At 48.5% G+C, this 55150-nt stretch carries 41 protein-coding genes and 12 pseudogenes; 21 read left to right on the top strand and 32 right to left on the bottom strand.

Annotated features, from left to right (window positions below; translation table 11 throughout):
• Nucleotides 1-85: 85 nt before the first annotated feature.
• Nucleotides 86-190, top strand: coding sequence for a hypothetical protein (locus EFER_RS24400; protein WP_032409716.1), 105 nt, complete (start codon nucleotides 86-88; stop codon nucleotides 188-190).
• 128 nt (nucleotides 191-318) lie between these two features.
• Entirely contained in the window at nucleotides 319-576 is a 258-nt protein-coding gene (locus tag EFER_RS00250) for a hypothetical protein (RefSeq protein WP_000764641.1), read from the top strand.
• 57 nt (nucleotides 577-633) lie between these two features.
• Here the strand turns inward: EFER_RS00250 and EFER_RS00245 are convergent, their stop codons facing one another.
• The 4 genes from EFER_RS00245 to EFER_RS24805 form a co-directional block, all read right to left on the bottom strand.
• Nucleotides 634-1410, bottom strand: a complete 777-nt coding sequence (locus tag EFER_RS00245) for a site-specific integrase (RefSeq protein ID WP_000015958.1) — start codon at nucleotides 1408-1410, stop codon at nucleotides 634-636.
• Nucleotides 1407-2150 carry a hypothetical protein gene (locus EFER_RS00240; RefSeq protein WP_000129823.1) on the bottom strand — a complete coding sequence of 248 codons (744 nt, stop codon included), beginning with the start codon at nucleotides 2148-2150 and terminating at the stop codon, nucleotides 1407-1409. Before EFER_RS00240 ends, EFER_RS00245 begins: the two co-directional genes overlap by 4 nt.
• A 50-nt stretch (nucleotides 2151-2200) precedes the next feature.
• Complete coding sequence (locus tag EFER_RS00235; protein ID WP_000493378.1) at nucleotides 2201-2551, bottom strand: hypothetical protein; 351 nt, start codon at nucleotides 2549-2551, stop codon at nucleotides 2201-2203.
• Between the two features lie 143 nt (nucleotides 2552-2694).
• Nucleotides 2695-3069 carry a hypothetical protein gene (locus EFER_RS24805; RefSeq protein WP_024130061.1) on the bottom strand — a complete coding sequence of 125 codons (375 nt, stop codon included), beginning with the start codon at nucleotides 3067-3069 and terminating at the stop codon, nucleotides 2695-2697.
• Between the two features lie 55 nt (nucleotides 3070-3124).
• On the opposite strand from EFER_RS24805, the gene vapB reads away from it, so the two are divergent.
• From vapB to EFER_RS00205, 4 genes and pseudogenes are all read left to right on the top strand, one after another.
• On the top strand, nucleotides 3125-3355 hold the full coding sequence (vapB, locus tag EFER_RS00225; protein WP_001261276.1) for a type II toxin-antitoxin system VapB family antitoxin: 231 nt from the start codon (nucleotides 3125-3127) through the stop codon (nucleotides 3353-3355).
• Nucleotides 3352-3768: a type II toxin-antitoxin system VapC family toxin gene (locus EFER_RS00220; RefSeq protein ID WP_000754566.1), complete on the top strand. Its 417-nt coding sequence runs from the start codon at nucleotides 3352-3354 to the stop codon at nucleotides 3766-3768. Before vapB ends, EFER_RS00220 begins: the two co-directional genes overlap by 4 nt.
• 203 nt (nucleotides 3769-3971) lie before the next feature.
• A pseudogene (locus tag EFER_RS23970) lies at nucleotides 3972-4885 on the top strand (IS3 family transposase); the annotation flags it as partial.
• 224 nt (nucleotides 4886-5109) lie between these two features.
• Nucleotides 5110-5541 (top strand): annotated as a pseudogene (locus EFER_RS00205) (IS110 family transposase); the annotation flags it as partial.
• A 106-nt stretch (nucleotides 5542-5647) separates the two neighbouring features.
• On the opposite strand, the gene EFER_RS00200 reads toward EFER_RS00205, so the two are convergent.
• Nucleotides 5648-6484 (bottom strand): aminoglycoside O-phosphotransferase APH(6)-Id, encoded by an 837-nt coding sequence (locus EFER_RS00200; protein ID WP_000480968.1) that lies wholly within the window; start codon nucleotides 6482-6484, stop codon nucleotides 5648-5650.
• A complete protein-coding gene (gene aph(3'')-Ib, locus EFER_RS00195) occupies nucleotides 6484-7287 on the bottom strand; it encodes an aminoglycoside O-phosphotransferase APH(3'')-Ib (protein WP_001082319.1) in 804 nt (267 codons plus the stop codon). Before aph(3'')-Ib ends, EFER_RS00200 begins: the two co-directional genes overlap by 1 nt.
• Nucleotides 7288-7572: 285 nt before the next feature.
• Here aph(3'')-Ib and EFER_RS00190 point away from each other — a divergent pair, with 285 nt between their 5' ends.
• Complete coding sequence (locus EFER_RS00190; RefSeq protein ID WP_001352368.1) at nucleotides 7573-8781, top strand: IS4-like element ISVsa5 family transposase; 1209 nt, start codon at nucleotides 7573-7575, stop codon at nucleotides 8779-8781.
• A gap of 15 nt (nucleotides 8782-8796) precedes the next feature.
• Here the strand turns inward: EFER_RS00190 and EFER_RS22580 are convergent.
• Both EFER_RS22580 and gltS read right to left on the bottom strand, forming a co-directional pair.
• Nucleotides 8797-8916: pseudogene (locus tag EFER_RS22580) on the bottom strand (LysR family transcriptional regulator); the annotation flags it as partial.
• A 230-nt stretch (nucleotides 8917-9146) separates the two neighbouring features.
• The gene (gltS, locus tag EFER_RS00185) at nucleotides 9147-10352 is read right to left on the bottom strand and encodes a sodium/glutamate symporter (protein WP_000599533.1); all 1206 of its coding nucleotides are present in this window, start codon (nucleotides 10350-10352) and stop codon (nucleotides 9147-9149) included.
• 443 nt (nucleotides 10353-10795) lie between these two features.
• Between gltS and EFER_RS00180 the strand changes: the two genes are divergently transcribed.
• Genes EFER_RS00180 through EFER_RS00170 form a run of 3 tightly spaced genes read left to right on the top strand, consistent with a single transcriptional unit; the run spans nucleotide 10796 to nucleotide 12189 of the window.
• Nucleotides 10796-11116 (top strand): antibiotic biosynthesis monooxygenase family protein, encoded by a 321-nt coding sequence (locus EFER_RS00180; protein ID WP_000562370.1) that lies wholly within the window; start codon nucleotides 10796-10798, stop codon nucleotides 11114-11116.
• Complete coding sequence (locus EFER_RS00175) at nucleotides 11109-11495, top strand: hypothetical protein (protein WP_000460651.1); 387 nt, start codon at nucleotides 11109-11111, stop codon at nucleotides 11493-11495. Before EFER_RS00180 ends, EFER_RS00175 begins: the two co-directional genes overlap by 8 nt.
• A 7-nt stretch (nucleotides 11496-11502) precedes the next feature.
• Nucleotides 11503-12189: an ArsR/SmtB family transcription factor gene (locus EFER_RS00170; RefSeq protein ID WP_001284954.1), complete on the top strand. Its 687-nt coding sequence runs from the start codon at nucleotides 11503-11505 to the stop codon at nucleotides 12187-12189.
• On the opposite strand, the gene tetR(B) is transcribed toward EFER_RS00170, so the two are convergent.
• Nucleotides 12167-12790 (bottom strand): tetracycline resistance transcriptional repressor TetR(B), encoded by a 624-nt coding sequence (tetR(B), locus tag EFER_RS00165; RefSeq protein ID WP_000088605.1) that lies wholly within the window; start codon nucleotides 12788-12790, stop codon nucleotides 12167-12169. The genes EFER_RS00170 and tetR(B) overlap by 23 nt on opposite strands.
• A gap of 81 nt (nucleotides 12791-12871) precedes the next feature.
• On the opposite strand from tetR(B), the gene tet(B) reads away from it, so the two are divergent.
• Nucleotides 12872-14077: a tetracycline efflux MFS transporter Tet(B) gene (tet(B), locus tag EFER_RS00160; RefSeq protein ID WP_001089068.1), complete on the top strand. Its 1206-nt coding sequence runs from the start codon at nucleotides 12872-12874 to the stop codon at nucleotides 14075-14077.
• A 112-nt stretch (nucleotides 14078-14189) separates the two neighbouring features.
• On the opposite strand, the gene tetC is transcribed toward tet(B), so the two are convergent.
• The gene (gene tetC, locus EFER_RS00155) at nucleotides 14190-14783 is read right to left on the bottom strand and encodes a tetracyline resistance-associated transcriptional repressor TetC (protein ID WP_000428546.1); all 594 of its coding nucleotides are present in this window, start codon (nucleotides 14781-14783) and stop codon (nucleotides 14190-14192) included.
• Nucleotides 14784-14870: 87 nt separating this feature from the next.
• Between tetC and EFER_RS00150 the strand changes: the two are divergent.
• Nucleotides 14871-15266: pseudogene (locus tag EFER_RS00150) on the top strand (helix-turn-helix domain-containing protein); the annotation flags it as partial.
• A gap of 30 nt (nucleotides 15267-15296) precedes the next feature.
• Here the strand turns inward: EFER_RS00150 and EFER_RS22575 are convergent.
• The 3 genes and pseudogenes from EFER_RS22575 to EFER_RS00140 form a co-directional block, all read right to left on the bottom strand.
• A pseudogene (locus tag EFER_RS22575) lies at nucleotides 15297-15857 on the bottom strand (IS4-like element ISVsa5 family transposase); the annotation flags it as partial.
• 148 nt (nucleotides 15858-16005) lie between these two features.
• Complete coding sequence (locus EFER_RS00145) at nucleotides 16006-16866, bottom strand: broad-spectrum class A beta-lactamase TEM-1 (protein ID WP_000027057.1); 861 nt, start codon at nucleotides 16864-16866, stop codon at nucleotides 16006-16008.
• Nucleotides 16867-17048: 182 nt separating this feature from the next.
• On the bottom strand, nucleotides 17049-17606 hold the full coding sequence (locus EFER_RS00140; protein WP_001235713.1) for a recombinase family protein: 558 nt from the start codon (nucleotides 17604-17606) through the stop codon (nucleotides 17049-17051).
• Between the two features lie 163 nt (nucleotides 17607-17769).
• Here EFER_RS00140 and EFER_RS00135 point away from each other — a divergent pair, with 163 nt between their 5' ends.
• Nucleotides 17770-20775 (top strand): Tn3-like element Tn3 family transposase, encoded by a 3006-nt coding sequence (locus EFER_RS00135; protein ID WP_001143760.1) that lies wholly within the window; start codon nucleotides 17770-17772, stop codon nucleotides 20773-20775.
• A 30-nt stretch (nucleotides 20776-20805) separates the two neighbouring features.
• Here EFER_RS00135 and EFER_RS23960 read toward each other — a convergent pair.
• Both EFER_RS23960 and EFER_RS00120 read right to left on the bottom strand, forming a co-directional pair.
• A pseudogene (locus EFER_RS23960) lies at nucleotides 20806-21737 on the bottom strand (IS3-like element IS1133 family transposase); the annotation flags it as partial.
• A 30-nt stretch (nucleotides 21738-21767) separates the two neighbouring features.
• Nucleotides 21768-22391, bottom strand: coding sequence for a recombinase family protein (locus EFER_RS00120; RefSeq protein WP_000904897.1), 624 nt, complete (start codon nucleotides 22389-22391; stop codon nucleotides 21768-21770).
• 125 nt (nucleotides 22392-22516) lie between these two features.
• On the opposite strand from EFER_RS00120, the gene EFER_RS00115 reads away from it, so the two are divergent.
• The 3 genes and pseudogenes from EFER_RS00115 to EFER_RS00110 form a co-directional block, all read left to right on the top strand.
• Nucleotides 22517-25402 (top strand): Tn3 family transposase, encoded by a 2886-nt coding sequence (locus EFER_RS00115; RefSeq protein ID WP_001138082.1) that lies wholly within the window; start codon nucleotides 22517-22519, stop codon nucleotides 25400-25402.
• A 33-nt stretch (nucleotides 25403-25435) separates the two neighbouring features.
• Nucleotides 25436-25972: pseudogene (locus EFER_RS22570) on the top strand (IS110-like element ISEc21 family transposase); the annotation flags it as partial.
• Nucleotides 25966-26151 (top strand): annotated as a pseudogene (locus EFER_RS00110) (IS3 family transposase); the annotation flags it as partial. The pseudogenes EFER_RS22570 and EFER_RS00110, both read left to right, overlap by 7 nt.
• 107 nt (nucleotides 26152-26258) lie before the next feature.
• On the opposite strand, the gene brxL reads toward EFER_RS00110, so the two are convergent.
• The 9 genes from brxL to EFER_RS23955 form a co-directional block, all read right to left on the bottom strand.
• Nucleotides 26259-28334, bottom strand: a complete 2076-nt coding sequence (gene brxL / locus EFER_RS00105) for a protease Lon-related BREX system protein BrxL (RefSeq protein ID WP_000205526.1) — start codon at nucleotides 28332-28334, stop codon at nucleotides 26259-26261.
• A gap of 16 nt (nucleotides 28335-28350) precedes the next feature.
• Nucleotides 28351-31008: a BREX-1 system phosphatase PglZ type A gene (gene pglZ, locus EFER_RS00100; RefSeq protein ID WP_001167230.1), complete on the bottom strand. Its 2658-nt coding sequence runs from the start codon at nucleotides 31006-31008 to the stop codon at nucleotides 28351-28353.
• Nucleotides 31008-34661 carry a BREX-1 system adenine-specific DNA-methyltransferase PglX gene (gene pglX / locus EFER_RS00095; protein WP_001095615.1) on the bottom strand — a complete coding sequence of 1218 codons (3654 nt, stop codon included), beginning with the start codon at nucleotides 34659-34661 and terminating at the stop codon, nucleotides 31008-31010. Before pglX ends, pglZ begins: the two co-directional genes overlap by 1 nt.
• A gap of 15 nt (nucleotides 34662-34676) precedes the next feature.
• Complete coding sequence (locus tag EFER_RS00090) at nucleotides 34677-36440, bottom strand: DUF262 domain-containing protein (protein ID WP_000283751.1); 1764 nt, start codon at nucleotides 36438-36440, stop codon at nucleotides 34677-34679.
• Between the two features lie 16 nt (nucleotides 36441-36456).
• Nucleotides 36457-40134, bottom strand: coding sequence for a BREX system P-loop protein BrxC (gene brxC / locus EFER_RS00085; protein ID WP_000687847.1), 3678 nt, complete (start codon nucleotides 40132-40134; stop codon nucleotides 36457-36459).
• 18 nt (nucleotides 40135-40152) lie between these two features.
• On the bottom strand, nucleotides 40153-40737 hold the full coding sequence (locus tag EFER_RS00080) for a DUF1788 domain-containing protein (protein WP_000645940.1): 585 nt from the start codon (nucleotides 40735-40737) through the stop codon (nucleotides 40153-40155).
• Nucleotides 40734-41333, bottom strand: coding sequence for a DUF1819 family protein (locus EFER_RS00075; protein ID WP_001021938.1), 600 nt, complete (start codon nucleotides 41331-41333; stop codon nucleotides 40734-40736). The genes EFER_RS00080 and EFER_RS00075 overlap by 4 nt, the downstream gene beginning before the upstream one ends.
• A 9-nt stretch (nucleotides 41334-41342) precedes the next feature.
• Nucleotides 41343-42269 carry a WYL domain-containing protein gene (locus EFER_RS00070; protein ID WP_000617209.1) on the bottom strand — a complete coding sequence of 309 codons (927 nt, stop codon included), beginning with the start codon at nucleotides 42267-42269 and terminating at the stop codon, nucleotides 41343-41345.
• 68 nt (nucleotides 42270-42337) lie between these two features.
• Nucleotides 42338-42655, bottom strand: coding sequence for a hypothetical protein (locus tag EFER_RS23955; protein WP_032156934.1), 318 nt, complete (start codon nucleotides 42653-42655; stop codon nucleotides 42338-42340).
• A gap of 223 nt (nucleotides 42656-42878) precedes the next feature.
• On the opposite strand from EFER_RS23955, the gene EFER_RS23950 reads away from it, so the two are divergent.
• Nucleotides 42879-43058 carry a YlcI/YnfO family protein gene (locus EFER_RS23950; RefSeq protein WP_012600012.1) on the top strand — a complete coding sequence of 60 codons (180 nt, stop codon included), beginning with the start codon at nucleotides 42879-42881 and terminating at the stop codon, nucleotides 43056-43058.
• Between the two features lie 31 nt (nucleotides 43059-43089).
• Here EFER_RS23950 and EFER_RS00055 read toward each other — a convergent pair.
• Nucleotides 43090-43701, bottom strand: a pseudogene (locus EFER_RS00055) (IS3 family transposase); the annotation flags it as partial.
• Between the two features lie 720 nt (nucleotides 43702-44421).
• On the opposite strand from EFER_RS00055, the pseudogene EFER_RS23940 reads away from it, so the two are divergent.
• Nucleotides 44422-44505 (top strand): annotated as a pseudogene (locus EFER_RS23940) (SOS response-associated peptidase); the annotation flags it as partial.
• Between the two features lie 57 nt (nucleotides 44506-44562).
• Here the strand turns inward: EFER_RS23940 and EFER_RS00050 are convergent.
• The 4 genes and pseudogenes from EFER_RS00050 to EFER_RS00035 all read right to left on the bottom strand — a co-directional run.
• Nucleotides 44563-45531 (bottom strand): IS5-like element IS903B family transposase, encoded by a 969-nt coding sequence (locus tag EFER_RS00050; RefSeq protein WP_000654802.1) that lies wholly within the window; start codon nucleotides 45529-45531, stop codon nucleotides 44563-44565.
• 1143 nt (nucleotides 45532-46674) lie between these two features.
• Nucleotides 46675-46983, bottom strand: a pseudogene (locus tag EFER_RS22560) (replication initiation protein); the annotation flags it as partial.
• Nucleotides 46984-46992: 9 nt separating this feature from the next.
• A protein-coding gene (locus EFER_RS00045) for an IS1-like element IS1X3 family transposase (RefSeq protein ID WP_223229472.1) occupies nucleotides 46993-47690 on the bottom strand; the annotation gives its coding sequence in 2 pieces (ribosomal slippage) (nucleotides 46993-47441 and nucleotides 47441-47690; 699 coding nt in all).
• Nucleotides 47691-47841: 151 nt separating this feature from the next.
• A pseudogene (locus EFER_RS00035) lies at nucleotides 47842-48642 on the bottom strand (reverse transcriptase domain-containing protein); the annotation flags it as partial.
• A gap of 296 nt (nucleotides 48643-48938) precedes the next feature.
• Here EFER_RS00035 and umuD point away from each other — a divergent pair.
• A complete protein-coding gene (gene umuD, locus EFER_RS00030; RefSeq protein ID WP_000776034.1) occupies nucleotides 48939-49370 on the top strand; it encodes a translesion error-prone DNA polymerase V autoproteolytic subunit in 432 nt (143 codons plus the stop codon).
• Entirely contained in the window at nucleotides 49370-50641 is a 1272-nt protein-coding gene (locus EFER_RS00025; RefSeq protein ID WP_000457558.1) for a Y-family DNA polymerase, read from the top strand. Before umuD ends, EFER_RS00025 begins: the two co-directional genes overlap by 1 nt.
• An 81-nt stretch (nucleotides 50642-50722) precedes the next feature.
• On the opposite strand, the gene EFER_RS00020 is transcribed toward EFER_RS00025, so the two are convergent.
• Nucleotides 50723-51697, bottom strand: coding sequence for a ParB family protein (locus EFER_RS00020; RefSeq protein ID WP_000064120.1), 975 nt, complete (start codon nucleotides 51695-51697; stop codon nucleotides 50723-50725).
• Nucleotides 51697-52902, bottom strand: coding sequence for an AAA family ATPase (locus EFER_RS00015; RefSeq protein WP_000368714.1), 1206 nt, complete (start codon nucleotides 52900-52902; stop codon nucleotides 51697-51699). The genes EFER_RS00020 and EFER_RS00015 overlap by 1 nt, the downstream gene beginning before the upstream one ends.
• 414 nt (nucleotides 52903-53316) lie before the next feature.
• Between EFER_RS00015 and EFER_RS00010 the strand changes: the two genes are divergently transcribed.
• Nucleotides 53317-53514 (top strand): FliH/SctL family protein, encoded by a 198-nt coding sequence (locus EFER_RS00010; protein WP_000339856.1) that lies wholly within the window; start codon nucleotides 53317-53319, stop codon nucleotides 53512-53514.
• A 320-nt stretch (nucleotides 53515-53834) separates the two neighbouring features.
• On the opposite strand, the gene EFER_RS00005 is transcribed toward EFER_RS00010, so the two are convergent.
• On the bottom strand, nucleotides 53835-54701 hold the full coding sequence (locus tag EFER_RS00005; protein ID WP_004118283.1) for a replication initiation protein: 867 nt from the start codon (nucleotides 54699-54701) through the stop codon (nucleotides 53835-53837).
• Nucleotides 54702-55150: the final 449 nt, after the last annotated feature.

Genomic DNA, 55150 nt, shown 5'->3' with positions numbered 1-55150 from the left:
ATTAACCCTGGCTTCCGTCGTGACAGAACACTACGTCCTGTAAAAGGGGGACTAAGGCCCCTGAATCACACACCTGAAATTAATAATGCGGAGTTTTACGATAATGTCATTGCTGGAAACTTTCCTGACCGCTTCTCAGGGGGCAACAATCCTGTTCCTTGCCATGCTGATCTACTGGCAAAAGCGATAAATCCAAGCGGGCTGGCCTTTGGCCAGCTTCGCTGTATAAGGGGAAAAATGCGGCATATCCAGACATTTCACTAGGCAATTTGAATTCAGATATCTATGCTTGGGATCCGGTCAACAGGAGGTAACAAGATGAAACTTGAAACTATACAGATAGATAATACCGTAAGGAGTGGTCTTAATTCTTTCACTGACGGGGTGATTATTCGTGATACAAAGGTATTGATCACGCTCAATCTCCCGGATGGACAGAAAACCACTATTGAGGGGGAATCGCGGCATATGTCGGACGCCAACAGGTTGTCAGAACGTATTACGATGCTTCAGCATGCGATCTATGAGCAGTATGAGGAATACAGAGCAGATATTCCCGTCAGCTGGTCCAGATAACGTCTGACAGACCTCCCCGGCGAGCAGGACGTTCGCCAGCATCATTCTCCTAAGTACTTAAATATTCCCTTTCAGCATGGCTACCGCATCCGCTTCGGGCATCTGAAACTGAACTCGATGCCGCGCAGCAACATCAAGTGCGAACACCTTCGTATAGACTTCCGTCGAGCTAATCGATTTGTGGCCCATCAGGCTCTGCAAAACCTTCAGTGGTATGCCGGCATACAGCATATGCATCGCGTAGGAGTGGCGGAACGTATGCGGGGTGACCGGCACCGAGAATGTCACCCCGTCGACGGCGGCCGCTTCAACCGCTTCGCCAATCCAGGTCCGTACTGTCCGGTCGGTGATGTCCCAGATGCGGGCTTTCTCTGTTCTGCCGGTACGCTTGTTGCGTCTTTCCAGCGGAATTTTCAGGGTGGCCACCATCATCTGCAGCTGGCTGACGTAGTGGTGATCGGAAAGCGGAACCAGACGATGAGCCTGGCTACCGGCGGGAGCTCGGCCGGCTGTCCTGGCCGCTTTTTCGGTGCGCTGCTTAAGCGTGGCCAGCTGCACGAACGGATACGGTGGCACCAGCGAAAAATCCCCCCGGGTCAGCGCCAGCGCCTCGTTGATACGTGCGCCGGTGTTCCAGAGGGTTGCCAGCAGCATCTTGCGGTGCAAATCGGGCACATAATGGAGCAGGGCGCTGACTTCCGGTGCCAGCAGGTATTTCGGTAGTTCATCTTGAACGAGCGCCATCTGGCGCAGGGCCAGCGCGGCGGGATAGTCAATGGCCACCGGCATTTGCGCCGGCTGCTGCGGGTGAGAATATGATAAGAGGCCGCTCATTGGTTTGACATTCCATCAGGTATCACTAATTGATTCCACTCCCTGTTGCGGGTAGCTTCAGCAGCGCGCAGGGCTCTTTCGCGCCTCCAGACTTTACGAAACACGGAAACTGCAGACCATTCATCATGACCTGTAAGACGTGTTTCGGGCATCCCGGTTGCCTTGCGCAGACGGACGGCAAGAATGACAGCGTTGATGCCCAAGCGCGTGAACTGATACTGCCGTTCCCTGAAATAGTCCTTATGCCAAGGAGGGTCGGAGTATTCGGCGGCATATGCAATTGCCCTGTGGGCCTCATCCTGGAGCACCGGCAGTTCACGGATGCGATACATAAGACGTGGCTCTAAAGTCCGCCAGTCACCGGAGACATCGATCAGATTCAGTTCAGGGTAATTCGTGACAGCTTTTCTCTCAGGCTGGGGGGCATCATCATCCTGGCCGTCATCCGTCACAACCCGGAAACAACCCTCAGCATACCGTTCAAGCATGAATACCAACTCGGTGGCAATGTAATGCAGTTCCTTTTTCATTTTATCTTCTGACGCCTGTCTCTCACGCTTAAGCGTGAAATAATGTGTCAGCCAGATGCCAGTGAGTGTTATACCCCCAGTAAGCAGGCCAGTGATAAGCCCGGTTGCCACGTTTCCCCAGATCCCCGCCCCTTGATTAATCAGCTGTACGGAAACCGGATGGGATGTCGCAGCAACTATACTCTCAGTTGCGGCCTGTATATCAGTCATTGATCATTTACCCCTTTATATTCCTGAGAAATCCCGCCCTCTGTCCGTAGTCAGCGGCCGGCAGCCAGCTCTTCAGCCAGTTTCACAAACCTTTTGTGCTCAGTCTGCAGGTAATGGCTGTAAATCCGGGCATCACGTTCTGTCAGTCCGGATGGATTGCCGGTGAAGTAACGTTGCAGCACCGCAATACAGTGATTGTAGGTATCGAGATCATATTCCCAGTTTCCCAGCTCACCGGCCGCATCCAGTTCCTGGCGAAACTGCTCGTATTTACGGAGCAGAATGCCAAGACCTAATTCTGTTGCAGCATAAAGATTATTTTCTCCTGGCGCGGAAATCGCATTACGGATTTTTTCAAAAGCATAACTGAAATCATTTCTCTCATTGAATGCAGTAAACATGTCCTTTCCTCAGTTGAATAGTTAGCCGTGCAATTTTACCACACCTCAATCATCGTCAGATGAGTGCCACTCTGTCGCGACAGTGACTTTCACTAGAGTGATTTTCACATACTAAAATAATAAGCAGCCATATAACAACGTAATTAAATTACCTGACGGCCGCTCTGGCCGGATCCGACTTTTATGTTATTCCACAGTTTCCGGAAGTGTACCACGCACACGGAATAACCACAGCGCCCTTTCAGGGTGGTGAGCGGCCGGTCACGGGGCAGGGGAGGGGCACAACATATATGGTCACTGACAGCTGGAAACACCGCTACATCTTGTGTTTCCGGGCCGCTGCGCGCCGGCGGGGCTGAATCAGATCCGGAACTGCCTTTTTTCGGATCTGAGCGGGAAAAGTGAGAAACCAACATAGGTGTAACATATCCATATGCCGGGCATCTGCATAGGCAAAGCATACGCATATACCTACCATCTGCATATGTAACACCTATACAAGCCGGGCTTGCAGGCATATACTTCACCTATGCGGGAATACTCCCTGGCACACTCAGCATATGAGGAAAAACCATGCGCACAGTTTCGATATTTAAAAACGGCAATAACCGCGCCATCCGTCTGCCCCGGGACCTGGATTTTGATGGCGTCAGCGAGCTGGAGATCGTCCGGGAAGGGGACAGCATCATTCTGCGTCCCGTCCGGCCGACCTGGGGCTCGTTCGCGCAGCTGGACAGGGCCGATCCGGACTTTATGGCGGAGCGTGAGGATGTGGTCAGCGATGAAGGACGCTTTGAGCCATGAAGAAAACCTGGATGCTCGACACCAACATCTGCTCGTTCATCATGCGCGAGCAGCCGGCAGCGGTGCTGAAGCGCCTGGAGCAGGCGGTGCTGCGCGGTGATCGCATTGTGGTCTCGGCCGTGACGTATGCCGAGATGCGCTTCGGCGCCACCGGCCCGAAGGCCTCGCCGCGCCATATTCAGCTGGTCGACGCGTTCTGCGCGCGCCTCGATGCCGTCCTGCCCTGGGACCGCGCCGCGGTGGACGCCACGACGGACATCCGGGTGGCGCTGCGCCTAGCCGGGACGCCGATCGGCCCGAATGACACGGCCATTGCCGGGCACGCCATCGCGGCGGGCGCCATCCTGGTGACGAACAATGTGAGAGAGTTTGCGCGGGTCCCGGGCCTGGTGCTGGAAGACTGGGTGAAATAATCCCGTAATAATTTCCGTGACGGAGACGACAGACATGAATGGGCTTTGTTGAATAAATCGAACTTTTGCTGAGTTGAAGGATCAGATCACGCATCCTCCCGACTGGATTTGCCCCTATATTTCCAGACACCTGTTATCACTTAATGGAGTGACCCCGAGCCCGTAGACAAATCTGCCCTATAGTTTGAGCATAGGAGGAGTCTATGGGCACATCACGTTTTACCCCTGAATTTAAGGAAGAGGCCGTCCGCCAGATCACCGAGCGGGGCTATTCTATTGCTGAAGTATCTGAACGGCTCGGCGTGTCGGCGCACAGCCTATATAAATGACTCCGGGCTGTTAAGCCTGACAACAGTGGACAGCAGGCACAGGATTTACTGGATGCCAGAACAGAAATTCTCAGGCTGAAAGCACAGCTTAAACGCACTGAGGAAGAGCGGGATATTCTGAAAAAGGCAGCGCGGTACTTTGCAAGGGAGCCCGACTGAAGTATCGCTTTATCAACGATCACCGTGAAATCTGGTCGATCGTTACAATGTGTCGGGTCCTTAAGGTTGCCCGTGCCGGATTTTATGTCTGGCTCCATAACCCTGTATCTGCCGGAGAAAAGGATAACCAGCGACTGCTGGAACTCATCCGCGACTCCTATACGCTGAGTGGTGGAATTTACGGTTATCGCAGGGTTCATGGCGATCTTCGCGAAATTGGCGAAGTGTGCAGCAGAAACCGGGTTGCCAAAATCATGAGGAAAAACAGGATTCAGGCTATACATGGTTATAAAGTGCCACGCGGGAGCCGGGGACGACCGTCACTGATAGCGCCTAATCACGTGCGGCGTGAATTTACTGTAGTGAAGCCCAATCAGGTGTGGGTCACCGACATCACCTACATCCGCACCTGGCAGGGCTGGCTGTACCTGGCAGTGGTTATCGATCTTTTTGCCCGTAATGTGGTGGGCTGGTCGATGAAGCCGACACTGTCGCGCGAGCTGGCACTGGATGCGCTGCTGATGGCGGTCTGGCGACGTAAACCTGAAGAAAACGTCATTGTGCACAGCGATAGTAATAATGCCGATGTCAGTCTTTACCACCACTTAGTTTGCCGTTTAACCAGATTGGTGTGATTACTGATGCAGTGAAGACCTTCCCGCATCCTGACTCACACAGCGATCGACCTTTTGTGTCCTGCCCTGGACCCGTCGGTTGCCGGAAGCGCCTTCATGCGAGGCATCTCCTCACCGATGCGCGTGATTCAAGAAGGGCCTGACGGCTTGTCTCGTTACTGTCCTGTCCGGGTTATCTGTCTGGAGATTCAACTCTGTTTCCTCACAGGAGCTCTGTCATGGTTGATAAAGTTACCGAAGCTGCCGTTGTGGGTGGCGTGGATACACATAAAGATTTGCACGTTGCCGCTGTCGTAGATCAGAACAATAAAGTCCTTGGGACTCAGTATTTCTCCACAACACGACAAGGTTACCGGCAGATGCTGGCATGGATGACCTCGTTTGGGACATTAAAGCGAATTGGTGTTGAGTGCACAGGTACCTATGGTTCCGGTTTGCTTCGTTATTTTCAGAACGCCGGGTTAGAAGTTCTTGAGGTGACTGCTCCAGACCGGATGGAGCGACGCAAACGGGGTAAAAGTGACACAATTGATGCTGAATGTGCCGCTCATGCAGCATTCTCAGGCATCGGGACAGTTACTCCCAAAACGCGTGATGGCATGATTGAGTCCCTGCGGGTATTAAAAACTTGCCGAAAAACAGCAATATCAGGGGTCGTTTGCGGGAGAGGGCGAAATCCTACGCTAAGGCTTTGGCCAACGATATTCTCCGGTAAGATTGATGTGTTCCCAGGGGATAGGAGAAGTCGCTTGATATCTAGTATGACGTCTGTCGCACCTGCTTGATCGCGGCCGCGATAGCTAGATCGCGTTGCTCCTCTTCTCCATCCGCGTTCCAAGCTGCGGAAAGGCACCCATAAGCGTACGCCTGGTCGAGCAGGCGACGCGGATCGACGTCCAGCGCACGAGAGAATGCGTCCGCCATCTGTGCAATGCGTCTAGGATCGAGACAAAGGTCGTCTCTGTCAGCCGGATCGTAGAACATATTGGCGGCGCCAAAGCCCACTTCACCGACCAGACCGACGGGATCTATCACCAGCCAGCCGCGACTGGAGAACATGATGTTTTCATGATGCAGATCGCCATGTAGCCCACGCAGTTCCGAGGCATTGCTCATCATTTGATCGGCTATAATCGCCGCGTGGACGTAGTCAGTTTGACAACCTGCGTTTTGATCATCGCGCGCCCGCTGAAACAAAGCTGCAAAGCGATCCCGGATCGGGAGAAGGGCAGAAGGCAGGGGTTCCTCAGATGCGGCATACAGCTTCGCCATTAGTTCCGCTGCAATTTCGGTCGCCTGGTAGTCGCCGTGCTCGGCAACGATGTGAGAGAGCATTCGCTCCCCGGCATATTCGAGCAACATCAGATTGTTCTCACGACCGAGCAACCGGACTGCTCCCCTCCCATTGCGCCATACCAGATAGTCGGCCCCGCGCAGTTCATCAGCAATGTCTTCTATAGGTTTCAATCCCTTGACGATTGCAGGAGTCCCGTCTGGCAATGAAACTTTCCAAACGAGGCTGGAAAAGGTGTCCGCAATGAGAACAGGTTGCGAAACGTGCCAATGAGCAGGAAAAACAGGCGGCATGAACATCAACCCCAAGTCAGAGGGTCCAATCGCAGATAGAAGGCAAGGCGTTCGCGGTCGGGGGCTTCGATCCCCAATACATTGAATAGGACAGCGAAGGCGCGCTCTGCTTCATCTGGCGCTGCCCAGTTCTCTTCGGCGTTAGCAATCATGAGTGCCAAATCGGCATAGCGATCTGCTGTTCCGAGCCGCCCAAGGTCGATCAGACCCGTGCATTGAAGAGTTTTAGGGTCCACCATGAAGTTCGGCATGCAGGGATCACCATGGCAAACAACCATATCGGTGCGCTCTTGGTCGAGCCGCACCGGTAGCTCTCGTTCGACACGAGCCAAAAGATCGAGCTGCGGCGTACTCTTGTCCTCGTCCGGTAAGAAGTCGGGATTGACGGCATTGCGGGACACCACATCAACGGCGCGTCCGAACATTCGCGACAGCCTGCGCTCAAACGGACATTGATCAACCGATAGGCTGTGAACAGCGCCAAGTTGCTGCCCCATTGACGGCCACGCTTTGAGCAAATCCGCTCCAGACAGATCAGCCGCCGGTACTCCCGGAATTGCCGTTATCACCAAGCATGCACCCTCCTGTTCCTCCTGCCAGTTGATCACCTCGGGGCAAGCCACACCTCGACCTTTGAGCCAAATGAGGCGGTCACGCTCTCCAGCGAGCTCACCGCGGCGGGAAGCAGGTGCGATTTTCGCGAAGGCATGCCCGTCACCACGTCGAAAAACAAAATCACCAGATTCTCCGCCTCTGACAGGCAACCAGTCAGAATGCGATTCACCAAAAAAAATATTAGTTCGATTCAATGGAGGTTCCTTCAGTTTTCTGATGAAGCGCGGAGGTGGCTCAACCTGCGAAAAGAAACGAGTTGCTACGTAAGTCCGAGAACATGCTTTCCATGGTCTTGCACCGGTTGTGTTCCGGTCTATCTCTCATTTTAAGCGGCTTTTTTCTCAAATGCCACCGGCGATTTCCAGCCGAGTGCTGATGAATCCCCTAATGATTTTTATCAAAATCATTAAGTTAAGGTAGATACACATCTTGTCATATGATCAAATGGTTTCGCCAAAAATCAATAATCAGACAACAAAATGTGCGAACTCGATATTTTACACGACTCTCTTTACCAATTCTGCCCCGAATTACACTTAAAACGACTCAACAGCTTAACGTTGGCTTGCCACGCCTTACTTGACTGTAAAACTCTCACTCTTACCGAACTTGGCCGTAACCTGCCAACCAAAGCGAGAACAAAACATAACATCAAACGAATCGACCGATTGTTAGGTAATCGTCACCTCCACAAAGAGCGACTCGCTGTATACCGTTGGCATGCTAGCTTTATCTGTTCGGGCAATACGATGCCCATTGTACTTGTTGACTGGTCTGATATCCGTGAGCAAAAACGGCTTATGGTATTGCGAGCTTCAGTCGCACTACACGGTCGTTCTGTTACTCTTTATGAGAAAGCGTTCCCGCTTTCAGAGCAATGTTCAAAGAAAGCTCATGACCAATTTCTAGCCGACCTTGCGAGCATTCTACCGAGTAACACCACACCGCTCATTGTCAGTGATGCTGGCTTTAAAGTGCCATGGTATAAATCCGTTGAGAAGCTGGGTTGGTACTGGTTAAGTCGAGTAAGAGGAAAAGTACAATATGCAGACCTAGGAGCGGAAAACTGGAAACCTATCAGCAACTTACATGATATGTCATCTAGTCACTCAAAGACTTTAGGCTATAAGAGGCTGACTAAAAGCAATCCAATCTCATGCCAAATTCTATTGTATAAATCTCGCTCTAAAGGCCGAAAAAATCAGCGCTCGACACGGACTCATTGTCACCACCCGTCACCTAAAATCTACTCAGCGTCGGCAAAGGAGCCATGGATTCTAGCAACTAACTTACCTGTTGAAATTCGAACACCCAAACAACTTGTTAATATCTATTCGAAGCGAATGCAGATTGAAGAAACCTTCCGAGACTTGAAAAGTCCTGCCTACGGACTAGGCCTACGCCATAGCCGAACGAGCAGCTCAGAGCGTTTTGATATCATGCTGCTAATCGCCCTGATGCTTCAACTAACATGTTGGCTTGCGGGCGTTCATGCTCAGAAACAAGGTTGGGACAAGCACTTCCAGGCTAACACAGTCAGAAATCGAAACGTACTCTCAACAGTTCGCTTAGGCATGGAAGTTTTGCGGCATTCTGGCTACACAATAACAAGGGAAGACTCACTCGTGGCTGCAACCCTGCTTACTCAAAATCTATTCACACATGGTTACGTTTTGGGGAAATTATGAGGGGATCTCTCAGTGCTCAGCATGTTTGAGTGCTTTACTCGCCGCGGGTTGAGAAATATGTAAAACTTCAGCCGCACGCGTTAAGGAACCACAAGTCATTACAGCATAAAAGATATCGAGATGTCTTAATTTCATTCCATGTAGCCTACTGATTATTTATTTCTACGGACTATTCTAACGAATAAAGTATAAATAATCAGATATACTCGTCATAATTCAAATTTTGGTTTAGTTGTCACGAGAATTAATTCGTAAACGTGCAAGCTAAATAGATTGACTAGGGGAATATACGGGGTAAGAAAGCGGCTCGGCATACTGCCCTATAATAAATTGTTAGGAGAAGTACGCCGAGTAGTGTGTAGCTATTAGGTAAAGTATGTACCAATTTCAATAAATATTTTAATTAAGATACTGTTTGAAATATCAACAATAAAGGCACCGACCATAGGAACGACAAGGAAAGCTTTATGTGATGGTCCAAATGCTTTTGTGACTGTTTGCATATTCGCAATTGCTGTTGGTGTTGCTCCCATACCAAAGCCACAGTGACCCGCGCTGATCACGACAGCATCATAATCTTTGCCCATCATTTTGAAGGTGACAAAGCAGGCAAATAGCACCATGACAACAGTTTGTACAGCAATGATAATTAATACTGGCCCTGCCATGCTTGCCAATTGACCAAATTTTAATGACATTAACGCCATTGCCAAGAAAAGCGATAAAGCAACGCTACCTAATACATCGACGGTCGGCTCAAACACTTCGTGTTTAAATACATGAGTCAGTGTATTACGGATAATAATACCGACAAATAAACACCAGACAAAAGTAGGCAGTTGCAGAAAAGTATCTTTAAACAATGCACTGATATAGCCACCAACAACAATACAGATAATCAGCATTGAAATGGTTTCAATAACGTTATTTGCATTGATTTTTCTTTTGACGCTTGGTTGCTCAAAAGCTTCAACGATAGTGTCGCGCTCTTGCTCGGTTGTTTTAGGAATAGAGACCTTTTTCAAAAGATGACGGGCAACAGGGCCGCCAACTAAACCACCCAACACTAATCCAAGTGTTGCACAAGCCATCGCTAATTCAACGGCGCCTGTTACACCATATTTATCAGCGAGAATAGGGCCCCATGCTCCGGCATTACCATGACCACCTGTTAGAGTAATTGAACCTGCAATTAAGCCAATAAATGGACTTTCATTCATCATGACAGCCATACTCATGCCGACAGTATTTTGAATGGCGATTAGGATCGTTACTGCAATAGTTAATAGAACTAACGGCTTTCCTCCTTTAATCAGTCGAGAAAAGTCAGAACTTAGCCCGATAGAGGAAAAGAATGTGAGCATTAATAAACTTTGCAATGAAGCATCAAAAGTAAACGAATAACCTGATGTTTTATCAATAATTAACAGAACAATTGCAACAATAAAGCCACCAACGACGGCTTCTGGTATGTGGTTTTTTTGTAGGAACGGGGTAAATTTTACGACAAACATTCCTATGAGTAGCGCGATACATGCGACTAATAATGTATAACTGGCATCTAGGATCATTTTTTTACCTCTATTAGTTTACCAGAATTTTCACTATAACAATTTAACAATAGTGAAAAATGAAGTTACTTTGGTTAACTAATCTTTAACAATGAGTTTTATTAGGGTATCCATAACTTTTAGTTAATAGGGTCATAATTTTAGTGTGATCTTAATCATGAAATATTAAAAAGATTAAAATAACAACAATGGTATTTAATGATGGGTAAACCTAAATACCATGCGGGATCCGCACTATTTTCGGTGATAGCAAAAAATAAAAAAGTATAAATAATAAACAAAATTATAAGAGAAGGAGAACATGATAAGCGCAGGCCGAGCAATTTAAAGAAGTGTGATATACAACATAAAACAGCAGCATGACCTTTCTATATTTCGTTGCTTATCGAAGTGTTAATTTTCGGGTGGATTACTCTGTTTGTTGATTAATAACGGAGAAAAATATGATTGCTGTAATATTTGAGGTGCAAATACAACCCGACCAACAAACTCGCTATTTGACTTTAGCTGAGGAGTTAAGACCACTATTAAGTCATGTAGCTGGTTTTATTTCAATTGAACGTTTTCAAAGTCTAGCTACAGAAGGAAAAATGTTATCGCTATCTTGGTGGGAAAACGAATACGCAGTTCTGCAATGGAAAAATCATGTTTTACATGCGAAAGCTCAACAAGAAGGGCGAGAGTCAATATTTGATTTTTACAAAATTAGTATTGCTCATATTACTCGCGAATATTCATTTAAAAAGGACAAGGATAATGTTTGATGTTCACGTTGTTTTAGATAATCAAATAGGACAATTAGCATTACTAGGAAAAACATTAGGTAATAAAGGTATTGGATTGGAAGGGGGAGGGATATTTACGGTTGGTGATGAATGCCATGCTCATTTTCTTGTTGAACAAGGAAAGGAAGCTAAAATAGCGCTAGAGCAAGCTGGACTGTTAGTACTTGCGATCCGGACACCATTAATTCGTAAGTTAAAACAGGAAAAACCGGGGGAACTTGGCGAAATAGCACGAGTATTGGCGGAGAATAACATTAATATTTTAGTGCAATACAGTGACCATGCTAACCAACTGATATTAATAACGGACAATGATAGTATGGCTGCATCTGTTACGCTCCCTTGGGCAATAAAGTGAACTTGCGATGGCTAATTTAATACGAAAAGAGGTTACCTTTGAGTCCTCAATAGCCGCGATAGGGGCGGCTATGTCTGACATTTCACGAGTTAAAATACTCAGTGCTTTGATGGATGGGCGAGCTTGGACGGCCACTGAGCTAAGTTCTGTGGCGAATATATCAGCTTCAACGGCGAGCAGTCATTTATCTAAATTATTAGATTGCCAGCTAATCACAGTAGTAGCTCAAGGCAAGCATCGTTATTTTCGGCTAGCAGGAAAAGATATTGCTGAATTGATGGAAAGTATGATGGGGATCTCCTTAAACCATGGCGTACATGCCAAAGTTTCCACGCCAGTGCATTTACGAAAAGCACGTACTTGCTATGATCATTTAGCTGGCGAAGTTGCCGTTAAGATCTATGATTCCCTTTGTCAACAGCAATGGATCACTGAAAATGGTTCAATGATCACATTAAGTGGTATTCAATATTTTCATGAAATGGGAATTGACGTTCCTTCCAAACATTCACGTAAAATCTGTTGTGCGTGTTTAGATTGGAGTGAACGCCGTTTCCATTTAGGTGGGTACGTTGGAGCCGCATTATTTTCGCTTTATGAATCTAAAGGGTGGTTAACTCGACATCTTGGTTACCGTGAAGTTACCATCACGGAAAAAGGTTATGCTGCTTTTAAGACCCACTTTCACATTTAAGTTGTTTTTCTAATCCGCATATGATCAATTCAAGGCCGAATAAGAAGGCTGGCTCTGCACCTTGGTGATCAAATAATTCGATAGCTTGTCGTAATAATGGCGGCATACTATCAGTAGTAGGTGTTTCCCTTTCTTCTTTAGCGACTTGATGCTCTTGATCTTCCAATACGCAACCTAAAGTAAAATGCCCCACAGCGCTGAGTGCATATAATGCATTCTCTAGTGAAAAACCTTGTTGGCATAAAAAGGCTAATTGATTTTCGAGAGTTTCATACTGTTTTTCTGTAGGCCGTGTACCTAAATGTACTTTTGCTCCATCGCGATGACTTAGTAAAGCACATCTAAAACTTTTAGCGTTATTACGTAAAAAATCTTGCCAGCTTTCCCCTTCTAAAGGGCAAAAGTGAGTATGGTGCCTATCTAACATCTCAATGGCTAAGGCGTCGAGCAAAGCCCGCTTATTTTTTACATGCCAATACAATGTAGGCTGCTCTACACCTAGCTTCTGGGCGAGTTTACGGGTTGTTAAACCTTCGATTCCGACCTCATTAAGCAGCTCTAATGCGCTGTTAATCACTTTACTTTTATCTAATCTAGACATCATTAATTCCTAATTTTTGTTGACACTCTATCATTGATAGAGTTATTTTACCACTCCCTATCAGTGATAGAGAAAAGTGAAATGAATAGTTCGACAAAGATCGCATTGGTAATTACGTTACTCGATGCCATGGGGATTGGCCTTATCATGCCAGTCTTGCCAACGTTATTACGTGAATTTATTGCTTCGGAAGATATCGCTAACCACTTTGGCGTATTGCTTGCACTTTATGCGTTAATGCAGGTTATCTTTGCTCCTTGGCTTGGAAAAATGTCTGACCGATTTGGTCGGCGCCCAGTGCTGTTGTTGTCATTAATAGGCGCATCGCTGGATTACTTATTGCTGGCTTTTTCAAGTGCGCTTTGGATGCTGTATTTAGGCCGTTTGCTTTCAGGGATCACAGGAGCTACTGGGGCTGTCGCGGCATCGGTCATTGCCGATACCACCTCAGCTTCTCAACGCGTGAAGTGGTTCGGTTGGTTAGGGGCAAGTTTTGGGCTTGGTTTAATAGCGGGGCCTATTATTGGTGGTTTTGCAGGAGAGATTTCACCGCATAGTCCCTTTTTTATCGCTGCGTTGCTAAATATTGTCGCTTTCCTTGTGGTTATGTTTTGGTTCCGTGAAACCAAAAATACACGTGATAATACAGATACCGAAGTAGGGGTTGAGACGCAATCGAATTCGGTATACATCACTTTATTTAAAACGATGCCCATTTTGTTGATTATTTATTTTTCAGCGCAATTGATAGGCCAAATTCCCGCAACGGTGTGGGTGCTATTTACCGAAAATCGTTTTGGATGGAATAGCATGATGGTTGGCTTTTCATTAGCGGGTCTTGGTCTTTTACACTCAGTATTCCAAGCCTTTGTGGCAGGAAGAATAGCCACTAAATGGGGCGAAAAAACGGCAGTACTGCTCGGATTTATTGCAGATAGTAGTGCATTTGCCTTTTTAGCGTTTATATCTGAAGGTTGGTTAGTTTTCCCTGTTTTAATTTTATTGGCTGGTGGTGGGATCGCTTTACCTGCATTACAGGGAGTGATGTCTATCCAAACAAAGAGTCATCAGCAAGGTGCTTTACAGGGATTATTGGTGAGCCTTACCAATGCAACCGGTGTTATTGGCCCATTACTGTTTGCTGTTATTTATAATCATTCACTACCAATTTGGGATGGCTGGATTTGGATTATTGGTTTAGCGTTTTACTGTATTATTATCCTGCTATCGATGACCTTCATGTTAACCCCTCAAGCTCAGGGGAGTAAACAGGAGACAAGTGCTTAGTTATTTCGTCACCAAATGATGTTATTCCGCGAAATATAATGACCCTCTTGATAACCCAAGAGGGCATTTTTTACGATAAAGAAGATTTAGCTTCAAATAAAACCTATCTATTTTATTTATCTTTCAAGCTCAATAAAAAGCCGCGGTAAATAGCAATAAATTGGCCTTTTTTATCGGCAAGCTCTTTTAGGTTTTTCGCATGTATTGCGATATGCATAAACCAGCCATTGAGTAAGTTTTTAAGCACATCATCATCATAAGCTTTAAGTTGGTTCTCTTGGATCAATTTGCTGACAATGGCGTTTACCTTACCAGTAATGTATTCAAGGCTAATTTTTTCAAGTTCATTCCAACCAATGATAGGCATCACTTCTTGGATAGGGATAAGGTTTTTATTATTATCAATAATATAATCAAGATAATGTTCAAATATACTTTCTAAGGCAGACCAACCATTTGTTAAATCAGTTTTTGTTGTGATGTAGGCATCAATCATAATTAATTGCTGCTTATAACAGGCACTGAGTAATTGTTTTTTATTTTTAAAGTGATGATAAAAGGCACCTTTGGTCACCAACGCTTTTCCCGAGATCTCATCTATTGAAACAGCTTGATAGCCTTTTTCAACAAACAATATTCGTGCTGAGTTAACCAGTGATTGATAGGTACTCTTAAAATTTTCTTGTTGATGATTTTTATTTTCCATGATAGATTTAAAATAACATACCGTCAGTATGTTTATGGTATCATGATGATGTGGTCGTGACAATCTTAAGAACATTTAGGTTATTTTATGTATATTGAACAGCATTCTCGCTATCAAAATAAAGCTAATAACATCCAATTAAGATATGATGATAAGCAGTTTCATACAACGGTTATCAAAGATGTTCTATTATGGATTGAACATAATTTAGATCAGTCTTTACTGCTTGATGATGTGGCGAATAAAGCGGGTTATACCAAGTGGTATTTTCAGCGGCTGTTCAAAAAAGTAACAGGGGTCACACTGGCTAGCTATATTCGTGCTCGTCGTTTGACGAAAGCGGCTGTTGAGTTGAGGTTGACGAAAAAAACTATCCTTGAGATCGCATTAAAATATCAATTTGATTCCCAACAATCTTTTACACGTCGATTTAAGTACATTTTTAAGGTTACACCAAGTTATTATCGGCGTAATAAATTATGGGAATTGGAGGCAATGCACTGAGAGATCCCCTCATAATTTCCCCAAAGCGTAACCATGTGTGAATAAATTTTGAGCTAGTAGGGTTGCAGCCACGAGTAAGTCTTCCCTTGTTATTGTGTAGCCAGAATGCCGCAAAACTTCCATGCCTAAGCGAACTGTTGAGAGTACGTTTCGATTTCTGACTGTGTTAGCCTGGAAGTGCTTGTCCCAACCTTGTTTCTGAGCATGAACGCCCGCAAGCCAACATGTTAGTTGAAGCATCAGGGCGATTAGCAGCATGATATCAAAACGCTCTGAGCTGCTCGTTCGGCTATGGCGTAGGCCTAGTCCGTAGGCAGGACTTTTCAAGTCTCGGAAGGTTTCTTCAATCTGCATTCGCTTCGAATAGATATTAACAAGTTGTTTGGGTGTTCGAATTTCAACAGGTAAGTTAGTTGCTAGAACCCATGGCTCCTTTGCCGACGCTGAGTAGATTTTAGGTGACGGGTGGTGACAATGAGTCCGTGTCGAGCGCTGATTTTTTCGGCCTTTAGAGCGAGATTTATACAATAGAATTTGGCATGAGATTGGATTGCTTTTAGTCAGCCTCTTAGGGGTCTGACGCTCAGTGGAACGAAAACTCACGTTAAGGGATTTTGGTCATGAGATTATCAAAAAGGATCTTCACCTAGATCCTTTTAAATTAAAAATGAAGTTTTAAATCAATCTAAAGTATATATGAGTAAACTTGGTCTGACAGTTACCAATGCTTAATCAGTGAGGCACCTATCTCAGCGATCTGTCTATTTCGTTCATCCATAGTTGCCTGACTCCCCGTCGTGTAGATAACTACGATACGGGAGGGCTTACCATCTGGCCCCAGTGCTGCAATGATACCGCGAGACCCACGCTCACCGGCTCCAGATTTATCAGCAATAAACCAGCCAGCCGGAAGGGCCGAGCGCAGAAGTGGTCCTGCAACTTTATCCGCCTCCATCCAGTCTATTAATTGTTGCCGGGAAGCTAGAGTAAGTAGTTCGCCAGTTAATAGTTTGCGCAACGTTGTTGCCATTGCTGCAGGCATCGTGGTGTCACGCTCGTCGTTTGGTATGGCTTCATTCAGCTCCGGTTCCCAACGATCAAGGCGAGTTACATGATCCCCCATGTTGTGCAAAAAAGCGGTTAGCTCCTTCGGTCCTCCGATCGTTGTCAGAAGTAAGTTGGCAGCAGTGTTATCACTCATGGTTATGGCAGCACTGCATAATTCTCTTACTGTCATGCCATCCGTAAGATGCTTTTCTGTGACTGGTGAGTACTCAACCAAGTCATTCTGAGAATAGTGTATGCGGCGACCGAGTTGCTCTTGCCCGGCGTCAACACGGGATAATACCGCACCACATAGCAGAACTTTAAAAGTGCTCATCATTGGAAAACGTTCTTCGGGGCGAAAACTCTCAAGGATCTTACCGCTGTTGAGATCCAGTTCGATGTAACCCACTCGTGCACCCAACTGATCTTCAGCATCTTTTACTTTCACCAGCGTTTCTGGGTGAGCAAAAACAGGAAGGCAAAATGCCGCAAAAAAGGGAATAAGGGCGACACGAAAATGTTGAATACTCATACTCTTCCTTTTTCAATATTATTGAAGCATTTACCAGGGTTATTGTCTCATGAGCGGATACATATTTGAATGTATTTAGAAAAATAAACAAATAGGGGTTCCGCGCACATTTCCCCGAAAAGTGCCACCTGACGTCTAAGAAACCATTATTATCATGACATTAACCTATAAAAATAGGCGTATCACGAGGCCCTTTCGTCTTCAAGAATTTTATAAACCGTGGAGCGGGCAATACTGAGCTGATGAGCAATTTCCGTTGCACCAGTGCCCTTCTGATGAAGCGTCAGCACGACGTTCCTGTCCACGGTACGCCTGCGGCCAAATTTGATTCCTTTCAGCTTTGCTTCCTGTCGGCCCTCATTCGTGCGTTCTAGGATCCTCCGGCGTTCAGCCTGTGCCACAGCCGACAGGATGGTGACCACCATTTGCCCCATATCACCGTCGGTACTGATCCCGTCATCAATGAACCGGACTGCCACGCCCTGAGCGTCAAATTCCTTTATCAGTTGGATCATATCGGCAGTGTCGCGGCCAAGACGGTCGAGCTTCTTAACCAGAATGACATCACCTTCCTCCACCTTCATCCTCAGCAAATCCAGCCCTTCCCGGTCTGTTGAACTGCCGGATGCCTTATCGGTAAATATACGGTTTGCTTTCACACCTGCGTCTTTGAGTGCTCTGACCTGAAGATCAAGAGACTGCTGACTGGTTGAGACCCGAGCGTAACCAAAAAGTCGCATAAAAATGTACCTTAAATCGAATATCGGACAACTCATGTCTATTATTACAAATTTACGATTTAATAGACATATTAATGTAACAGTTTTACGATGTCCGATAATTTATAACATTTCGTACGGTTGGAAAAATGTTACTAAATGCCCGTCAGGCAGGGAGGCCGATATGCCCGTTGACTTTCTGACCACTGAGCAGACTGAAAGCTATGGCAGATTCACCGGTGAACCGGATGAGCTTCAGCTGGCACGATATTTTCACCTTGATGAAGCAGACAAGGAATTTATCGGAAAAAGCAGAGGTGATCACAACCGTCTGGGCATTGCCCTGCAAATTGGATGTGTCCGTTTTCTGGGCACCTTCCTCACCGATATGAATCATATTCCTTCCGGCGTCCGGCATTTTACCGCCAGACAGCTCGGGATTCGTGATATCACCGTTCTTGCAGAATACGGTCAGAGGGAAAATACCCGCCGTGAGCATGCAGCGCTGATACGTCAGCACTATCAGTATCGTGAATTTGCCTGGCCCTGGACATTTCGCCTTACCCGTCTTTTATATACCCGGAGCTGGATAAGCAACGAACGTCCTGGCCTGCTTTTCGATCTGGCGACAGGGTGGCTTATGCAACATCGTATTATTCTCCCCGGAGCCACTACGCTGACCCGGTTGATTTCAGAGGTAAGGGAAAAGGCGACGTTGCGCCTGTGGAACAAACTGGCACTGATACCGTCAGCCGAACAGCGTTCACAGCTGGAGATGCTGCTGGGGCCAACTGATTGCAGCCGCCTGTCTTTACTGGAATCACTGAAAAAGGGCCCTGTGACCATCAGTGGTCCGGCGTTTAATGAAGCAATTGAACGCTGGAAAACTCTGAACGATTTTGGCCTGCATGCTGAAAACCTGAGTACACTCCCGGCTGTGCGCCTGAAAAATCTCGCACGTTATGCTGGTATGACTTCGGTGTTCAATATTGCCAGGATGTCACCGCAGAAAAGGATGGCGGTTCTGGTTGCCTTTGTCCTTGCATGGGAAACGCTGGCGCTGGATGATGCATTGGACGTTCTGGACGCCATGCTGGCCGTTATCATCCGTGACGCCAGAAAGATTGGGCAGAAAAAACGGCTCCGCTCGCTGAAGGATCTGGATAAATCTGCATTGGCGCTCGCCAGCGCATGTTCGTACCTGCTGAAAGAAGAAACACCGGACGAATCGATTCGTGCTGAGGTGTTCAGCTACATCCCAAGGCAAAAGCTGGCTGAAATCATCACGCTTGTCCGTGAAATTGCCCGGCCCTCAGACGATAATTTTCATGAAGAAATGGTGGAGCAGTACGGGCGCGTTCGTCGTTTCCTGCCCCATCTGCTGAATACCGTTAAATTTTCATCCGCACCTGCCGGGGTTACCACTCTGAATGCCTGTGACTACCTCAGCCGGGAGTTCAGCTCACGGCGGCAGTTTTTTGACGACGCACCAACGGAAATTATCAGTCGGTCATGGAAACGGCTGGTGATTAACAAGGAAAAACATATCACCCGCAGGGGATACACGCTCTGCTTTCTCAGTAAACTGCAGGATAGTCTGAGGCGGAGGGATGTCTACGTTACCGGCAGTAACCGGTGGGGAGATCCTCGTGCAAGATTACTACAGGGTGCTGACTGGCAGGCAAACCGGATTAAGGTTTATCGTTCTTTGGGGCACCCGACAGACCCGCAGGAAGCAATAAAATCTCTGGGTCATCAGCTTGATAGTCGTTACAGACAGGTTGCTGCACGTCTTTGCGAAAATGAGGCTGTCGAACTCGATGTTTCTGGCCCGAAGCCCCGGTTGACAATTTCTCCCCTCGCCAGTCTTGATGAGCCGGACAGTCTGAAACGACTGAGCAAAATGATCAGTGATCTACTCCCTCCGGTGGATTTAACGGAGTTGCTGCTCGAAATTAACGCCCATACCGGATTTGCTGATGAGTTTTTCCATGCTAGTGAAGCCAGTGCCAGAGTTGATGATCTGCCCGTCAGCATCAGCGCCGTGCTGATGGCTGAAGCCTGCAATATCGGTCTGGAACCACTGATCAGATCAAATGTTCCTGCACTGACCCGACACCGGCTGAACTGGACAAAAGCGAACTATCTGCGGGCTGAAACTATCACCAGCGCTAATGCCAGACTGGTTGATTTTCAGGCAACGCTGCCACTGGCACAGATATGGGGTGGAGGAGAAGTGGCATCTGCAGATGGAATGCGCTTTGTTACGCCAGTCAGAACAATCAATGCCGGACCGAACCGCAAATACTTTGGTAATAACAGAGGGATCACCTGGTACAACTTTGTGTCCGATCAGTATTCCGGCTTTCATGGCATCGTTATACCGGGGACGCTGAGGGACTCTATCTTTGTGCTGGAAGGTCTTCTGGAACAGGAGACCGGGCTGAATCCAACCGAAATTATGACCGATACAGCAGGTGCCAGCGAACTTGTCTTTGGCCTTTTCTGGCTGCTGGGATACCAGTTTTCTCCACGCCTGGCTGATGCCGGTGCTTCGGTTTTCTGGCGAATGGACCATGATGCCGACTATGGCGTGCTGAATGATATTGCCAGAGGGCAATCAGATCCCCGAAAAATAGTCCTTCAGTGGGACGAAATGATCCGGACCGCTGGCTCCCTGAAGCTGGGCAAAGTACAGGTTTCAGTGCTGGTCCGTTCATTGCTGAAAAGTGAACGTCCTTCCGGACTGACTCAGGCAATCATTGAAGTGGGGCGCATCAACAAAACGCTGTATCTGCTTAATTATATTGATGATGAAGATTACCGCCGGCGCATTCTGACCCAGCTTAATCGGGGAGAAAGTCGCCATGCCGTTGCCAGAGCCATCTGTCACGGTCAAAAAGGTGAGATAAGAAAACGATATACCGACGGTCAGGAAGATCAACTGGGCACACTGGGGCTGGTCACTAACGCCGTCGTGTTATGGAACACTATTTATATGCAGGCAGCCCTGGATCATCTCCGGGCGCAGGGTGAAACACTGAATGATGAAGATATCGCACGCCTCTCCCCGCTTTGCCACGGACATATCAATATGCTCGGCCATTATTCCTTCACGCTGGCAGAACTGGTGACCAAAGGACATCTGAGACCATTAAAAGAGGCGTCAGAGGCAGAAAACGTTGCTTAACGTGAGTTTTCGTTCCACTGAGCGTCAGACCCCTTTCCCGCTCATGGACGGCAGCAATTGATGTTTGAGCAGTAGCTTTTGATATTCATGAGCGCAATATTGGCTCCCACGGTCTGTGTGTTGAATACAACCCGGTGGTGGTTTGCGTAAAGCCAACGCCATATTCAGTGCCCTTAATGCAAGATCCTGCTTTAATCGATCACCTGTTGCCCAGCCAATCACGCGACGGGAATACAGGTCAAGGATAACAGCAAGATAGACCCATCCTTCTCTGGTCCAAACATAAGTGATATCGCCTGCCCATTTCTGGTTGGGTGCGCTTGCGCTAAAGTCTTGTTTTAATAGGTTCGGTGCAATGTTGAAGGTATGATGACTATCCGTTGTCCGTTTGAATTTACGCGTTCGAACAACTGTAATGTTATTCTGGCGCATCAAACGTCCAACCCGACGCTGCCCAACCTGCAGGCCCAGCGCTTTCAACTCTTCTGTCATACGCGGCCTACCATAGCTCCCCAAACACAACCGATGCTGCTCACGTATATGCGCTAGAAGTATAAGATCACGACGCTGGCGCAGTGATGGAGGACGGCGTTTCCATGCGCGTAAACCACGATCTGTTACGCCCATCAAACGACATATGCGTGAACGTGAGAGAGAGCCACGGTAATCCGTAATAAACTGAAATCTCACAGCTTTTGTACTGCGAAAAATATTGCTGCCTTTTTTAATATCTCCCTCTCCTCCCGAAGGATACGGTTCTCTTTGCGTAAACGTTCATTCTCACGCAGAAGATCAGTGTCTTGGGTAGGAATTTTAGTTTCATCGGAAATTGATGCGATCCATTTCCCAAGCGTGGAAAGCCCAATACTTAAATCTGACGCAACTTGACGGCGTGTTAAGCCACTAGTGAGTGCTATGCGAACTGCATCACGCTTAAATTCATCACTATGCTTTAATGACATATATGGTCTCCTTGATAACAAATAATGCTCTCAAAAAGACCGGAACGAAACCGAGGCAAGACCACCATGGTCTCTGAGCTCGCCTTTGGGACCGACATATCGGTAGAGAGTGACGCGCTCGATGCCGAGTTCCTTGCAGAGATCGGAAACTGAAGTATCGCGCTGGGCCATGGCGGCTTGCGCGAGACGCACCTGAGCTTTGGTGAGCGCGAATTTTCGTCCGCCCTTGCGACCGCGCGCTCTCGCGGAGGCGAGACCCGCCATGGTGCGCTCTCGGATCAGATCCCGCTCGAACTCGGCCAAGGTGGCGAAGATTCCGAACACCATGCGACCGGACGCAGTCGTGGTGTCGATCTGAGCGCCCTTTCCAGTCAGAACCCGCAGGCCGATCTTGCGGTCTGACAGCTCCTTCACCGTGTTGACCAGATGGGCAAGCGATCGTCCGAGGCGATCGAGCTTCCAGACCACCAGCACATCGCCGTCACGCAATGACTTGAGGCAGGCAGTCAAGCCAGGGCGATCATCACGACCGCCGGAAGCAAGATCATCATAGATATTGTCCCGTTCGACACCTGCGGCGCGCAAGGCGTCGTGCTGCAGGTCGAGAGACTGCGAGCCATCGGCTTTGGAGACGCGGGCATATCCGATCAGCATGTATCACAAACGTTGGTTTGAGGCGGCGCTTCGGCCACGATTGCATTGACCTCTGGAAATGTATCTCAACCAGCTTCATAAACAAAGCGTCTTGAACGCTATCAGATTTTGAAAAAGGAACATGTATGCCGCGTCGCGTCACTCTAACCGATCGGCAGAAAGACGCGCTGTTGCGCTTGCCGACTTCACAGACGGATTTGCTCAAGCACTATACGCTGAGTGATGAAGACCTTGGGCATATCAGGCTGCGTCGGCGCGCTCACAACAGGTTCGGCTTCGCCCTGCAATTGTGTGTCCTGCGCTATCCCGGCCGGGTGCTGGCTCCAGGCGAACTGATCCCTGCAGAGGTCATCGAATTTATCGGAGCGCAGCTTGGCCTGGGTGCCGACGATCTCGTAGACTATGCTGCCCGCGAGGAAACACGGCACGAGCATCTTGCCGAGTTACGGGGGCTCTACGGCTTCCGCACCTTCTCCGGACGTGGTGCGAGCGAGCTGAAGGAATGGTTGTTCCGAGAAGCCGAGATGGCGGTGTCGAACGAGGATATCGCCCGTCGCTTCGTAGCCGAGTGCCGACGCACCCGCACTGTCCTTCCCGCGACATCCACGATCGAGCGGCTTTGTGCCGCGGCTCTCGTCGATGCCGAGCGACGCATCGAGACGAGGATCGCCAGTCGGCTGCCTATGTCGATCCGAGAACAGTTGCTGGCATTGCTCGAGGAGACGGCTGATGATCGGGTGACCCGTTTTGTGTGGCTGCGCCAGTTCGAGCCTGGCTCGAACTCTTCGTCGGCCAACCGGCTGCTCGACCGGCTCGAATATCTGCAACGCATCGATCTCCCCGAGGATCTGCTTGCCGGCGTTCCTGCCCATCGGGTGACTCGTCTGCGCAGGCAGGGTGAACGGTATTATGCCGACGGCATGCGCGATCTCCCGGAGGACAGGCGGCTTGCGATCTTGGCTGTTTGCGTCTCGGAATGGCAGGCGATGTTGGCCGACGCAGTGGTCGAAACCCACGACCGGATCGTCGGCCGTCTCTACCGTGCTTCGGAGCGTATTTGCCATGCAAAGGTCGCAGACGAAGCGGGGGTGGTGCGTGACACCCTGAAATCCTTCGCCGAGATCGGGGGCGCCCTGGTCGATGCACAGGATGATGGCCAGCCGCTGGGCGATGTCATCGCGAGTGGGTCAGGGTGGGACGGCTTAAAAACCCTTGTTGCAATGGCAACCAGGCTGACCGCCACCATGGCCGACGATCCGCTCAATCATGTGCTCGACGGTTATCACCGCTTCCGCCGATACGCTCCACGCATGTTGCGCCTGCTCGATCTGCGAGCTGCGCCCGTTGCACTGCCGCTTCTGGAAGCGGTGACGGCCCTTCGTACCGGTTTGAACGATGCCGCGATGACCAGCTTCTTGCGGCCCAGCTCGAAATGGCATCGCCACCTTCGGGCCCAGAGGGCTGGCGACGCTCGCCTATGGGAGATCGCGGTGCTGTTCCATCTGCGCGATGCGTTCCGCTCCGGAGATGTCTGGCTTACTAGGTCCCGGCGCTATGGCGATCTGAAACACGCACTCGTTCCGGCACAATCCATCGCGGAAGGCGGTCGTCTCGCTGTGCCATTGCGGCCGGAGGAATGGCTGGCAGACCGGCAAGCTCGCCTCGACATGCGGTTGCGCGAGCTTGGCCGTGCCGCTCGCGCAGGCACGATCCCGGGCGGGTCGATTGAAAACGGCGTTCTGCATATCGAGAAACTCGAAGCCGCCGCGCCGACAGGCGCCGAAGATCTGGTGCTCGATCTCTACAAGCAGATCCCGCCCACGCGCATCACCGATCTCCTGCTGGAGGTGGATGCGGCGACCGGCTTCACCGAAGCGTTCACCCATCTGCGCACAGGAGCACCCTGCGCTGACCGGATCGGGCTAATGAACGTTATCTTGGCGGAAGGGATCAACCTCGGCTTGCGCAAAATGGCGGATGCGACAAACACCCACACCTTCTGGGAATTGATCCGCATTGGACGGTGGCATGTCGAGGGCGAAGCCTATGACCGGGCGCTGGCCATGGTGGTCGAGGCACAGGCAGCGTTACCCATGGCCCGGTTCTGGGGCATGGGCACGTCGGCTTCGAGCGACGGACAGTTCTTCGTCGCTACAGAGCAAGGTGAGGCCATGAACCTGGTCAACGCGAAATATGGCAATACCCCGGGCCTGAAAGCCTATAGCCACGTCTCCGACCAATATGCGCCGTTCGCAACCCAGGTGATTCCTGCAACGGCAAGCGAAGCGCCTTACATCCTCGATGGCCTGCTGATGAACGATGCTGGACGCCATATCCGCGAGCAGTTCACCGACACGGGCGGCTTCACCGATCACGTCTTTGCCGCATGTGCCATTCTCGGCTACCGGTTCGCTCCGCGCATCCGCGACCTGCCATCCAAACGGCTCTACGCGTTCAATCCGTCGGCCGCCCCGGCGCACCTGCGAGCGTTGATCGGCGGAAAGGTCAACCAAGCCATGATCGAGCGCAATTGGCCCGACATCCTGCGCATCGCCGCCACCATTGCTGCCGGGACCGTCGCGCCAAGCCAGATTCTGCGGAAACTCGCCTCCTATCCGCGGCAGAACGAGCTCGCGACAGCCCTGCGGGAAGTCGGTCGCGTCGAGCGCACCCTGTTCATGATCGACTGGATTCTGGATGCCGAACTCCAACGGCGTGCCCAGATCGGGCTCAACAAAGGCGAAGCTCATCATGCGCTGAAGCGGGCAATCAGCTTCCACCGCCGCGGTGAAATCCGCGACCGTTCCGCCGAAGGCCAGCATTACCGCATCGCCGGCATGAATCTGCTCGCCGCCATCATCATCTTCTGGAACACCATGAAGCTCGGCGAGGTCGTTGCAAACCAGAAACGCGATGGAAAGCTGCTATCGCCCGATCTCTTGGCCCATGTTTCGCCGCTCGGATGGGAACACATCAATCTCACCGGAGAATATCGCTGGCCAAAGCCTTAGCGTAGGATTCCGCCCCCTCCCGCAAACGACCCCATATCAGCCCGCAGAGTCGCTCTCCAGATTATCCATTCAAATATTATCTCTGCCCCGGATGAATTACGTGAACAGCTCAGAAATATGACGCGCATGCAGCTCATCAGGACCCTGGGTTCCTGGAGACCTGATGCCAGTGAATACCGCAATGTAACCAACGTTTATCGCATTTCATTAAAGTCCCTTGCCCGACGCTATCTCGAGTTACATGACGAAATCGCTGATCTGGATGTCATGATTGCGGCAATTGTCGACGAGTTGGCACCTGAGCTGATTAAACGTAATGCTATCGGATACGAAAGCGCTTCACAGTTGCTGATCACTGCCGGAGACAATCCTCAACGGTTAAGATCAGAATCAGGATTTGCGGCACTGTGTGGTGTCAGCCCGGTCCCCGTTTCTTCTGGAAAAACGAACCGTTACCGACTTAATCGTGGTGGAGATCGTGCTGCAAATAGTGCACTTCACATCATCGCCATCGGACGCTTACGAACTGACGCAAAAACAAAGGAATATGTCGCCAGGCGTGTAATGCAGTGGCAGAATCGTTCTTCAGTTCACTCAAAAAAGAGCGCATCAGGAAGCGGATATACAAAACCCGGGACATGGCCCGGGCGGATATTTTCGATTATATTGAAGTGTTCTACAACCGGGCCCGGCGCCACAGTCATCTCGGCGGCGTCAGCCCGGAGGCCTTCGAAAAGGCCTCGCAGTGAGGACAGAAACTGTCTACCGGAGCGTGGTCACTCCACATTTAAAGAAACGAGCTTTGGTAAACATACCTGTAATGACTCCATAAAATGGCGCGTCAAACGACACCTAATCAATTAACCCCAAGCGCCTTAAACACGGCATCGACGGGGTCTGCATAAAAGCTGATCTGGAATTTTGAGAACAACTCAGCAGGAACCGTTGGAATATCTGAGGCTGAGGCCATTGGGAGCAAAATACGCTTTGCGCCACTGTCCATAGCTAACTGAAGACTGCCTGCAAGATCTTGAACAGGATTGACGACACCACCTAAAGTCATCTCACCCAAAACAACCATCTGCTCTTGAATCGGTCGGTTCATCAGAATTGAACAGAACGCAATTAATGCAGCGAGCGATGACTTTGTACTTGGCCCCGTATTGTGGAGCTCAACAACATGGAGGTGATACTCATGATCAGAAAACTTCGCCGACGCACTGATTCTATTCAGGTTACCTTTGAAATAATCAAAGCCAACACGCACAGCTTCTTTCGCTGCGGTATTCGAACCAAGGCCAGACACTGAGTGTTTACCAGAACCAGCCATCATCTGGGTTTCATAGCGATATAACCCAAGCTGCCCAGTGCTTCCCTGAGTAACCAAGTGCACGACACCAGCGCGAGGTAAGCCCTCAGGAATTAGCTTGCTGCCACCTTGTTCCGGTACATTGACGAAGAATTCTTCTAATGAATCGTTATCGATGTAGCTAAAGTGCACATCAAAAAATTCCATTCCGCCAAGCTTTTTCAATTGCTCTTTGACTCTACGTCTAGTTTCCAGCGCATAGGTCAGGCAGGCTCTTACATCATCTTTTGTGTACTGTGCGTCGGGGTGTAGTAGCTTTAACAAGCCCGAAACAGTTCTGCGTACAGCAATTACATCACGCTGATTAAGGTTATTACCGAGTTTGAAGAACTTATCGATAGCATCCGCAAAACTTCTTTTGCGCATTTCACGCATGTATTCAGCAAGATAGTCTGTGATTAATCCGTAACTATTGGTGAAAAATTCAGGACGCATCTTCGGTATTTCCCATCCAGGAATATAGGAATGGAAACGGTCAAAAAAAGCAGTGTCAATCATGGCTTCAGGAAAAGGTGCCAACAGATGACTGGTCTTCACCAGTGTCTCAACGCTTTGATTGATGTTACCGACGAATACCATGGAAGCCTTCGCTTCGATTGAATCACGACCACGGGCAAAAGACCCTGACGCCATATAATCTTTCATTATTTGGACGCCGTCTTTGTCTTTAAAGTTAATACCCGCTACTTCATCAAAGGCGACAACATCCCACATTCCGACCAACCCAACTTGGCGCGAGCTCATGTTATAGAACAAGTTCGCCACAGTTGTTTGTCCGCCCGAGACAAGCAATGAGTTTGGTGAGCACTCCTTGTAGACATGGCTTTTACCTGTCCCTCTTGGTCCGAGCTCACAAACGTTGTAGTTGTTTTCAACGAATGGGATCATACGAGTGATAAGATGCCATTTCACCCGATGCTCTAAGTTGGTTGGCTCCATACCCACGGAACGAAGCAACACATCCATCCACTGATCGGTACTAAAATGTCTTCTGGTTGAAAACACCTCATCCATGTTCATGGACGGCATTTGTATCGGTTTTAAACTCATAATGGAGAAAGGTGATGTCTTCTGACCTTCCTCAAAGAAATACTGCACGGTAATAATGCACCAGATGCCGCCAGTTAATAATTTTTCGTTGTCTTGTACTATTTTGGTCGGTACAAGGGCATCCTTGATACCCAGGTTCGACAACGCAGCTTCATAGACGTCTTTTTTCTGATTGAGCTTAACGCTTACTTTGTCGATGATTTTAAACATGCCGCGTTCACGGATCAGTGACTTCACTTTCTCCGCTTCATCTGGTCGGACATAGTTCTCAGCCAAGATTTTTTTCACATTATCAAGGCCTTGCATTACAACTTCGTCGTCATCGGACGCACAATACATGCCTAGTAAATACTCAAGCACATAGACAGGGACGTTAGCGCCTTCTTTCAATTGCTTTGTCAGATCTTTTCGAACGACACGGCCTTTAAAATATTGGTTGAGCAATGCGTCTAAATCGGCGCTTTGCATCTGATTTTTTTCGTCTTTATGATCTTGTGAAAAATCAGTTGTCATGTTTCACCTCAGCGCCTTAGAAAAAATCATCTTGGAATGCCAAATCAATGGTTACCGCGTATTGGCTATAACGGGTTCTCATTTCCGCATTCTCAAGAACTAATGTGTATTGAGCGTTCCTGTCGAACTGAGAGCCAATAAGCTTTAACCTAGCTTCGCGAGTACGCTCATCCATAACTTTACTCACGCTATCAAAGTTAATCGTTTCACGACTGGATACTTCATTACCTTGTGTATCGACGATATAGACATCCAACAACCGTGCGACAAAACGCTCGCCTACAGGGTCTGTCTGAATAAATCTGACCTTGTCGATATTGTTTACTAATTTGATGGGCTGAGTGGCTGCAACAACACCTACCGGTTGTTTCTCATGTTTTGCTGCTTGTTCTTTTTGCAGCTCTCGCGCATGCAGTACCGGGACGCATACTTCCTGTAGCATCGCTCCGCCATGCACAAACTTGGCACCACCAACAAAGTGGAAGCGTTGAGCCGCTTTTGGAAGCAGGAACTCGGTATCACTAGAGCCATGAGCCGTATCGTTTATTGAGCCTTTCCAACAGGCTTCATCTGAAGGCAAGTTATTACCAACGATATAACGTTTCTTGGCTTCTATCGCGCCAGCAGGTTTGGTTTTCAACGAGGTTTTGTCAGCCGCTACAAGTGCTTTTTGTTGGAAGAGGAAGCCATGGTCAGCGGTGATCACAACTCGGCTGCCGTTTAGACGGTTGATGACCCGCCCAACGAGATCTTTTAGCTCTTCAATGGCACTACGACAGGCTTCAAACGTTTTCTCTTCAGTTGCAGCCTTATCACCAATCGCATCAATGGTATCGTGATAGATATAAACTACTTCTACGTCTCGAACCTTGTCACGCCCCTCCTGGTTACTCCAGCTCATCAGTTCCTTAGAACTCACTGCCATACCACCTACTTTTTGTAGGATGGCGTTGCGGTTGTCTAGACCCTGTGAAGAAATACCATCCACATAAACAGCCGTGCCTTGCTCTGGCTGGTAACTGAGCGCCTTATGAGGCAATAATGCCGCCATCCCAAGTTGGGTATAACTCGGCAAAACGCCCAACTGCGTAGACACCTCAGCCTTAAATCGCTTCTCGTTGTTAATGATAGCGCCAAGCTCATTCGCAATTTCAAAACGCAGTGCATCAGAGATGATCACAAACACGCGTTTTGTCTGTTTCAGACTCAGTCGTGTGCGAACTTCTTTTTCATAGAAGTCATACTGGTGCGGTACGCCAGAAATCTGCCACTTTTCAAGTAATTTCTCATTGGCCAAGTGACGATCCCAGGCAAGGCCAAGCTCATATAAGTACCAGTTGGTATAAATGCTTTCGACTTCGTCGTCGAGCTGACGCAGTATGTCTGCACCTTTACTCAATACAGAGTGCACATGTTCATTGAACAAACGGTAAGCCTGGTCAAAACGATAAATGTCTGTGGTATAGGCGTCGTACATTGCTTTCGCGTTATCAAAGTGGAACCCGTCCACATAGCGATTTCGCAAGTGCATTAACTCTTCAGCGTTGCGGATAGCTTCATAAATTGCGAAGTATTCTTTGCGTGACAATGTCCAGTGGCTAGCAAGACGTCTTGATAAGACCGTATCAAACTGAACCCGGTCTAGCGCTTTACTGCTATCGAGCAAATCACGAACTAAACCACGGATTATGGCCTGTTCCACAGCCTCGAACGTTTCGCATTCGATAAGTTCAACCGGATGGTACTGGCCAGCACGAGTCGAAATTTCCAACTGTTGGCTAAGCACCTTAGAGATGCTTTCGTAGTAAGCGGCGAAAGAGCGGCTGTCGCGCCAGCTCACCATAAACGCCAAGGCTGTCGCCCGGCCTGATGCGCTTTTTAGAACATTGTTAAGCAACCAATCGCGTTCAACACCTTCAATTTGGCTCCAGAATTCAGTACAGAATAATTTCAACACGAAGTCTGGGAAGGTTGGCTCTTCGACTGTATAGCCAAAACCCTCACTCAGATATGCCCAGAGTGAGGTCTCAAGATCAAACTTTCCTAGCTGGCTCCATAAAGGTTGGCCAAGGCTTTCATCTTCGATATAAGCCGCATATTCGCGTAGTAACCCAAGCAGAATGTCCGACAAAGACGCAGAATCAGCTTTTACAACCACTGCCATCATCTTCCTGTCTAACGACAGTTCGTCTTCGTTCTCAGTCACCCACTTTTTTAAACCGGCTATGCGCTGTTTATTGGCAAAAAAGCTCTGGCGCTTACGAATGTGCGTGCGTAGCGCCATTTTCGGGATACCCAGCTCATTAAGCAGCATTGAGCTGTGATCAGCAAAAAACTGCTCGCTATACAAACGCACGTCTAGCAACCAATCGCGGTCAGGCTCTGGCTCAGCGCTTGGAAAATAGATAAGGAATTTAGCTTCACGCTCATCTACTTCAATGCGTTTTTTCACTGCCAATACAGACTCATTGCCCATATTGAGGATGGTCAAATCATTTGGCAGTACCCTAGCAGTTATATCTGCCGCGCTATCGCCTACTTCTTTTGCAATAGATAGGGCGTTAGCTAAATGCTCAAGCTCTTCAGTAAAGCTTTGCTCTGGGTCGTACCAAAACACAATGCGGCTTTGTTCAAGTTTGGCAGCAACGCCTTGTGCCAGTTCGCTAATCTGCATTAGTTAACCTCCGGGGCCGAACCGGTAATGGCCTTAACATCAGCCAACAGATCACCAAACTTGCCGTAATTCACTTTCACGCCATCATCCAGATCCAGTGAAATACGCATATCGGCATAGTGTTTTAGCTTGTCATCAAACTCTCGTAGTTCGACCTGTTTCTTGATTAAGGCATCCAACTCTTTCTTGAAGCGGTTTGCTTCACTGGTCGAGTCGGCCGTTTCAATCTGCTTCTCAAGTTGCTCTGCATAAGCATCGTATTTGCCTAGTAGCGGGGTGACATACTCGGTACGCATACGCGAAAGCGTGCCCTCGTTGTAGCGATGCAAATACACCAGGCACTCAAAAGCCTTCTGTTTGCCTGAGCTAAACAGCCAATAAATAGGGCGTTTTTTATAAGTCTTCAGGTGGTCTTTATAGAACTGAGTCGATAAATAACGGCGAATCGTCTCCAGAGCTGATTCAGATTTTTTCGGTTTAATGGCGTTGAGACATAGTGATTCGGCGACGAAATCCAAGTTTTCTTGCAGATGATCATCACCCCAAACAACTTGAACAAACTCACGGAACCGGTTGGTAGCATCGTCTTTGAACCACTCTTGATCTGTTAACGGAATGATTCCATCTTCATCGGCTGGGAATGTTTTGTAAGCTCCTTCGGCAACAAGCTGTTCAAAGCCCTCGTTTGCTGTGTGGGCATAGACTACTCCTTTACTATCAATAGAATATCGCCCTAACATCGCTCCTATTGAGTAGCTAATAAGTTCAGCGACGACATCAGATCTATACAAAAATTCACCGTTAACAGCGCGATCGGGACCATACCTATAACCGAAAGAAGAAAACAATGTAATCTCATGATCAGCAATTGTTAAAGCGTCTGATGTTATTCCATAAGCCTCAGCGATAACCTTATTGTTGTACTCTTCAATTTCTCTATACTCTTTGAGAGATTGACTATTTTCGAGCAATAAGCGGCTATATGAATCCTTTATCAATAGTGATGTATGTGACAACAGCGGGTGTTTAGTAAAATCCCATGATGTTTCATAACTATCCCAATCTGACTTGGAAAGTCTTTTTAGTCTATTGGCATTTTCAGTTAGTCTCGGAATACCTTCTACTATAGGTAAACTAGATACAGTTCCAACTGTAAAATTTAGAGTCGGAGCAAGAATACTCATAATATCCAGTGATACTTTTGAGTTCAATATTGCTGCAATGTACTCAATGTTGTCAGAGAACGCACATAAGCCTCCGGTATCAAACAAAAAACCTTCATCAAAAAGGCGAAAGCTTAAGATCCCACTTGAAACCTTTGACCAAGTTAAACCTGCTTTAAAATAGAATTTTTCACCACGTAAAAAGGAACCTTGATATTGTCTTAATTCTTTACCGTCTTCAGCCCAATTAACAACATAATCGTTGTTTCCAAACCATTTTCTATATTCCCCTCCTTTATTGTATGGAAACCATTTCTTTCCAGAATCCTTTGCTCTTTCTCGACTATCAAAACCTATACCTAAGCCATTGACATCTATTTCATGCCACATCTTTAGGAATCTATTTACATCACCAGTAGTAGTCCCTTCAGCAACATTAGCGATGCTTGTAAGCAACGGGTGTGAATCGAACATTGAGAATTGTAAGCTAGACGCCCAATAAGCAATTGGGCTTCCGGGGATCTTTTTGAAATCATCTGACTTAGCCTTGTAAAACCAGCCACATTCGGGATTTTTTATTGCTTGGAGCGTTTTAGGTGCTTGGTTTGCAGCACCTTTAAAATCCGACAATCGTATATATGAACCGATATATTCAGGAATATGACCTTTAGTTAGTGTAAAGGTACAAATAGGCACTGTTGCGCCGTCAAAACCGGAATACTCTAACTGGATTAGCGTTGAGATAATTTCATCATCAATTAAAGTGCTTCTTAGTTGTTCGTAGCTTGAAATAAACATCCATACAAAAGGCGTCATAAACCCAAGCTGGCCATGCTCTTTAGCAAGTTGTAGATTTCGAACTATATAGGCTGAAAATAAATCCTTTTCATAACCTTTAAAGTTATCTTTTAAAAACATCTTAACTTCAGCCGTTTGGTATTTGCTTCCCATATAAGGGGGATTCGCAATAACAGCATCGTAACGAATCGACAGTACCAATGCCTGATGAACAAATTCAATCAACTGCTTCGCCGCAGGCTTCTGCATTGAGTCGCCTGACTCTTGTAGCTCGACTAGAGTGCTAAGTATTTCTTTTAGCTGTTCATGGTCATCGCTAGGTACATCAATCAAAGAACCAAAGGTTTTGGCCTGAGTAAATCTTGCCAACGTTCGCTTCAGCAGTTGGTAGCGGTTGTCTGCATTGAACGAGCTTAAATCTTGATCATCATCTGAGAACAAGCCTTGTGATGTGCCGCTTTGCCAACTTCCCGATAGATTGAGTGCTTTCCATAAGGTCGGCAGGTCAAGATGGTTACTTTCCTGCAATGACAGTACATTAAGTCGCACGTTACGGGTAAAAATACGCTTATCGTCATCTCTGGCCATCATCATCAGCGCAAAGCCAGATAGCTGCGCTGCACGATCATCTATGTCCAGGCCGTAGAGGTTATTCTCCAGAATCATCTTTGGAATGTCACGAGAGCGGAAACCACGCTCTTCGTAGATGGCTTTTAACACGTTATAGGCTTCAATCAATATGTGGCCCGAACCACAAGCAGGGTCAAGTACTTTGATGGTTTCAGGTTCAATAGATTCTGGCGTAATAGCCTTTAGCTGTTGGTTAACTTCGTCAGATTGTTCAGCAGGCTCAATGTAGTATTCCATCTGCGTTTTAATGGCAGAGTCTGGGTAGGTTTGCAGCCATTGACGACCGACTGAGTTTTGTACTAGGTACTTCACAATCCAGTTGGGTGTAAATAGCTGGGTGGCGGCAGGGATGTCTTCACTCTTGACCACCTTACCCATTACCTGATCTTTCTTTTCAGAGATGTAGAATTGGTAAAGCCAACCAATCACTTCTACCTGTTGCCAGTCCTCTTCAGGGATGCCGTCTACCAATCCACGCAGAATTGAGTCGGTACGCGTTAGGTTGTCTGGTAGAAGAAGCTCAGTTTCATCGTCCAATGCGTCAAATAAGAAAGGCATCGCCTCATGAAGCTTATGGCACTGGCCTAACAGCAGTTCACGATACAGCTCTTCGTCTTTGTTGCCCGCAAGCTTGAGTTCAACAATGCGAGCTCTATCTAATCCGAGTTCATCCGCAGCGTCTTGGGCATGGTCGATAATTTCAAAGCCTTTAGGGTTGTCTGGGTGCGACAAAACACGAAAACCGTGGCCTAGATAGTCATGGATTTCCATATAGCGAATAGCACACAGACGGTTGAACCAGGTATAAGCTACTTGTTCAATAAGTTGTGCATACCCCAGTTTCTGGCTTCTGGCTACTATGCGTTTTCTGGGCTCGGCCAGTTTACCGTCAAAACTGTTACCGGCGATTTGAAGCACAGAACCTTGTAGATTCGCTTCTGCAATTTGTAGCTCGCCCTTTTTATTCGCGGTGATACCAAAGGTATTTAATCGTTTAGCTACCGCATCCATAAATTCGCGGCGCGCTTTTGGTGCGTATTTTTTCATGTTGTTCGTATTCATATGATCTTGCGCCTCTTATTCTGTCTCTACGCTGCTTGCGGGTTGTAATGCAGTTCTAATGCGGGCAAGCAGTGTTTCCTGACGCTCGCGGTAAAAGTCCATAAACTGGTTTAGTTGTTCAGGTAATGATGTTATGGCTTGCGATTGCAGATGTGCTTGTCTTGCATTCACATCAGGCCACTGCTGCGCATACCATTCATGGGGCATTTTTTGCCGCTTCTGGTTGTTGATTGTCCCTTCCAACAGTTGAAGGTTTGGCAGCTTATTAGATGCCTCGATGAGTTCATCTAGCTGTTCAGCTGGGACACCAACTTTTGCAAGCTTGTTACGCGTAAACAAACCTTTGGGGTAAATGTGGTCCACATGAAAGTGTCGTGAAAAATCGAATCCTGGGAACAACAAAGTCAACAAGGCAAAGGTACGCGGATTACCATAATCCAACTGCGCTAGTTCACTAATTTCCTCTGGGTCAAAGCGCAACGATTTACCACGCTGTTGCATGGTCGCTTCAATTTTCGCTAGCGGGAAACCCGTATCACCCGATTGTTTAATGTCTGAGCGAAGCATAGTAAGCAGGGTATCCAAACCACTTCCCCAGATGCCTGACGCTTTCAACAACGACCTAATGAGCCAGTTTCTGATGCATTCTCTATCGACCGCATATTCAACCCTAGAAAGGTAGCTTGCCGTTAACTTTCGGTGGTGCAGGTAATAGGCTAACGGGAGGATGGCACTTGTTGCTCTGAGGTTTTGTGCATTAAAACCAAAACTTGCCAGCAACTGCATTGAGAGCAATAACGCATCACGAATTGGCGTCCAGTTCTTTTCGAGAATCGCCATGTTTTCCTTGTTAAAGTTCTCAACCTTAAAGCCCACGCTACCGATGTCAGAGAGCATTAAGCCTGCTTTTAAAACGAGATCTTTTGATACGTTGAATCCATCACCAACACGGTTCATCTCATCCACTAATGCATGAATTTCTTCACGGGCATCTAACGAGCTCCACTGCGCTACTGCTATTGAAAGTAGTAAGTCTGAGTAGGACAAAGTAGTGCCGCCGCTATTCATGCGGATAAAGATATTCAGAACACGTTCAAGGCTCTGATCACTTTCTTCGTAAAACGAAATCTTGTCTTTGTCATGGATGGTCCGATACAAGTGACGAAGAGTTGAGCGAGCCTCTTTGCGTTGCTCCGAGCTCAACCTAGCATCATCAGCAACTTCATCGATAAGTGCATCTTCTTCCTCTTCCATGATCCGGCCTACACGGAACCAGTATTGTTCAGATGCATCCAAAGAGGCTTTATCGTCGGTTAGGAACTCAAAGTCATACATCGACCCAGTTTCCAAGTCGGGCTTGCTTAACAGATTCAAGTGAAGCCTGCGCACTGGGAAGGCGTCATCATTGCTCCACCATTTACCTGTCAGCTTCCACGCAAATGAACCGCGCAGGCCGATGTTCAAAGCGGTAATCCGCTGCTGTCCATCTAGGACGGCAATGAACTCACGTTCCGGTAACTGAGTGACATTTTCACAATGGTAGTTATCGCGCTCATGGTAATGCTGCATGAACTGATAAAACTGATAACTATCCCGGTTCTCTGGTTTTATCTTCCAGAATAGAAAGGTCCCAAACGGGTAACCTTGCAACAGGCTATCAAATAGACGACAGATCTGTTCTGGTCGCCATACAAACTCTCGCTGGATGGCCGGTAACAGGTATTCCTGCTCAGCAACCTTGTCGAGTAATGATCTTATTGTTCCACCCGCTTGATACATAGCTATCCGTTGCCTCTTACTTAATTCTTACTCGGTCGCCAGCTTTGACCGCAGCAATCAGCTGCTCTCTTAAAGCGGCAAGATAGGCATCAACTTCGGCTTCACTTTCAATGAATCCGGTTGTTACTGACTTAGCCATGGCATCGGTTGAGTTAATCGTTACGGTACGTTTTGCAACCGGCTGTGGCTGCACTGGTTCAGAGGCTGGCTCAGGTGCTGGAGCTGCTTTACCGGCTTTCGCTGCTTCCTCTTCGCGTGTCTGCTGTTCGAGTTCACGACGTCTTTGCTCAGCTTCAGCTTTTTTGCGTTGATCTTCGATAAAGCCATTCAGCAACTCATAAGCTTCGTCCTCGTAACCTTCCGCTTCAGTTTGCTCACTGATAATTTGTGGTATTGAAGAGGTCTCTTCAATGCGCTGTCTGCACATTTGTAACGGGCGCAGTGCTTGGTTCTGTAATTCAGACGGTGCATGAGCTTCAGCTAGCGCTTCTTTTACACGTCCGATGCGCAGATCAACACGCTCTAAGGCATGAGTGCGTTTTTCTTCAACCAATGTTGAGTTAACTTTTGCCACCTGCTCGATAAGCGGATTAATGTGGCGCAGCTGCTCATACGGTGAGGGCATATTGTAAATGCGTTCTAATTCAGTGAGCGCTTTTAATGCTTCACTGTCTTTTTCTAACGCAGGTCTATTGGCCTTAAACTTCTCGTTCAATGCGCCAGCAAGGGCTTGCCAAGTTTGAAATTGGCTATTGTAGAAGTCATCAAGATCCTCAAAGTCCTCAGCAAACTCTTCAAGGGCATCAGCGTCTTCTAAGAATCGGGTGATAAGAGCGAAGCTTGAAGTTTGCTCAAGAATACCCGCGACCAATGCAAGACCATCGTCAATTTGAGATTTACCTGGGAAATGGCCTGTCTGTGACTTGGTTCTGAATGATTTAAGCTTTTCATTCCAAGCCAGTAATTCATCGCGCACTAATTCGTAGAGCTCCTTTTCACCAGAGCCGGTAAAGGTTTTTGAAAAGATCTCTTTAACAAGACCAGCAGCCTTTTTGATTTGGCGCTCGTCATGTTGCCTGATTTTATGTACACGGATCTCACCGCGTTTACGCACGCTGGTAAACGGCTCGTAAGCTTTTTTCAACGCCAGATCTGTGCCTTGGGTACTAAAAGATAACTTTCCAGCCAAGCCCAGCCTTGCAGTGAGCAATAAGATTTCATTGTCTGGCCAGCCATACGGGCGCTTGCCGAAGTGGGCAACGATGTCACGTAAGTAAACAGGCTCATTACGCTCGACTTTTAGCGTTACGTACTGCTCAACCTCACGCGTAGCTTCTGGGTTACATTCATCCGCTTGAAGATCCCGTCCAATCTGAGCAATATCATCAGCAACAAGAACGGCCTGTAGCTCACGCAAAACTTCACCAGGCGTTGCCTTGAGCATGTTCAATTTAGCGAAGGTATTTTCGATAACGTATTTGTATGCTTCTTCGACGATGGCACTTGGCGTTGCTGATTTCTTCGGCAGTTTTGTGCCGATAGCGTAAACGTCAGCCTCGGCAAACAAAGCTTCAAAATCCGTTCTTAAGCGTTTTTCACGCTCCATATTTTCCATCTGCTTTTCGCGGAGAAGGTGTTCTTGCTCTGGTCGCTGTCCTGAATTTTGTTTTAAGAATCGGTCAGTTTTTATAAAGGTTGTCAGCTCATCCCAAAGACGCTTATGTTCGCCCAGCTTGACGAGCACGCACCCATCAGCCTCAAGCGTATGATTGATGCACGCTTGATCGTGGGCGTAATTTTCAAAGTGCGAATCCAAAGGTGAAATGACTTTAATGACTAGGTCTTCCAGCGTGGTGCCATCTTTTGGATGACCATTGCAAAAACGGCTCACCGCAAAGTCTTGCTTATTAATCGGGTATCGATAGGCACGATTACCTTTCAAAATACCGTCAAATACGATGGCTGAAAGCTTGCTCGAGACCTCTGACATTTCAACGTCAGTGTGGCGGATCTCGTTTTCGATCTCTTTTTCTTCGTTGGTCAGGAAGATAAACTCATCACCATTACGCGCAATCAGCAATTGGCGTTCAAGACGATTCAAGCTCTCTTCAATTTGTTTACGCAGCGCAATTTTATCGGCATCGATTCGATCAATTGACAGCGTCACAAGGTTGTCTAGTGTGCTTTTGACAACGTCCACATAACGGATCAAGAAAAGCGTTTTTAGGATCTTGCCATCGAATTCTGTTAAGGAATCCAACTCACAGGCTTGGTCAATCGTTCGCTTAACCGCTGGCTCCAAAAAGCTTTCAATCGGTGCGTAGAAACTATAAAACGGGATTAACACATCAAGGCCAGAGTCCTTCATCTGTTTTGCAGCTGATTGGAAAGCATCAAGTAATGAACGCTCACCCATGGCTAAGTGCTTACCCGTCGCGCCTTTTGTTCGAATTGACTCAAACACTTTTTGAACCAGCGTGTAGTGGTAAGGCACAAACGGATAGTTGTCCACGAAAGACGGAGCATCGGTGTAGCCCTTTAGAGACGCGGTTGTCGTTTTATCAAATGTCAGCTGGTTACGAAGAATGTCGCCCTTTTCAGCAAAGACATCGATGAGGTGTGTACGAGCTTCTTCCGTTTTGGACAACAATCGCTTTTGAATAACTTCCGAGGTATTCGAGCTCGACAGCTGTAAGCGGGTACTAAAACGCCCTTGAATTTTAGAGAAGTCCTCGCCATCGCGCTTATCCATACCACCAATGGCAGCATCAATGTCTGCCTGAGAGGTAACAACGACCCAAGCTCTGCCACCACAATATGTGCCAAGATCTTCAGTAATGGTCTGAAGCTTCAACATCATTTGTGTGTTCTTACCGATAAACTGACCGACTTCATCGACTAAGAAAAGAAGGTTACGATCCCCAGTGCGATCTAAGTATTCATTAACCCACTTACAGAAGTTTCGGATATCTAGCGGGAAATTGTTTTCAACCTGCTCAACCCACGCTTTGGCAGACTCTAATGATTGCTCACTGGCATGAGCGAGTGCTTCTGAAAGTTCGTCTCGATAGAAGTCATAGGCGTCACGCTCCTTTTCCCAAGTTGATTGAGTCAACTCAGCAAATTTGTCCTTGAAAGATGCGTATTGATTACGTTTATCAAGCTCGCGTTCTAAGTGCGCAATATGAGGAAAGTCAGCGCAGTATCCTACACGCTCATTAAAGACTTTGAGGAAGACCTTAAGAATGGCATTTTCTCGGTCGTCCGTATTGGCTCGCGAATCGATGTTAAAAAGAATAACATCAGTGTCTTTGGTAACCGCTTTTTGGATGTCCGCCAACAGCATGGCGTCGTTGATTTTGTCTTTGAAAAACTCAAACGCTTGTCGGCCTTGGCCATCTTTTTCAACAGATTTATTCTCAAGCAAATAAGATAAAATTTTCAGGAAGTGCGATTTACCCGAGCCAAAGAAGCCAGAAATCCATACGCCAATTTTACCTGACATATCACCGTGGCTTTTCTCAACAGAGGGTACATAAGCCTCAAAAAATGCACGAAAGTGACGATCTAGCTCTCGGGTAACAACATACTCATCAAGCTCGACATACACACTGTCATTGTCTTTCTGTTCCGCTTTAACAACGCCATTAATGTCACGCGTCAACTTCTTGGAAAAAATCTGTTCAATTTTCATTCGGGAGGCTCCCTGCTCTTAATTTTTTTTACCGTCTTCAGGCACAAGCTTGAAGGCGCGATAGTAGTTTTTAGATTCGATCATGCCAAAAGGATGCAAATCCCTTCCGCTATATTCACCCGGATAGAAAAGCACTAATGGCGTGCTACCCATCACGTCTTGCAGAGCACTAAGTAACTCATGTCCTCGGACAAGAGGCCACGCACTGCCTAAGCCTGACAGCAACACAAACTCAAGTTCTGATGGCTTATATTTGTCCGCGATATACCTTGCCACTTTCTCTTGGCTCAGAGGCCCGGCTAGTGTTTTTCGAAGACCATCAACACCGACTTGCAATTCACGCTGGCAAGCTCGGTCGAAAAGGCCTCGCTCCTCAAGCATATCTATCAAGACTTCAAAAATATTGAGATGGACAAAGCGGTAACCACGCTTGTTGAGTTTTTCGTCAACGTGCTTAAGGTGCTCTCGTACAAGCAGTTCATACTTGGCTGGATAGTCAAATACCCAAAATCCAATTTCATTGCCCAAGCCATCGTTTTTCAAAAACTTAGGGCTTTCAATTCGTTCCTGTATAAGATCAAGCCTGGTCTGGAGAGCCTTCATATTGTGCACTCCATGACCTCAATCAAATCTTCCCGGCCCAGACGAACTAACCAGTCTTTAACTTCTGGCATTAGGTAAACAGGTTGTATTTTCTTTGTCCTGCTATCACTCAGGTAGCCACTATCAACCAATGCCTTAATTGCGTTGTTACCCATTTTTTTGATAGTTGAGTCAGAAAAACCGCCAAGTTCGGCATATGCCCGCACTCTCGTGTCATAAAACTCAGACCATGCATCAGCGGTTAAAGCGGGTTTATAGGTGCGACGAGCCTCGGCTAAGGTATGTCGCATAAAATCAGCGACAACCGGAGAATGAATGAGTAATGACATCATCAGCATTTGGATATAGGCACGTTCACTCGCGGCTAAAAGATCAGTCATAAACTCATCACCCAGACCTTCAATACGCCAACGGATTGTTCTGGCATAACGAATAGCCGTCTGACCGGATTTTTTCTGAAGAACATTTTGCTCAACGATCAGCGACTTCCACTCATCTTCTGGAAGTTTTTTCAGTAGCGATTCTGCGATTATTCTAGATTCAGTTATCAATAAACTGCTTCCGATAAGATCGCCTAAATATTCTTTTATATTCATAAATTCATCTCACGATTCGCTATATCCAGGAGCGAGTGCAGCATTGTCAACGCCGTATAGTGCTTCTGGATTTTTAAGTGCTAAATGGAACTCTCGCCCATTGCTCTTGCTATTCTTTGAACAATCGATATTCCATAAACGCAGTAAATATCCAGCGAACGCAGCTCTTATCTCTACACGCAACCTATTGTTTTCCATTGCGTAGTCTATCAATACAGCTTCTGGATGTGCTAGTTTTGGATGAGGTATCAGCTCTAGTTCAACGATTCGGTTCCATTGCTTATCCCACTGAAGAGTCTCAACTTCGTCGTTAACCTTATCCTCTAACAACTCAACTTCACTTATTCTGGTTAAAACAAAATCCCTAAATTCTCTATGCTTTCTATCGAATGCTCGGACATGCCATCTCAAGCCATTGTCAATCAAGGTATGAGGAACTATTTGCCTGCTCCCATGACCACTCGACAATGAGGTGTACTCAATATTAATCACCGCGCGTTTATGTATGGCTTCACTAATCGCCGCTACCACTTCCAATTTCGGCTTATTGAGATGAAATGGTGCTTCACAAGCCATAGGTGGCCTAACCTTGCCAAGAAAGCCATCACCGAATCCTTGGCTTATCGTCGCAAGCGTTCGAACAATGTCATAATCAAACAACGGCTGGAATGTGCTCGTCTTCAAGTGCACTCTGCGCTTTTCGTCATACATAACGTTGTTAGGAGCCAACGCTTTGTACCGCGCAAAATCTTGTGTTGCCACAGACGGCGCTACGCTAAAGCGCTCGGTTAAATAACTCCGCCCAGCTTCACCTTTAAATAACAAAGTGAAATCAATATGAGCGAGTCGTTCTCTCTGTGCTTGGCTAAGCTCTTCAAGTCCAGTGTTGTCTTGCACTGTCAACCTCTCAATCCATTTGGGACAAGCCCTAATCATCTAAAACTAGGAAGCCATCGATTGAATGCCATCAAGCAACCTACTGTTTTTCAGTAGGTTTCATAGTATCAACAAGTCGTCTTGTTGGCTATAAAAATTGGCTTGATATTGTTCGAATGTTTCTTTTCTGGCCTTGATAGAAGCTCACGCTGGAATGCCAACTGACGCAATTCATTCTCTCGAACACGCCTAGCAACTTCTGCCTGGGCTGGTAGCAATGGCAGCATCCCTTCCGCAATCGAGTCTGGGGCAGACTCTTGGCCACAGGACATCAAATGCTTCCATGGATCTTTAAGAAAGCGCTCGAACGTGATGCCAAATTCAATGATGCGGGCAGAGACGAAGATTTCGCCCCAGTATTCAATGTAGGTGTCTTTGACGTAGATCACCAATGGTTTGGCGGTAGGGTAGCGCTCAGAGGTGGAGAGAAATCTCCATGTAAATTCAGGGCGAGTTTGGGTATGCTGTGATCCAGCCATAACTGTTACCTCGTATAACGGTTTGGTTAGACGCCTCGGTAGTGTTCCCGCACTCCGGGGCGTTGCTATTTGTCTTTCTTGTATGTAATGTGTCATTACACATAAACACATTACATCGGGTGTAATTAACGTGTCAACACACAAAAATGAAAGACGTGGTAATCCTCCATTCCAGTTCAGATTAGATCCCGAGCTACGTGAGCTAATGGAACAAGCACAACAACAGGATGGCGACGAATCACTGGCTGCTTGGATCAAGCGCATCATCCGCAAAGAACTACAGCAGCGCGGCATTGAGCCTAAGGGCTGACATGACCTGCCCCCAGGATTAGATACAACCGTCAGTTAGTAAGGTCGGTTTGTTTACCTTCACATTTTCCATTTCGCCACCGTGCTGCAAACTCTGATGGCGTCTGATAATTCAGTGCTGAATGTGGACGACACTCGTTATAATCCTGCCGCCAGTCATTAATGATTTTCCTTGCGTGAACGATATCGCTGAACCAGTGCTCATTCAGGCATTCATCGCGAAATCGTCCGTTAAAGCTCTCAATAAATCCGTTCTGCGTTGGCTTGCCGGGCTGGATAAGTCGCAGCTCCACACCATGCTCAAAAGCCCACTGATCGAGTGCGCGGCAGGTAAACTCCGGGCCCTGATCGGTTCTTATCGTAGCCGGATAGCCGCGAAACAGCGCAATGCTGTCCAGAATACGCGTGACCTGCACGCCTGAAATCCCGAAGGCAACAGTGACCGTCAGGCATTCCTTTGTGAAATCATCCACGCAGGTCAGGCACTTGATCCTGCGACCGGTGGAAAGTGCGTCCATGACGAAATCCATCGACCAGGTCAGATTGGGCGCCGCCGGACGGAGCAGCGGCAGACGTTCTGTTGCCAGCCCTTTACGACGTCGTCTGCGTTTTACACTCAGGCCATTAAGTTGATAGATGCGGTACCCCAGCTTCGGCTTCGCGGAGATATTGATGATCTGTTCGTCGGAAAAACGCTTTTTCATGGGGATGTCCTCATGTGGCTTATGAAGACATTACTAACATCGGGGTGTACTAATCAACGGGGAGCAGGTCAGGCTCTGTGAATAACTCAATGAGGCCTTCGCTTACAGCGGCCGCACGCGTCCGCGTCGCTCAGATAAAAGTAGCTCCCATCGCTTCGCGTCGGGCCCCAGCGGAAGAACTGCATTAGTTACAGCATTCAAATGAAAATTCATCATAAAACCGGCGCCGGTTTGCCGGCCAGGAGCCCCTCCCCACCACTGAAAAGCGCCGCCGCCCCCGGCCGAAGGCCGGGAGTAGTGTCGCTTTTAATGATGGGTGTTGTAACTACTCTTCGTCATCTCTGTGAGTAGTGTCGCGGTAAGTTCTGGGATACACGCTCGTAAGCGGCCCTAACGGCCCGCTAACGCGGAGATACGCCCCGACTGCGGCTGTCGCCTTGCCGGGACCACTCCGACCGCGTACAGAGGCATCTGAGCCGTTTTTAGCGGGTATAGCTTTGCAGGGAAGGGGGTGGGTGAGGCAGAACCTGTCAAAACAGCAGCCGGCTGCGCCGGGCGACGGCGCCATTTACCCGCAGTACTCCATTCAACTTCAGCTGGCGCCTCCATGCCGCTGACGCGGCATTATCTATACTTTAAGTCTGACCACTGGAGGTAACCATGTGCGGACGTTTTTCTCAGTCTATGACGCGGGAAGAGTATCTTTCTCTCCTCGCCAATGAAGCCGATCGAAATATTGCCTACGGGCTTTGTTGAATAAATCAGATTTCGGGTAAGTCTCCCCCGTAGCGGGTTGTGTTTTCAGGCAATACGCACGCTTTCAGGCATACCTGCTTTCGTCATTTTGTTCAGCGCTCGTACCAGGGCCATAGCCTCCGCAACCTGACCATCGTAGTCACGCAGCGTCAGTGAACCCCCGAACAGCTGTTTTACCCGGTACATCGCCGTTTCCGCTATCGAGCGACGGTTGTAATCTGTTGTCCATTTCCACCGCGCATTACTCCCGGTCATTCGCTGATTAGCCACTGCACGGTTACGGTCTGCATATTCACCGGGCCAGTAACCCGCGCCTTTTCGGGGTGGGATAAGCGCGCTGATTTTCTTACGCCGCAGTTCATCGTGACAGAGCCGGGTGTCGTAAGCGCCGTCTGCCGATGCTGCCCTGATTTTTCTGTGAGTCTGCCGGATAAGACCCGGGAAGGCTTCTGAGTCCGTCACATTGTTCAGCGACAGGTCTGCACAGATGATTTCATGTGTGTTGCTGTCAACTGCCAGATGCAGCTTACGCCAGATACGGCGGCGTTCCTGACCATGCTTTTTGACTTTCCACTCGCCTTCACCGAAGACCTTCAGCCCGGTGGAATCAATTACCAGGTGTGCGATTTCACCCCGGGTGGGCGTTTTGAAACTGATATTAACCGACTTTGCCCGCCTGCTGACACAGCTGTAATCCGGGCAGCGTAGCGGAACGTTCATCAGAGAAAAAATGGAATCAATAAAGCCCTGCGCAGCGCGCAGGGTCAGCCTGAATACGCGTTTAATGACCAGCACAGTCGTGATGGCAAGGTCAGAATAGCGCTGAGGTCTTCCCCGTGAAGAAGGCGTTGCTGACTCATACCAGGCCTGAATAGCTTCATCATCCAGCCAGAAAGTTATGGAGCCACGGTTGATGAGGGCTTTATTGTAGGTGGGCCAGTTGGTTATTTTGAACTTTTGCTTTGCCACGGAACGGTCTGCGTTGTCGGGAAGATGCGTGATCTGATCCTTCAACTCAGCAAAAGTTCGATTTATTCAACAAAGCCGTCTGTGTTGTAAAATGGCGCCGAAAGCCCGGCGTAGCCGGTTGCCGGGCTATAAATTCTGCCACCCTACCCCCTGCCCTGATTAGCCTTAACTCGCGAACAGCAATGAAGAAGTCAAAGTAATCCCTTTTAACCCCGGTGAGCGGGCTTTACGGCGTTTACGACGTAAAGGGCGTGATTTCCGGGGCCTAAGCGGCGGCAGCTTGCTGCTGACGCTTAGGGGGATGTTCATCAACTATTTCAGCGACACCAGGGAACTTAACACGGTAGCTGCAAAGCCCTAATCCCGCTCACCGCCACGCAGCTGCCGTACGTCCCCCACGGGGGTGCGCAGTGCTGCGCGCGGGAACGGCGGCCCGTCTGCGGGACGCGGCGCCGTACTGCGCGTTAGCGGCCGCACGCGGCCGGTTACGGGGGACACTCCGCCATACGACCAGCGACCCGCTGAGCTGCACAATCCACAGATAACACAAGCTACATACATGTCGATATGGGAATCGGCCCACCTTGCCGGGCGCCGGTGCCGTGTGGAAATCCGCCCACCTTGCCGCGCGCCGGTGCCGTGTGGGAATCCGCCCACCTTGCCGCGCGCCGGTGCCGTGTGGGAATCCGCCCACCTTGCCGGGCGCCGGTGCTGTGTGGAAATCCGCCCACCTTACCGGGCGCCGGTGCTGTGTGGAAATCCGCCCATCTTGCCGGGCGCCGGTGCCGTGTGGGAATCCGCCCACCTTACCGGGCGCCGGTGCCGTGTGGGAATCCGCCCACCTTACCGGGCGCCGGTGCCGTGTGGGAATCCGCCCACCTTGCCGGGCGCCGGTGCCGTGTGGGAATCCGCCCACCTTACCGGGCGCCGGTGCCGTGTGGAAATCCGCCCACCTTGCCGCGCGCCGGTGCCGTGTGGGAATCCGCCCACCTTGCCGGGCGCCGGTGCCGTGTGGGAATCCGCCCACCTTACCGGGCGCCGGTGCCGTGTGGGAATCCGCCCACCTTGCCGGGCGCCGGTGCCGTGTGGGAATCCGCCCATCTTACCGGGCGCCGGTGCTGTGTGGAAATCCGCCCATCTTCATGACAAAAATTTGTCAAATGACAGGCTCATGTGTGCTGATTTATGTCAGACGGGATTTTGCTTATCAATTATTGAGAACAGAAATTTTCCTGAATCATCAATACTATACTTAGCAAGTAAAGGTGTTTTCTCATTTATCTGCTTGAGTGCAGGATCAAGGAAAGATCGTTTCAACTCTGCCAAGTTCTTCTGCTGGGATTCCGGTAAGACGAAACGGTCATTTAACCAAGCATGAGTAGTAACCCATAAGCCTGAAGATTTGAATTGAGCAAGACTTTCATAAAGGCGGATCGTCCGGGGATTTCGAAGACTGCCACAATCGCGGAGCGAGTAGGTGGTGAACTGGTTGGTAATGACTCCAACTTACTGATAGTGTTTTATGTTCAGATAATGCCCGATGACTTTGTCATGCAGCGCCACCGATTTTGAGAACGACAGTGACTTCCTGCCCAGCCTTGCCAGATGCTGCCTCAGATTCTGGTTATGCCGCTCAATTCGCTGCGTATATCGCTTGCTGATAACGTGCAGTTCTCCCTTCAGGCGGGATTCATAAAGCGGCCAGCCATCCGTCATCCATACCACGACCTCAAAGGCCGACAGCAGGCCCGGAAGACGCTCCAGCGTGGCCAGAGTACGCTCACCAAAGACGCGTGCCACCACCGTCCTGCACATCCTGCCATAGGCGTAAAATAACCAGCGCTGACGTGATTTAGCCCCGACGTAGCCCCACTGTTCGTCCATTTCCGCGCAGACAATGACGTCACTGCCCGGTTGTATGCGTGAGGTTACCGACTGCGGTCTGAGTTTTTTAAGTGACGTAAAATCGTGTTGAGGCCAACGCCCATAATGCGGGCGGTTGCCCGGCATCCAACGCCATTCATGGCCATATCAATGATTTTCTGGTGCGTACCGGGCTGAGAGGCGGTGTAAGTGAACTGTAGCTGCCATGTTTTACGGCAGTGAGAGCAGAGATAGCGCTGATGTCCGGCAGTACTTTTACCGTTACGCACCACGCCTTCAGTAGCTGAGCAGGAGGGACAACTGATGGAGATGGAAGCCACTGGAGCACCTCAAAGACACCATCGTACACTAAATCAGTAAGTTGGCACCATTATCCGGCAGGCGATCTGGATTATCGTCACGCTGTTAAATATGTCGCGGTAGGGATACCCGTTACCGGATACCCCCCGCACAGATCCCGGCGTGCGCGATTTACGCACCGGGCTCCTGCCTCGGGTGTCTGGCGGTGAACCGCTCCACAGGCCATGGATGAAGAACCCGAACCCTTGGTAGCCATGCGGCTGCCAGTTTGTTTGCTTTCGTCCAGGTCGTATCATCCTTCTGGCTCCTGCGCCTGAGCGCCCGGCGCCAGAGGTTTGTTACGTGTGTCCTGAACTTCTGCATGGTGGGGAAGTTGCCCGGTACCGAGTGATAGTTCAGGTATCCCTGAACCACTCTCCTGAGCCATTTTCCCTGTTCGGGGATTGAGTAATGCCAGCGCCTTCGCAGACCGTCTTTGATGGCTTTCAGAGTTGCCGTCATCCGATCCCGGCGGGTCTTTCGTATCAGCATGAACCTGCCGTTGCGATCTTTCCCGCTGATGTGCGTGAACCCGAGGAAGTTGAACGTTTCTGGTTTGCCTTTTCCCCTGATGGCACGGTTTTCGGCAGCGAAGCGGCCGAACTCCATCAGACGGGTTTTCTCCGGGTGAACCGTGAGTCCGAACTCCCTCAGTCTGCGCTGCATGGCTATACGGAAGCGCCGGGCATCGTATCGTTTGTCGAACCCGATGACGATGTCATCGGCGTATCTGACCATTACCACATTGCCTGTGGCATAGCGACGTCGCCACTGATGCGCCCACAGATCGAAGACGTAGTGGAGGTATATGTTTGCCAGCAGCGGTGAGATGACCGCACCCTGTGGGGTGCCTTCCTCCGTTGCTCGCCATTGACCCTCCTCCAACGTCCCGGCTGTGAGCCACTTACGTATGAGCCTGATTACGCTCCGGTCTCAGACCCCGCCGGGTCCATGTGGCACTCGCAGTATCGCACCCTATGATGTTGCCTTCCGTTAACAGTACAACGTCGGCACCCGGTAATTTAATATACATTTCGTGGCTCAATGGCTGGCCTGTCAACACCCCTGTCAACGCTTCGCCCCATACCTCGCGGTATGCAACGCATGACTCGGGGACCTTGTGGATTGCTGGTCCTTCAATGGTCGGGGACTTTCACCCCTTGATCTCTACCGGTCTCCCGGCGAACACTGTATGTATAACCAGTAAAATTAGAGTGTCAGGAGGAAAGATGAAACTACAACTTTTCAGCACCGGGAAAGAACTCCCGCCACAGGCCCATCCATTGTTTGCCGATCTGGCCAGCTGCGGTTTTCCCAGCCCTGCTGCTGACTATGTCGAGTCCGATCTGGATCTCCATGATTACTGCATACGGCATCCGAGCGCGACGTACTACCTGCGTGCCAGCGGAGACAGCATGGCCGACGGCAGTCTGTACAATGGCGATCTGCTGGTTGTGGACAGTGCTGAAAAGCCGCGGCACGGCGATATCGTTGTCGCCAGCATGCAGGGGGAGTTTACGGTGAAACGGCTTCTGCTGACGCCGCGACTGACGCTGCAGCCCATGAATGCCTCCTGGTCGCCGATTTATCCTGATCCCGACGAGCTGGATATCTTTGGCGTCGTCACGCATATCATCCACCGCCCGAGGGAGATGTACTGATGTTTGCCCTGGCCGATGTGAACAGCTTCTATGCCAGCTGTGAACGTGTTTTCCGCCCGGATTTGAAAGGAAAGCCGATAGTCGTCCTGAGCAACAACGACGGGAATGTAATCGCTCGCAGTGCCGAGGCGAAGCCCTGGATCAAAATGGGAACTCCGTGGTTTCAGATAAAAAACGAAAGATACCCGGAAAAAATATATGCGTTTTCAAGTAATTATGAACTTTACGCCTCGATATCGGCGCGCGTGATGAACTGCCTGGAGGAACTGGCCCCCAGGGTGGAACAGTATTCAATTGATGAGATGTTCCTCGACCTGACCAGCGTGGAGCACTGTATGGGGCTTGAGGACTTCGCCCGGCAGCTGCGTCAGCAGGTGTATGACTGTACCCGCCTGACCATTGGCGTGGGCGCCGGACCAACGAAAACCCTCGCAAAATCAGCCCAGTGGGCCTCAAAAGAGTGGAAACAGTTTCATGGCGTACTCGCTCTGACCAGGGGAAATCCGCAAAGGACGCGGAAACTGCTTTCACTGCAGCCGGTTGAAGAAATCTGGGGGGTGGGTAACCGTATTGCACGCAAGCTAAATGTGCTGGGCATAAAAACCGCGCTCGATCTGGCTCTGACGAACCCGGCCTTCATCCGCAAAAATTTTTCTGTCGTCCTTGAGCGAACGGTACGGGAACTGAACGGGGAAAGCTGCCTTTCGCTTGAGGAAGCCCCTCCGACGAAACAGCAAATTGTCTGCAGCCGCAGTTTTGGCGTGAAGATCACGGAGTACGAGTCACTCCGTCAGGCTATCTGTCAGCACGCAGAGCGGGCCTCTGAAAAACTGCGTAAAGAGCACCAGTATTGCCGGCATATTTCCGTTTTCATCAAAACGTCTCCGTTCGCCATTAAAGAGCCTTACTACGGCAACGTGGCTACGGAAAAACTTCTTACACCCACTCAGGACACCAGGGACATCATTGCAGCCGCTACAACGGCTCTGGAGCGTATCTGGAGGGATGGGCACCGGTATGCCAAAGCCGGAGTTATGCTGAATGACTTCACCGGCTCCGGAGTTTCGCAGCTGCAACTGTTCGACGAACGCCCGCCACGCCCTCACAGTGCTGAGCTGATGAGGGTTCTGGACGGGATCAACAACTCAGGGCTGGGTAAAGTATGGTTTGCGGGGCGGGGTATGGCCCCGGAATGGCAGATGAAACGGGAGATGCTTTCTCCTGCTTATACGACACGATGGTCAGATATTCCTGCAGCGAAACTGGCGTGAAACCATGGCGATTTCACCGTGAAATTCTCAACCTAAACTGCCTAATTACAATAAGTTAGATGTGAAATCGCCATGGCGAAATTATTGACTCAAATTTCTGTCAAGGACTTCGTTGATAGCCTTGTCCAGTTCATCCTGAATCACTTTTGACATACGGCTAAACTCATAAGTCAGCGTGCGCCCTTTCACACGCTTACGCGCGAACTTGTCCTTTTCTTCAAAAGACCAGAGTGGGGAAACCACTGACTTTTCCTTGGGAGATGGATCTATCAATGCCTGAGATGCCTGAGAAATCAGCTTCAGAATACTGGCTTTCTGTTCGTCTTCTGGTCGCTCGCCATCACTCAAAATTGCATCGAGCTGAGCTGATACAGACTGAATGAGTTCTTCAGGCGTTAATCCCTTTTCACCGAGTTTTTCATTAACTTCTAAAAGAAGTTTATAATCACTAAACGATAGCTCCGACTGAACCGGGAACAGAGAAATTAAGTCTTGCGGTACGGCCGCCGCCTGCAGCGCCCTGGTAACTTTAGCCTGAGATAATCCCTCCAGTTCAGCAATTTCCTTTTGATTAAATCCGGACTCTTTAAGAGCGATCAATCTCAGACCAATCTCCCGAAGATTATGTTCTTTAGCTGTCTGGATATCTTTAGCCAGTTGGCGAGCTTCATCAGCTGATAAATGTTCTTCGGTAACCATTACATCAAGGCCTGTACGGACAAAAATTGCTGAGGCTCGCCGTCTTGAACCATCCAGTATCTCAATCCTTTCACTTTGCTTAATACCAATACAGGGAAAGAACTGCTGAAACTTAATCGTCTGGATAATGGATTTCAGAGACTCCCTGGTCAGTGCAAGTTGATCTCTTCCATTGTTTTCCTGGTTTACGAAGGTCTTACTTTCAACTTCAGATGCAGGCACCCGAACAAACCTGAACGTTACCTTCCTGCCGGTTTTTAAGGTAAATACCTGACTTCTACCGGTGTCAGCCATTTCGAGCATTGACGCCTGAGTATTTAACTGTCTGCCGATGGTTTTTCTTTTCTCATTCGACATCACATACCTCCGTTAGTACGAATGAACTCGATGCGATCAAAGACTGCCTTCGCAAAGTCTTCCGCTGCTGATTTTGCGCTTTTTAGTGCCTCTGTACTTCCATCATAGGTTGCTGGATTTGCTGAAATAACTGTGTCAAAAGTCTCCCCACAACGTTCGAAACCATCCAGTCTTGGCAGAACCATGTCTAGCATATCGGCACCGAAAACCTCTTTGGCCTGACTATGGCAAATTTTGTGATCAGACTTGTTCAGGATCTTGGACATGAAGCCGACATTACCGATGAGATTGCAGGTGTGCCCATCCATTTCGATGGAATCTATGAGGGCAGGGAGGCTGGCCACAAACTTCAGGGAAGAATGAAAATCAACCGTCGCCGGTGGAAGAGGGGTCAACATCAGGTCTGCCGCCCCAATGCAGTTTTTCAGGAACGCATCAAGGTGAGGACCACTATCAAGGAAAATAAAGTCGTAGTCATGCTGGAGCTTGTCGATAATGTTCTCTTTAAGCACCGCATGAATATTTTTCCCTGGCAGATGTTCTTCACACAATCCCTTCCAGCCTTCAGCAAGGAATGCATCGTCAATGGAAGCGGGGATTACATCAACACCAGGGATAATAGACGGTACTATAAAATCGGAAAGTAATTCTTCACGAGACACGTTCTGGAGCATGGCCTGAGCAGCCGTATTTTCAACCAAGCCCACTGAATTCTCATGGCTCAGGAACATTGTCAGAGATGCCTGCGGATCGAAATCGATGGCCAGAATACGCAGGTCTTCGAACAGAAGCTGAGGATGAGCTCGAAAAGCATGTGATAATGAAGCGGTAGAAACTGTCTTGGAACCACCACCTTTAAGATTACATACAAAAATCGTAAAGGCTTTATCGAAGCGATCCCTGTACTTCGGTACTTTACGATGGTTATACAGATCGATGACATTCTGAATCGTCATCGCGTATTTCATCGTATTACCAGAAGGTTTCTTTTTAAAAATGTAGCCACCGGCTTCCATTTCGGACACAGCATACTCAACACTGCCTTTACTGAGCTTAGGCAGCTTATACAGAGCGGCTTTGCTGTATTCCTGATAGAACTCGGTAAGCTTCAATTCCTCTTTTTGCTGTCGGATACTTTCGCTCAAAGATGTCAGAAGCTTACCTGCACGTGTAGCGACTTTCCGTAACTGCTCAATATTGTCCATTTATCACCTCATGACGTTTTTTGTCATTTTGAACAAAAAGTGTCATGTTGCAAGAAAAAAATCATATTGTTTTGATTTCGCTCTCAACAGAAGGGGGATGAAGCTCGACGGGCGTGCTACTAAATCACACTGCAGCAACACGCAGACGCACTTTTGACCATCAACAGCAACTCATACAAAAGGGCTTTGAGAAAGGTATTCAACTTGCAAGACAGGAGAGTCATTCAGAAGGATTCTGATTTTAGTTACGACCAGTGCAATGCTGAGCCTTATGTATCAGCGCTCGCCGCAGCCATGTAACCGAGCGTAGCGAGCGAACTGGCGAGGAAGCGAAGAGGAACCGTTCCGGCAGATAGCTCTTACGCTCAGCACAAGAAGAGTTTTCCATCCTCTGTGGGAAACAGGTCAACTTTAATGGACGCTCCGGACTATGGGAAACAGGTCAACTTCGCGGACGGCCCGGACTATGGGAAACAGGTCAACTTCACGGGCGGCCGGGAGTGTGGGGAACAGGTCAACTTCGCGGACGGCCCGGATTATGGGAAACAGGTCAACTTCGCGGGCGGCCGGGACTGTGGGAAACAGGTCAACTTTGCAGACGGCCCGGACTAAGGGAAACAGGTCAGCTTCTCGGACGGCCCGGACTATGGGAAACAGGTCAACTTCTCGGACGGTCGGGAGTGTGGGAAACAGGTCAACTCCGCGTACGGCCCGGACTGTGGGAAACAGGTCAACTTTGCAGACGACCGGGACTGTGGGAAACAGGTCAACTTTGCAGACGACCGGGACTGTGGGAAACAGGTCAACTCCGCAGACAGCCGCGATTGCGGGAAACAGGTCAAGTTAGGCAAGCACTATGGGAAACACAGCAAGTTCAGTATCCCCCCATATGTCAGCAACAAACTAAGGGGGGAGGAAATAAAAATTACAGACTATTGTTTTTTATCAAGAAAATTAAACAGCAAGCGACCATCTTCTTCAGTGGTATATGTTACCTTTAATGGCGTCTTCTCATTAATTTTCTTCAGAGCAGGTTCCAGGAAGGTACGCTTCATTTCAGCAATATTGTTTTTCTGCGAGGCAGGGAGCATAAACCTTTCACATAACCAGTCATGTGTGGTGATCCAGACACCAGTGCTCCGGAACTGACACAGGCTTTCATAAAGCCGGATGACACGAACACTATTAAGCTGGCCACAGTCATAGAGAGAATAGGTAGTGAACTGGGAGGTTAAGCCGACCAGGAATGGCATGACCTTGTAGTTAAATTCAATCTGCCAGGAACCCCGGCCTCGCTTCATTCCTGCTTCAGCCAGCCACGGACGTTTAACTTCTTCAAACTCACCTTCTTTTGGATAAAAGGTAACCGTTGATTCGCCCAGAGCATTTACCCCAGCCTTCACATCACGACTGGCGACAGACGTAGCGACATTGAAGTATTTGACGTAATCGGAAACGCTGATTTTGAAGAGCGGCAATACGTCAGAGTCATCTTCCTGGCTGTCATTAAAATAGGCCTGCATGAGGCATAACCACAGCACACGTTTTGCCTGAAGAGGCAGGTAATATGCAGCTTCGGTCAATTCGTTAGATTGCTTTATACTGGCGCGTTTTTTAAACGTTTTAGTAGCTGGCAAGAGTGCTTGAGTATCCATTTCAATGCCTATGGGTAAATTTTTACCCACCCATAATGACAGTGAAAACAGAAATTGCAAGCTATCGCGATACTTATCCACCGGAAAAATCTGCACTTTATCCACAAGTGGATAATTGAGAACTGAACTTGACCTCTTTCCCATAGCTTGTTGATGCGTATCCCATAGCTTGTTGACACAAAACCCACTGATACGTGATTAATTTCCCATATTATGTTTACCAGTTGCCCATACAGGCCCCCTCTCAGGCCGCACTGTACGCGGCTTTCAGGCTCCCTAAAAGATGTAAAATAAAGAAAAAGAATAAAAAAGTACTTTATAAAAATATGCCCGTGGATAAGTGGATAACCCCGAGGGGAGGTGATTTTTCAGGCATTGAGCGTAAGCAGAATTTATAAGTTTTGTTCCCTGGTGCTTCCTCGCTCACTCGGGGCTTCGCCCTGTCGCTCGACTGCGGCGAGCACTGCTGGCTCGATCATATCCGTGGCCGGAAGATACTACTCCTCCCCCGAGTCGCTCTCCAGAGCCGGCTACAGCGAGACAACCCGCACGAAGATTTCTATCGTCCCTGCAGACATATTCGAATCGTTTTT

The organism is Escherichia fergusonii ATCC 35469, from assembly GCF_000026225.1.
GTDB lineage: Bacteria > Pseudomonadota > Gammaproteobacteria > Enterobacterales > Enterobacteriaceae > Escherichia > Escherichia fergusonii.
The sequence above is the reverse complement of the archived record's forward strand: the minus strand, read 5'-3'. Positions and strand labels throughout refer to the sequence as shown.

Bases quoted from the DNA above. Each gene is read 5' to 3' on its own strand.
- EFER_RS24400 (WP_032409716.1), top strand. From the start codon at position 86: ATGCGGAGTTTTACGATAATGTCATTGCTGGAAACTTTCCTGACCGCT.
- EFER_RS00250 (WP_000764641.1), top strand. From the start codon at position 319: ATGAAACTTGAAACTATACAGATAGATAATACCGTAAGGAGTGGTCTT.
- EFER_RS00245 (WP_000015958.1), bottom strand. From the start codon at position 1,410: ATGAGCGGCCTCTTATCATATTCTCACCCGCAGCAGCCGGCGCAAATG.
- EFER_RS00240 (WP_000129823.1), bottom strand. From the start codon at position 2,150: ATGACTGATATACAGGCCGCAACTGAGAGTATAGTTGCTGCGACATCC.
- EFER_RS00235 (WP_000493378.1), bottom strand. From the start codon at position 2,551: ATGTTTACTGCATTCAATGAGAGAAATGATTTCAGTTATGCTTTTGAA.
- EFER_RS24805 (WP_024130061.1), bottom strand. From the start codon at position 3,069: ATGCCTGCAAGCCCGGCTTGTATAGGTGTTACATATGCAGATGGTAGG.
- vapB (WP_001261276.1), top strand. From the start codon at position 3,125: ATGCGCACAGTTTCGATATTTAAAAACGGCAATAACCGCGCCATCCGT.
- EFER_RS00220 (WP_000754566.1), top strand. From the start codon at position 3,352: ATGAAGAAAACCTGGATGCTCGACACCAACATCTGCTCGTTCATCATG.
- EFER_RS00200 (WP_000480968.1), bottom strand. From the start codon at position 6,484: ATGTTCATGCCGCCTGTTTTTCCTGCTCATTGGCACGTTTCGCAACCT.
- EFER_RS00190 (WP_001352368.1), top strand. From the start codon at position 7,573: ATGTGCGAACTCGATATTTTACACGACTCTCTTTACCAATTCTGCCCC.
- gltS (WP_000599533.1), bottom strand. From the start codon at position 10,352: ATGATCCTAGATGCCAGTTATACATTATTAGTCGCATGTATCGCGCTA.
- EFER_RS00180 (WP_000562370.1), top strand. From the start codon at position 10,796: ATGATTGCTGTAATATTTGAGGTGCAAATACAACCCGACCAACAAACT.
- EFER_RS00175 (WP_000460651.1), top strand. From the start codon at position 11,109: ATGTTTGATGTTCACGTTGTTTTAGATAATCAAATAGGACAATTAGCA.
- EFER_RS00170 (WP_001284954.1), top strand. From the start codon at position 11,503: ATGGCTAATTTAATACGAAAAGAGGTTACCTTTGAGTCCTCAATAGCC.
- tetC (WP_000428546.1), bottom strand. From the start codon at position 14,783: ATGGAAAATAAAAATCATCAACAAGAAAATTTTAAGAGTACCTATCAA.
- EFER_RS00145 (WP_000027057.1), bottom strand. From the start codon at position 16,866: ATGAGTATTCAACATTTTCGTGTCGCCCTTATTCCCTTTTTTGCGGCA.
- EFER_RS00140 (WP_001235713.1), bottom strand. From the start codon at position 17,606: ATGCGACTTTTTGGTTACGCTCGGGTCTCAACCAGTCAGCAGTCTCTT.
- EFER_RS00135 (WP_001143760.1), top strand. From the start codon at position 17,770: ATGCCCGTTGACTTTCTGACCACTGAGCAGACTGAAAGCTATGGCAGA.
- EFER_RS00120 (WP_000904897.1), bottom strand. From the start codon at position 22,391: ATGCTGATCGGATATGCCCGCGTCTCCAAAGCCGATGGCTCGCAGTCT.
- EFER_RS00115 (WP_001138082.1), top strand. From the start codon at position 22,517: ATGCCGCGTCGCGTCACTCTAACCGATCGGCAGAAAGACGCGCTGTTG.
- brxL (WP_000205526.1), bottom strand. From the start codon at position 28,334: ATGACAACTGATTTTTCACAAGATCATAAAGACGAAAAAAATCAGATG.
- pglZ (WP_001167230.1), bottom strand. From the start codon at position 31,008: ATGCAGATTAGCGAACTGGCACAAGGCGTTGCTGCCAAACTTGAACAA.
- pglX (WP_001095615.1), bottom strand. From the start codon at position 34,661: ATGAATACGAACAACATGAAAAAATACGCACCAAAAGCGCGCCGCGAA.
- EFER_RS00090 (WP_000283751.1), bottom strand. From the start codon at position 36,440: ATGTATCAAGCGGGTGGAACAATAAGATCATTACTCGACAAGGTTGCT.
- brxC (WP_000687847.1), bottom strand. From the start codon at position 40,134: ATGAAAATTGAACAGATTTTTTCCAAGAAGTTGACGCGTGACATTAAT.
- EFER_RS00080 (WP_000645940.1), bottom strand. From the start codon at position 40,737: ATGAAGGCTCTCCAGACCAGGCTTGATCTTATACAGGAACGAATTGAA.
- EFER_RS00075 (WP_001021938.1), bottom strand. From the start codon at position 41,333: ATGAATATAAAAGAATATTTAGGCGATCTTATCGGAAGCAGTTTATTG.
- EFER_RS00070 (WP_000617209.1), bottom strand. From the start codon at position 42,269: ATGATTAGGGCTTGTCCCAAATGGATTGAGAGGTTGACAGTGCAAGAC.
- umuD (WP_000776034.1), top strand. From the start codon at position 48,939: ATGAAACTACAACTTTTCAGCACCGGGAAAGAACTCCCGCCACAGGCC.
- EFER_RS00025 (WP_000457558.1), top strand. From the start codon at position 49,370: ATGTTTGCCCTGGCCGATGTGAACAGCTTCTATGCCAGCTGTGAACGT.
- EFER_RS00020 (WP_000064120.1), bottom strand. From the start codon at position 51,697: ATGTCGAATGAGAAAAGAAAAACCATCGGCAGACAGTTAAATACTCAG.
- EFER_RS00015 (WP_000368714.1), bottom strand. From the start codon at position 52,902: ATGGACAATATTGAGCAGTTACGGAAAGTCGCTACACGTGCAGGTAAG.
- EFER_RS00010 (WP_000339856.1), top strand. From the start codon at position 53,317: ATGGACGCTCCGGACTATGGGAAACAGGTCAACTTCGCGGACGGCCCG.
- EFER_RS00005 (WP_004118283.1), bottom strand. From the start codon at position 54,701: ATGGGAAAGAGGTCAAGTTCAGTTCTCAATTATCCACTTGTGGATAAA.